Consider the following 54,952-nt stretch of genomic DNA (forward strand, 5'->3'; position numbering starts at 1 on the left):
GTGACTCCTTCCAGATGGACTGGCAGATCAACCGGGCCGACGAGAAGATGCGCATCGTCCTGATGGTCTCCAAGTTCGGGCACTGCCTGAACGACCTGCTTTTCCGCGCGCGGATCGGGGCGCTGCCGGTGGAGATCGCCGCGGTGGTCTCCAACCACACGGACTTCGCCGAGCTGGTGGGCTCGTACGCCATTCCTTTCCACCACATTCCGGTGACGAAGGACACGAAGTCGCAGGCCGAGGCGCGGCTGCTGGAGATCGTGCGCGAGGAGAACGTCGAGCTGGTGGTGCTCGCCCGCTACATGCAGGTTCTCTCGGACGACCTGTGCAAGCAGCTGAGCGGGCGGATCATCAACATCCACCACTCCTTCCTGCCGAGCTTCAAGGGTGCGAAGCCGTATCACCAGGCTCATGCGCGGGGTGTGAAGCTGATCGGGGCGACGGCGCACTATGTGACGGCCGATCTCGACGAGGGGCCGATCATCGAGCAGGAGGTCGAGCGGGTCGGGCACGGTGTCACGCCGGATCAGCTGGTGGCGGTGGGGCGTGATGTGGAGTGCCAGGCGCTGGCGCGGGCCGTGAAGTGGCATGCGGAGCGGCGGATTCTTCTGAACGGGCGTAGGACGGTCGTTTTCGCCTGAGGGGCGGGGGCGGCTGCGTCGTCGGCGGCTGCGGGCTCGTCGTGGCTGGTCGCGCAGTTCCCCGCGCCCCTGAAGGCGGGTCCACTGGTCCGACTCAAGGGGCGCGGGGAACTGCGCGAACGGCCCCCAGCCACCCCCTACATCCGGCTCAACGCCGCCACCGAGAACAGCACATCCCTGATGGCCTCGCGGTCGCCCACCTGCCCCGCCGCTGCCTCCGCCGGAGACACGTGGCCGGCGGCCAGGTGGCAGAACTCCACCCCGTCCAGCGCCACATGGGCCACCTCCCACTCCCTGGAGCCCACGGCCGCCGGGGAGTCCAGGGGGATCAGCCACTCGCCGCCCCCCGAGCCCTCGATCTCCAGCCGGAGGCTCCGGCCGGGACCGCCGGCCACGCCCAGGTGGCGGCCGTGCGACGGGGCCGCCAGCCCATCGCGCCGGCGTTCGGCCAGCACGGCGGGCAGCATGCGGGCGGCGAGGTCGATCATGTCGTGCAGATGGCGTGCCGAGGGCGCCGCGTACGGGTAGTCCACCGCCTCCGCGATGTCCTCCGCGTGCACCCAGCACTCGAAGGCCCGGTCCAGCATCGCGTCGTGCAGGGTCAGCTCGAAGTCGCCGTAGGAGACCGGCATTCCGCCCGCCTGGCCGCCGGTGAAGGAGACCGTGCGGACCAGGTCGTGGCTCTGCTCCCGCCACGGCGCCCGCACCGAGCGGGTGGGCGGGAAGTGGGAGGCGCGCCAGTACGCCTCGGTGCGGGAGGACGGGGTGGGGCGGTCGGCCGGGATGCCGCCCAGGGGGTCGTCGAGGCCGAGGGCGACGGCGACCAGGCCGTCGACGGTCAGCAGATGGGCGATCACCCCGGCCACCGTCGTACGGCGGGTCGTCGCCTCGTCGGACCGGAACCACCGCAGCCGCACGGGCGCGTGCCACTCCGCGTCGCCGAAGTCCTGCAGCAGCGCGTCCAGACGCGCGGTCTCCGCGTCGTACGCCGCCGCCCAGCCCGGCACCGGGATGCGCGGCGGGCGGCGCTCCAGGCAGGTCGACAGGACGCGGGTGCGCAGGGCGGGGTCCAGGTCGAGGCTCTCGGAGGGGTGCAGCAGGCCCACGGCCTCGCGCAGCCGCAGCGCCTCGTCGGCGCAGGAGCCGCAGTCACCGAGGTGCGCCTCGACGGCGGTCGTCTCCTCCGCCGAGCACGCGGCCAGCGCCCACGCGCCGAGCAGCGACTTCAGCACCCGGTGCTCCAGGACGAGCGGCACCGGGTGCACGGCGAGGTCGGGCAGGGGCCGGCCGGTGTCCTCGACGGAGGCGCGCGGCAACGGTATGCGGGGCGGCTGCTCAGGGCCGTTGCCGTTGCCGCTGTCATCCGCCTCCGGCTCGTCCTTGGGCTCGCCCTCGTCGAACGGCTCGAACCGGTCCGGGTCGTTCATACCGAGCCCCCGTATCCCGGCGGGGCGCCGGCGTCGTGGGCGGTGGAGAGCAGTTGCAGTCCCAGGCGGAGCCGGCGGCGGGCCTCGTCCTCGGTGACGCCGAGGTCGGCGGCGGTCTGGCGGTAGTCGCGGCGCTGGAAGTAGGCCAGCTCCAGGGCGGCGCGCAGCGGCACCGGCATGGCCTGGACGATGTAGTCGGCGCGGGCGGCCACGGAGGCGTGCCGCACCTTGCGCTCCAGCTCATCGGTGGTGCCGTGGCCGCCCTGGGCCAGCGCCGCGGTCTCGGTGGCGCGCAGGCGCTGCACGGCGAGACGGTGGGTGAGGGTGGCGACCCAGGAGCGCAACGGGCCCTGCCTGGGGTCGTAGGCGTCGGGGTGCTCCCAGAGGTGGGTGAAGACCTCGCGGGTGACGGCGTCGGCGCCGCGCTCGTCGGCGAGGACGGTGTGGGCCAGGCCGTGCACCAGGGAGGCGAAACGGTCGTAGAGCTCGCCGAGGGCGGCCGCCTCACCGCGTGCGAGCCGCTGCTGCATCTTGCGGTCCCAGCGGGGCGGTGCGTCCTTCTTCGCCATGCGGCCCCCTCACCGTGCCTGTGCCCTGGTCAAGCCTGCTCCCACTGTCTCCTCGAATGTAGTCGGCACCTCTGACAGCGCACGCCCCTTTGTCGCAATGTGCGCCCCCGACGGGCCCCGGGTGATAGTGAACCGTCGCCTACCCGGTCCCCTGCTGATCGAACAAGACCGCGGATGGTGGAAACAAGCCTTTTCCGCTCTCTTTCTGTTTCTGGCCCGGTGTTTCAGGGCACAGCCGCTGGGCAGCCGCGCTGCATGGAAGCGTAGGGATGACTTCCGTTTGCGGGGGATCCGGCGAGCGAAGGGCATGGCGGTGGCGTTCAAGGTGACCTGCGGAGAGCAGGACGGCTGGGCTGTCCTGCGGGTGTCCGGCGAACTGGATCTGGTGACGTCGCCCGCGCTGCGCCAACGCGTGCACGACGAAGTGGCCGAGGGCCGGCACAGCCTGGTGCTCGACCTGTCCGAGGTCTTCTTCTGCGACTCCAGCGGTGTCGGCGTGCTCATCGCCTCCCGTCGGCTCGTCCGCTCCTGCCGGGGCCGGCTGCGCCTGATACTGCCCGCGCACGGCGCCGTCGAGGGCTCCCACGTCAACCGCGTCCTCGGCGCCCTCGGCGTCCGCCGCCTCTTCGAGGTCCATCCCGACGTGGACTCGGCCACCGCCGACGAGTCGGGGCCCCTGTCGGCGTAGTTCCCCCCGCTCAGCCACACCGTTGTCCCGAAATTCCCCCGGTCTTGGCACAACCGTAGTTTTCCGCTCCCGGACGGCCCCTGACGTCGTACGCTCCCTGGGAAGGCCGGGGCCCCACGCCCCCCGTGACGTAAAGGCGGCACGAAAAGACATGGTCAGCAGCGAGTACGAGGGCAAGATCGCCGCCCGCTTCGCCACCTTCGACCAGGACGGCAACGGCTACATCGACCGTGCGGACTTCATGGGGGCGGCCAAGGCGCTGCTCGCCGAGTTCGGTACGGCGGCCCGGTCCGACAAGGGCCAGGCGCTGTACAGCGGCGCCGAGGCGTTCTGGCAGGGCATGGCCGGAATGGCGGACCGGGACGGCGACCAGCGCATCACACGGGGCGAGTTCGTGGACGGCGCGGTCAAGCGGCTGCGCGACAACCCCGACGGATTCGCCGAGATCGCCCGCCCCTTCCTGCACGCGGCGCTCGCCGTGGCCGACGCGGACGGCGACGGAGCGGCCACCGTCGCGGACACCGCGCGCGTGCTGACCGCCCTCGGCGCGGACGCGGACACCGCGAAGGCCGCGGCGGCCACCCTCGACGCGGACAGCGACGGCCGGGTGGAGGAGTCCGAGATCCTGACCGCCTTCGCCCGCTACTTCACCGTCCCCGAGTAGCGCTCCCTGAGCTTGTACTTGAGCACCTTGCGCAGGGTGTCGTTGCGCGGAAGGGCGTCCACCACCTCCAGCTGCTCCGGCAGCTTGTGCACGGCCAGCCCTTCCGCGCGCAGATACGCCGTCACCTGCGCGAGGCTCAACTCCCCGGCCCCCTGCGGCTGTTCCACCACGGCACACACGCGTTCCCCGCGCTCGGGATCCGGCAGTCCGATGACGGCCGCGTCCGCGACGGCCGGATGCCGGTGCAGCAGCTCCTCGATCTCCCGCGCGGAGATGTTCTCGCCCTTGCGGATGATCACGTCCTTCAGCCGCCCGTTGAGCACCAGATGCCCGGTGCCGGTGAGCCGCCCCAGGTCACCGGTGCGCAGGAAGCCGTCCCCGTCGAAGGCGCGCGCGGTCTGGTCCGGGTCGAGATAGCCCCGGCACACCGCCTCCCCGCGCAGCCGTACCTCCCCGTCCACGATCCGGATCTCCATCCCCTCGGGCGGCCGCCCCTCCGTGCCGGCGAGCAGTTCCGGATCGTCGTCCGGGTCACCCATCGTGATCATCGGCACCTCGGTCATGCCGTACCCGTGGGTCAGCTGCACGCCCATCTCCCGGACCACGGCGTGATACAGCTCCGGCGGCTTCGGCGCCCCGCCGCCCGCCAGCAGCCGGAGCGTCGGAACCACCTTGGCGCCGGGCCGTTTGCGCTGCTCGGTCAGGAACATCGAGTAGAACGCCGTCGACCCGCCCGCCATCGTCACCCCGTGCCGGCGGTACTCCGCCAGCGCGTCCGGCAGCGCGAACTGCTCGAACAGCACCGCCGGAAAGCCGTACAGCAGCAGCATCACCAGGTAGTCCGGGCCGCCTATATGGGCGTAAGGGAAGGCGATCGAGCCGACGTCGGTGCCGCTCGGGCGCAGGGCGTGGGCGAGGCAGGAGCCGCCGGCGATCAGCGAACGGTCGGTGTGCAGCACGCCCTTGGGGTCGGAGGTGGTGCCGGAGGTCCAGTAGATCCAGCGCACGGAGGTGCCCTCGGCGGGCGGGGCGGGCAGTACCCGGGGATCGCCGTCCGGGAGCCGGTCGTACGCCTCGAAGACGCCCTTCGCGCCGAGCCGCCGCACCATCGCCGTGTGGTCGAAGCCGCGCCAGGTGCCCGGTACGGCGACGTACTCGGCCCTGGACTCGCGCAGGGCGAAGCCGACCTCGCGGTCCCGGTAGAAGGGGATGACCGGAGACTGCACGGCGCCTAGGCGGGCCAGGGCGAGGGAGAGCAGGACCGTCTCGATCCGGGTGGGCAGTTGCCAGGCGACGACCGTGCCGGGGCGCACGCCCAGGTCGTGCAGGCCCGCCGCCACCCGCTCGGCCCGCGCGCGCAGCTCGCCGAAGCTCACGGAGCGGTCCTCCTGGAGGAGGACGGGCCGGTCCGGGGTGCGGGCGGCGCGGCGGGCGAGCAGGTCCCACAGGGTCCGGGCGGAACTCAGGCCGGGTGCGGTGTCGGTCACGGTGACGACCCCCTTGGCTGACGGTGCGTCAGATGGTGGACAGAGCGTAGGGCGGCCCGCCTTGTCGGTCCAGGGGGGCGGGGCTAGCCTGAACTGACGGACTGTCAGACGGGGGCTCGCCGGTATGGATCTCACCTACACGCCCGAGGAGGAGGAGTTCCGGGCGCGCCTGAGGCAGTGGCTCGGCGAGGTGCTGCCGAAGCTGCCCCCCGCGCCCGCCCCCTCCGACTGGCCCGGACGGCGCGCCTACGACCTCGGCTGGCAGCGCATGCTCCACGACGCCGGGTACGCCGACGTCCACTGGGGCGCCTCCCCGACCACCCGGCTCATCTACCTGGAGGAGACCGAGCGCGCGGGCGCCCCCTATGTCGGCGCCAACTTCGTCGGGCTGCTCCACGCGGGCCCCACCATCGCCGCCGAGGGCACCCCCGGGCAGCGGGCGCGCTGGCTGCCGCCGATCCTGCGCGGGGAGGAGGTCTGGTGTCAGGGCTTCAGCGAACCCGGCGCCGGATCCGACCTCGCGGCGCTGCGCACGCGCGCGTGCCGCGACGGCGACGCCTATGTGGTCACCGGGTCCAAGATCTGGACCTCGCACGCCGAAGTCGCCGACTGGTGCGAGCTGTTGGTGCGGACCGACCCGAAGGCGCCCAAGCACCGGGGCATCACCTGGCTCGCCCTGCGGATGGACACGCCCGGCGTGACCGTACGGCCGCTGCGGACCCTCGCCGGGTCCACCGAGTTCGCCGAGGTCTTCCTCGACGAGGTGCGGGTGCCGGTCGCGCACCGGGTCGGCGCGGAGAACGACGGCTGGCGCGTCACGATGGTCACCCTGTCCTTCGAGCGCGGCACGGCCTTCGTGGGCGAGGTGGTGGCCTGCCGCCGCGTCCTGCGCGACCTGGCCGCCCGGGCCCGCGGGAACGGCCGCTGGGACGACCCGGTGCTGCGGCGCAGACTCGGCCGCCTGAACGCCGAGTTCCGCGCGCTGTGGCGGCTGACGCAGTGGAACGTGAGCGAGGCGTCGGCGAGCGGGGTCCCGGGGGTCGGGGGTTCGGTTTTCAAACTGAGGTACTCGCACGCCCGCCAGGAGCTCTACGACGCCGCCGCCGACGTCCTCGGTCCCGACGCCCTCGACCTCGACCGGCCCTGGGTCCTCGACCGGCTCTCGTCGCTGTCGTACACCATCGCGGCCGGTACCTCGCAGATCCAGCGGAACATCGTGGCCGAGCGGATCCTGGGGCTGCCGAAGGGGCGGTGAGCATGCGCTTCCAACTGACCGAGGACCAGCGGGCGTTGCGGGCGGCGGCACGGGAGCTGCTGGACCGGCGGTTCGGTGCCGGCGCGCTGCGGGCGGCGGTGGCCGAGCCTGTACTGGACCGGGCGCTGTGGCGGGAGCTGGGGGAGGCGGGGTTCTTCGCGCTACGGGTGCCGGAGGCGGACGGCGGGGTCGGACTCGGGCTGCCGGAGGCGGTGTTGGCGTTCGAACAGGCGGGGCGGGCGCTGCTGCCGGGGCCGTTGATCGCCACGCATCTCGCGGCGGGCTCGGTGCCGGGGGCGGCCGGCGGGGAAACGGTCGTGACGGCCGTGGACGGCGGAACCGTGGAGTGGCTGACGCAGGCGGACGTGGTCCTCGGCGACGCGGCAAAGGCCGTACCGCTGCGCTCGGTGGACCCGCTGACGCCGCTCCACCGGGTGCCCGGCCCGCGGGGGGCGGATCCCCTCGCCGTCCTCCTCACGGCCGCCGAGCAACTGGGCACCGCCACGCGCGCGTGCGAGCTCGCCGCGCAACACGCCCGGACCCGGGAACAGTTCGGACGGCCGGTCGGCGCCTTCCAGGCGGTGCAGCATCTGTGCGCCGACATGCTGGTGCGGGCGGAGACGGCCCGTGCCGCCGTCTACGCGGCCGCCGTGACCGAGGACCCCGCCGACATCGCCGCGGCCCGGCTGCTGGCCGACGAGGCCGCCGTACGCGGCGCCCGCGACTGCCTCCAGGTGCACGGCGGTATGGGCTTCACCTGGGAGTGCGAGGTGCATCTGCATCTCAAGCGGGCGTGGGTGCGGGCCCAGCGTGCCGGTGGCGGCACGGAGAGTGAGGAACTGCTCGCCGTCGATCTGCTCGCATGAAAAGCGAAGAGGGCGCCCGCCTGCGGAACCGTTGACGGGGGCGGCCGGAGGTGTCGCGGATCGTGGCGTACCGGAACTACGGAGCGTTGAGATCGGGTTGTGTCCTAGGTGTGACTCGTCACGGCCCGGAGTCGGCGCCGTGCTCCGGTACCTTGTGTGAGATGCGAGTGGTTCCGAGCACGAGCCATGCCGGAGTTGCCCTTGAGGCGGCTCCGGATCCGGCGGTGCGCGCCGGTTCTCGCAGGGCGGGAGCGGTTTCTGCCCCCACCTGTTCGACTCCCCGTCAAGAGCGTCGCACAGTATCCCGCACGGGTACTCCTTCGCGCTGGAATATGCCCGAAGCGCTTGTTGGGGTGACTGTACGTCAACCATGCTTTCCCGTAAGGGATTCACGTTCCGTGACCCTGGCTCCGGCCATTGTTCTGGTCATGCAAAAAATGGCTACGATCGTGGCCCTCGTGAAGCGCGGGGCTATGTGTCCGCCGGTTCGGATGGTGTGAGCGGTGCAGGTGCTTCAAGTGCAGCTGGAGATCCGACCCGACCCCGCTGAAGTGGGGCGAGCCCGGAGGTGGGCCCGCTCGCGGCTCGCCGGATCCGGGATAGGGGTCGACGAGACGCTGTCGGAGACCCTGATCCTGCTCGTGTCCGAGCTGGTCACCAACGCCGTGGTGCACACCGGCTGTCCGGCCGTGCTGCGGCTGTTCCTGCCGGGGATGGCGGCCGGCGCCGAGCCGGTCACCGTACGGCTGGAAGTGGTGGACGCCAGCGGCCGGGCCCCGGTGCCGCGTTGTGCGGGCGGCGGCGAGACGGGCGGGCGTGGACTCGCCCTGGTCGACGGTCTCGCGGACCGCTGGGGCTGGATGCCCGAGGGGCCCGGCAAGCGGATCTGGTGCGAGCTGGACCAGTGCGCCCAGGGGCGCGAGCCCGTGGTGGCGTACGGCGGCGGAGCGTTTGAAGGGCTGGCTTTCGAGGCGGTGTGAGGCGCGCCCGCGGTCGGTGTGAGGGTGTTCGCGGAGTGCGGGCACTGGTCATGCGGGCCGAGTCGGCCCCCCTTGCGCCGGACGCGGTGCGGTGCGCCGGGACATGCTTCCACGTGCGCCCGTGGCATATAGGGCGTACGCCATAAATCCCCGAGCAGGTGTTGACGAGGCGTGTCCGTTTGATCACGCTTGTGGTCAGCGATTCGCCGCGAGGGGACGACGAGGGTTCCGGTGACGGGAGCCCTCGACGAGTGTGGGTCGTGATTCGGCGTCGGCTCCCTCAGGGCCCGAGGGACAGCCGGGGCGGGAGCGCCGGAGTCGGATGGCGGTGCGCGCTGCCGTGCTCGGGGCGGGCAGGTCGCGCGCCGCCAGCCGCACTTCAGGCTCAGAGGACGGCGACCGGTGCCACCGGGGCCCCCGTCGCGCCGACGAACGGCTCGGGCGTCGCCGACAACAGGAAGGCGTACCGGTCTTCTTGTCCACAGGCTGTGGACAACTCTTCGAGATTCCAGTTCTGTCCCTGCGGCATCCCCATCTCCACCAGGTCGAGCGCGTGTACGGGCAGCCACAGGTCCTCGATCTCCGGCGGGAAGATCTCGAACGTGAGGGTGTCGTTGGCTACGGCGGCCACATCGCGCACGTGGAACCACTCCGGAGTGCGGATCGAGAGCCCCGGCGACGGATGCCCGTAACCCTGCCTGTCCCCGGCGAGGCACAGCCGCATCTGGCCCGTGCGGACGAGCACGATGTCCCCCGCCCGTACGCGCGTGCCCGCGAGTTCCTCGGCCGCCTCCAGGTCCTCGGGTGTCACGGCGTGCGCGCCGTCCAGCCGTTGCACACCACGCGCGCGTGCCACGTCGAGCAGCACCCCGCGCGAGACGAGGTGCCGCGCGGTGGCCATCCCCGCGAAGGCGGCGCCGCCGTGCGCGGTGACCGTGCCCGCCGGACGGCCGTTGTAGAGCCGCCCCGTGTGCGAGACATGCGACAGCGCGTCCCAGTGGGTGCCCGCCTGGAGGCCCATGGTCACCGCGTCGTCGCTGCACGCGACCGTGCCCGGACCGAAGATCTCCTGGTTGATCTGCACCATGACGTGCAGCGGATTCACCCGGCCGGGGATCATCCCGGTCTGTACGCCGTCCTGGCGCAAGGGCAGCGCGAGCGGGATCCGCCGGCCGCTGCGGACGCAGGCGGCGGCCTCGCGCACCACCTCGTCGGTGATCAGGTTCAGGGTGCCGATCTCGTCGTCGGCTCCCCAACGGCCCCAGTTGTTCACACGCTTGGCGATCTCGTGGAACGCGTCCGGCAGTGACATCGGTCCCTCCCCGGGGCTTGTCTCCGGCTGTCCGGCGGGTCATAAAATCTAACGGGCCGTCAGAAACCGCGGGAAGGGGCCGGGCATGGGGAACTTCTTGGCAGCCAAGGTCGTCGCCGTGACCGGCGCGGGGCGGGGGATCGGGCGGGCGGTGGCGCTGGCGGCGGCGGCCGAAGGGGCGCGGGTCGTCGTCAACGACTACGGGGTGGCGGTGGACGGCGCCTCGCCGGCGAGCGAGGTCGCCGAGGGTGTCGTCAAGGAGATCGAGGCCGCCGGGGGCGAGGCGGTCGCGGTGGCCGACGACATCTCCACCATGGCGGGCGGGCAGCGGGTCGTGGACGTGGCCGTGTCGTCGTACGGGCGGATCGACGGGGTGGTGTGCGGCGCCGGGATCCTACGGGAGCGGATGCTGTTCAACATGACCGAGGAGGAGTGGGATCCGGTGATCGCCACTCATCTCAAGGGGACGTTCACGGTGTTCCGCGCGGCCTGCGCGGTGATGCGCGGACAGCGCTCCGGGACCCTGATCGGATTCACCAGCGGAAACCATCAGGGGTCCTTCTCGCAGGCCAACTACAGCGCGGCCAAGGGCGGGATCATCTCGCTGGTGCGGAGCGCCGCGCTGGGGCTGAACAAGTACGGCGTGACCGCCAACGCGGTGGCCCCCGTCGCCCGTACGCGGATGTCGGCGAAGGTGCCCACAGAGCTGACGGAGATCGGGGAGCCGGAGGACGTGGCGGCCCTCGTGGTCTATCTGCTGTCGGACCGCGCCAAGGAGCAGGCCATCACCGGGCAGGTGTACACGATCGCCGGGCCCAAGGTGGCGGTGTGGGCGCAGCCCAGGGAACTGCGGGCCGCGTACGCCGAGGGCCCGTGGACGCCGGAACGGCTCGCGGACTTCCTGCCCGGGACGGTGGGAGTGGACCCGATGCCGCTGCTCCGGCCGCCGAACACCCCGTAGCTGCCCGGCATCAGGAGGCGACCTGTGGATTTTGGATTCAGTGCCGAGGACGAGGCGTTCCGTGCGGAAGCCAAGGTCTGGCTCCGCGCCCATGCCGACCCCGCCGTGGACCGCCGTACCTGGGAACGCACCCTCGGGGCGGCCGGCTGGATCGGCCTGTCCTGGCCCGCGACGGGGTACGGCAACCGGTCCGCCACGCTCACCCAGCAGGTCGCCTGGGCCGAGGAGTACGCCCGCTGCGGGGCGCCCGCGCGGTCGGGGCACATCGGGGAGAACCTGCTGGCGCCCACCCTGCTCGCGTGGGGCACCGAGGAGCAGAAGGACCGCTTCCTGCCGCCCATAGCCGCCGGTGCCGAACTGTGGTGCCAGGGGTACAGCGAGCCCGGCGCCGGATCGGACCTGGCCGCCGTGCGGACCTCGGCCGTGCGGGACGTGCGCGGCGGGTACCGCGTCACCGGCCAGAAGATCTGGACGTCACTCGCGCACGAGGCGGACTGGTGCTTCGTGCTGGCCCGCACCGAGCCCGGCTCCCGGCGCCACCAGGGGCTGAGCTTCCTGCTCGTGCCGATGGACCAGCCCGGCCGCGTCGACGTCCGGCCCATCCGTCAGCTGACCGGCACCAGCGACTTCAACGAGGTCTTCTTCGACGGCGCCCACGCGCGCGTGGAGCACGTCGTCGGCGGCGAGGGCCAGGGCTGGCGGGTGGCGATGAGCCTGCTCGGGTTCGAGCGCGGGGTGTCCACGCTGGCCCAGCAGATCGGCTTCGCACGGGAGCTGGAGCGGGTCGTCGGGGTCGCGGTGGAGACGGGCGCGGCGGCGGACCCGGTGCTGCGGGACCGGCTGGTCCGGCTGTGGGCCGAGCTGCGCACGATGCGCTGGAACGCCCTGCGCACCCTGGGCGGCTCCGGGGACGCGGGCGCCTCCAGCGTGGCCAAGCTGTTGTGGGCCGGGTGGCACCAGCGGCTCGGGGAACTGGCCGTGGCGGTGCGGGGGGCGGGGGCCGCGGCCGGGCCCGCCGACTGGACGCCTGCCGCGCCGTACACCCTCGACGCGTTGCAGCAGCTGTTCCTCTTCTCCCGGGCCGACACCATCTACGGCGGCTCGGACCAGGTGCAGCGCACGATCATCGCCGAGCGGGTGCTCGGTCTGCCCAGGGAGCCCAAGGGGGGCGTCTGATGCGCGCAGTGGTGTTCGACGGGACGCGGACCGAGGTCGTGGACGACCTGGAGGTGCGGGAGCCGGGGCCGGGCGAGGTGCTGGTCGCCGTCGCGGCGGCGGGGCTGTGTCACAGCGATCTGTCCGTGGTGGACGGGGCCATTCCGTTCCCCGTTCCCGTGGTGCTCGGCCATGAGGGCGCGGGGGTGGTCGAGGCCGTCGGGGCGGGGGTCTCGCATGTCGCGCCCGGGGATCACGTGGCGCTGTCCACCCTCGCCAACTGCGGTGCCTGCGCGGAGTGCGACCGGGGGCGGCCGACCATGTGCCGGCAGGCCATCGGGCGGCCCGGGCAGCCCTTCCTGCGGGACGGGCGCCCGGTGTACCAGTTCGCGTCCAACTCCGCCTTCGCCGAGCGGACGGTGGTGAAGGCCGTGCAGGCGGTACGGATCCCGCGGGAACTCCCGCTGGTGTCGGCAGCGTTGATCGGGTGCGGGGTGCTGACGGGGGTCGGGGCCGTGCTCAACCGGGCGCGGGTGGACCGCGGTGACAGGGTGGTGGTGATCGGCACAGGGGGAATCGGGCTCAATGTCATCCAGGGCGCGCGGATCGCGGGTGCCCTGCGGATCGTCGCCGTCGACTCCAATCCGGCCAAGGAGGAGATGGCCCGCCGGTTCGGTGCGACGGACTTCCTGACGTCCGTCGAAGGGGTGCGTGACCTCCTGCCCACCGGGGCCGACCACGCCTTCGAGTGCGTCGGACGCGTCGAGCTGATCCGCGCGGCCGTCGATCTGCTCGACCGGCACGGCCAGGCCGTCCTCCTCGGCGTGCCCCCGGCCACCGCCGAGGCGTCCTTCCGCGTCTCCACCCTCTACCTGGACAAGTCGATCCTGGGATGCCGCTACGGCTCCGCACGCCCGCAGCGCGACATCGCGCTCTACGCCGAGCTGTACCGGGCGGGCCGGCTGCTCCTCGACGAACTGGTGACGCGGACCTACCCGGTCGAGGACTTCGAGAAGGCGGCGGCCGACGCGGAGGCGGGGCGGGTGGCCCGGGCGGTGCTGACGTTCTCGGCCTGACGGAACGTCCGCCGGTACGCCGTCGGGGTCACACCGAGCGCCGCCTGCACATGCTGCCGCATCGACTGCGCCGTACCGAAACCCGCGTCCCGGGCCACCTGGTCCATGGACAGACCGGTGGACTCCAGCAGCTGCCGGGCCCGCTCCACGCGCTGCTGGGTGAGCCACTGGCCGGGGCTGACCCCGACCTCCTCGCGGAAGCGGCGGGTGAAGGTCCGCACCGACATGGCCTCCTGCGCCGCCATGTCCCGCAGCTGGATCGGCTCGTGCAGCCGGCCCAGGGCCCAGGCGCGGGCCCCGGTCGTCGTCGCCTGCTGGGGGTCGGGGACCGGGCGGTGGATGTACTGTGCCTGGCCGCCGTCGCGGTGCGGGGGGACGACCGTACGGCGGGCGATGTCGTTGGCGACGGCCGTGCCGTGGTCGCGGCGGACCATGTGCAGGCACAGGTCGATCCCGGCGGCGACGCCCGCCGAGGTCAGGACGTCGCCGTCGTCGATGAAGAGGACGTCCGGGTCGACGTCGACGGCCGGGAAGAGGCGCTGCAGCTGGTCGGTCTCCGCCCAGTGCGTGGTCGCCCGGCGCCCGTCGAGGTACCCGGCGGCGGCGAGGACGAAGACGCCGGTGCAGATCGAGGCGAGCCGGGTGCCGGGGCGGATGTGGGCGAGCGCCGCGGCCAGCTCCTCGGTGAGCACGCCCTCCTCGAAGACCGGGCCGAGTTCGTAGGAGGCCGGGACGATCACCGTGTCGGCGGTGGCCAGGAGCTCGGGGCCGTGCTCGACCATGACGGCGAAGTCGGCGTCCGTGACGACCGGGCCGGGTGGCCGGATCGAGCAGGTCAGGACCTCGTACAGATGCCGTCCCCGGGTGTCCTTGGGGCGGCCGAAGATGCGGTGCGGGATGCCCAGCTCGAAGGGGAGCAGACCGTCGAGGGCGAGCACCACGACACGGTGGGGCCGGAACTCGGGTGCCTGCGGACCGCTGCTCATGGCCCGATCCTAACGAACGCTGGCCTTCGGGCCACTCGATGGGGCGGATCCCGGACGCGATCATCGAGGGCGTGAACCGGACAACCGAGGCCGCGACCACCGCAGAGGACAGGCCCACCCGCCGCAGGCGCCGTATCCACCGCGCCTGGTTCGTCGCCGCCGTCACCTTCGTGACGATCATCGGCGCCGCCGCCTTCCGCTCCCTGCCCGGGCTGCTCATCGACCCGCTGCACGAGGAGTTCGGCTGGTCACGCGGCACGATCAGTGCGGCGGTCTCCGTCAACCTCGCGCTCTACGGGCTGACCGCGCCCTTCGCGGCGGCGCTGATGGACCGCTTCGGCATACGCAAGGTCGTGGCGGTCGCGCTGACCGTGATCGCCCTCGGCTCCGGGCTGACGTACTGGATGACGGCGGCCTGGCAGCTCCTGCTGTGCTGGGGCCTGCTGGTGGGCCTCGGCAGCGGTTCCATGGCGCTGGCGTTCGCGGCGACCGTCACCAACCGCTGGTTCACCGAGCGGCGCGGGCTGGTCACCGGCATCCTCACCGCCGCCTCGGCCTCCGGCCAGCTGATCTTCCTGCCGGTGCTGGCCTGGATGGTCGACGAACACGACTGGCGCCCGGCGGCCGTGACGGTGGCGCTGGCGGCCCTCGCCGTCGTCCCCTTCGTCTGGCTGCTGCTGCGCGACCACCCCGCGGACGTCGGCCTGAAGCCGTACGGCGCGAAGGAGTTCGTGCCGAAGCCGCCGCCCGCCACGGGTGCCGCCCGCCGTGCCGTGCGGGTCCTCCTCGACGCGGCCCGCACCGGCCCCTTCTGGCTGCTCGCCGGTACCTTCGCGATCTGCGGCGCCTCCACCAACGGTCTGATCCAGACCCACTTCGTGCCCGCCGCCCACGACCACCACATGCCGGTGCAGGCCGCGGCCTCGCTGCTCGCGGTGATCGGGGTGTTCGACGTCATCGGCACGATCGCCTCCGGCTGGTTCACCGATCGGTACGAGGCGCGGCGGCTGCTGGCCGTGTACTACGCGCTGCGGGGCATCTCGCTGCTGTTCCTGCCGATGCTGCTGGCGCCGAGCGTGCGGCCGCCGATGGTCTTCTTCATCGTGTTCTACGGGCTCGACTGGGTGGCCACGGTGCCGCCGACCGTGGCGCTGTGCCGGGAGCACTACGGGGAGGACAGCGCGATCGTCTTCGGGTGGGTGCTCGCTTCCCACCAGGTGGGGGCGGCGCTGGTGGCCTTCCTCGGCGGGGTCGCGCGGGACGTCTTCGGGTCGTACGACGTGGTCTGGTACGCGTCCGGGGCGCTGTGCGCGGCGGCCGCGCTGATGGCGTTGGTGATCCGGCGTCGGCCGGGGGGAGGGGTGGCGGCGGTCGCGTGATGGTTTGCGGCCCGGAGCCGCATACCGGGCCCCTGGTCAGAGGAAGCGGCCCCGGTGGAACAGCAGCGGCGCCACCTCGTCCTCGGTCGCCCCCAGCGCGTCCACCCTGCCCACCACGATGAGGTGGTCGCCGCCCGGGTGGACGGCGTGGATCGTGCAGTCGATCCAGGCGAGCGCTCCCGCCAGGCGCGGTGAGCCGGACACCGGCGCCGCGTCGTGGGCGACCCCGGCGAACTTGTCACCGCCGCTGACCGCGAAGCCACGGCACAGCTCGCCCTGGTGCGCGCCCAGGACGTTGACGCAGAAGACGCCGGCGCGGGCGATGCGCGGCCAGCTCGTCGACGTACGGCCGACCATGAAGGCGACCAGGGGCGGGTCGAGGGAGAGGGCGCAGAAGGACTGGCAGGCGAAACCGGCGGGGGAGGCTTCGACGTCGGCGGCTGGTGAGGTGACAACGGTCACCCCGGTCGCGAAGTTCCCGAGCACCCGCCGGAACTCGGCCTGCCCGACCGGCGCCCGCTCGTCCTCGCCGACACACCGCAACTCCGGCCGCGGCAGCGGCTCCACGCGCGGGGCGTCGGCCGACCTGAGGTAACGGACGGCGGCTGCGGCCATCCCTGCATGTCCCATCACACCGGCCATTGAACCTGACGGTGCGTCAGATTGGAAGGTGTGGGGGATCTGTGGATCCGCCTCCGGGGTGCACGGGGTTAGCGGCCCCGGAACACTGGGCTTCTCCGCTCGGCGAAGCTTGTCACTCCCTCTTGGGCGTCCTGGGTCGTCATGTTGATCTCTTGCGCTGCCGCCTCCGCCGCGAACGCGGCTGCGCGGTCGGTGTCGAGGGAGGCGTTGACGAGTTGTTTCGTCAGGGCGAGGGTGCGGGTGGGGCCGGTCGCGAGGCGTTCCGCCCAGGTGTGGGCCGTGTTCTCCAATTCCGCGTCCGGGACGACCCGGTTGACCAGCCCGAGCCGTTCCGCGTCCGCCGCGGTCAGCGCGTCGCCGAAGAACATCAGCTCCTTCGCCCGCTGGGGTCCGACCAGCCGGGGCAGGAGATAGGCGCCGCCGCCGTCGGGGACGAGGCCCCGGCGGACGAACACCTCGATGAATCGGGCCGATTCCGCGGCGAGCACGAGGTCGCAGGCGAACGCCAGATGCGCGCCGAGCCCCGCCGCCGTGCCGTTCACCGCGGCGATGACCGGCTTCTCGCAGTCCAGGACGGCGGTGGTGAGGCGCTGGGCGCCGAGGCGGAGCATGCGGGCCACGTCGCCGGGGATCCGGTCGCCGGTCGCGGTCGCGCCGCGCAGGTCCGCGCCCGCGCAGAATCCGCGACCGGTTCCGGTGAGCACGACCGCTCCGACCGCAGCGTCCGCCGACGCCTCGGCGAGCAGGTCGATGAGGCGTTCTCGCTGGTCAGGAGTAAGGGCGTTGAGGACCTCGGGGCGGTTGAGGGTGATGCGGCAGACGCCGTTGTCAGTGGCGTGCGGTACCAATGACTCAACGGCATTTCCGGGCACACGGGGGGAATCAGACATGTTCGCGACACACCGCCAGCGCGTCCAGCGCCACCGCGCCCTGCCCCCGCTCCAGCACCATCAGCGGGTTGATGTCCAGCTCCGCCAGCTCGTCCCCCAGCTCCAGCGCCATGCGCTGCACCCGCAGGACGACTTCGACGAGCCCGTCCGTGTCCGCGGGGGGCCGCCCCCGGACCCCGTCGAGCAGGGCCCGCCCGCGCAGTTCATGGAGCATGTCCCGCGCCTGCTCCTCCCCGAAGGGCGGCACGCGTACGGCGGTGTCGCGCAGCACCTCGACCAGCACCCCGCCGAGCCCGACGGTCACGGTGGGCCCGAAGAGCTCGTCATGCGTCAGACCGACGACCATCTCGACGCCCCGCTCGACCATCTGGCAGACCAGGATGCCGTCCAGGGAGACGTCCTCGTAGCGGGCGATGTCCGTCAACTCCCGGTAGGCGTCACGGACTTGACTGGCCGAGGTAAGGCCGACCTTGACCAGGCCGAGCTCGGTCTTGTGGGCGATCCGCGCGCCGGACGCCTTCATCACCACCGGGTAGCCGACGAGGCCGGCCGCCCGTACGGCCGCCGCCGCGCTGGTCACCAGCTGCTCGCGCGGCACGCGAATGCCGTACGCCCGCAGCAGCTGCTTCGCCGCGTGCTCGCTCAGCTGCTGTCCTGGGCGCATCAGCGCCTGGGCCTTGCGGAAGGAGGGGGAGGGGGTGCGCGGGGCGCGGTCGAAGGGGGAGCGGTAGGCCGCGGTGAAGCGGTGGTGGTCGAGGTAGGCGCGGACGGCCGTGATGCAGTTGGCGACCGTGCGGAAGGTGGCCACCCGGGAGGAGCCGAGCAGGACCTCGCGGTAGGCGGGCTCGGTACCGACGGGCGATCCCCACACCACGCACACGAGCTTGTCGGTGTGCTCGGCCGCGTCGACCAGGTCCTTCACCAGCCGGTCGCTCAGCGGCGGGAAGGGCCCGGTGACCGGGCAGATCAGGACCCCCACCTCCGGGTCGTCGAGCAGGGCGTCGATGATCTTCCGGCCGCGCTGGTCGCCGACCGGATGCCCGCCGTTGTCGACGGGGTTGGCCACGCTCAGGTACTCGGGTATCCACTGGTGCAGCTCGGCCTGCTTGGCCTCGGACAGCACCGGCAGCCGCAGCCCGGCCTCGGTCGCCAGGTCCGCGAAGTGCGCGCCCGTGCCGCCCGAGATCGAATAGACGACGACGCCGTCGGCGCGCGGAGGCCGCGCCCGGGCCAGCAGGGTGGCGGTGTCCTGGAGCTCGTCCAGACCGTCGACGCGGATCACCCCGTACTGCCGCATCGCCGCGTCCACCACCGCGTCCGCGCCGGTCAGCTTGCCGGTGTGCGAGGCGGCCGTGCGGGCGCCGGTCTCGGTGCGGCCCACCTTGACCGCGACCACCGGCACCCCCCGCCGGGCCGCCCGGTCGGCGGCCAGGAGGAAGGAGCGGCCGTCCTTCAGGCCCTCCACATAGCAGGCGATGGCTCCCACCTCGGGGCGCTCGGCGAAGTAGGAGAGGAAGTCGGAGGTCTCCAGGTCGGCCTCGTTGCCGGTGGGCGCCCAGTGGGAGAGGCGCACGCCGAGCTGCTGCAGGGCGAAGACGGGCCGCCCCTGGTGCCCGGACTGGGTGATCAGGGCGATGGCGGGACCTTCGAGGTCGGTGCGGAACTCCTCGAAGGCGTTGAGGTTGGTGTTGGGGCCGAGCAGCCGCATTCCGGACCGCGCGACGGCGGCGGCGAGCCGGGCCTGCGCGGCGGCGCCCTCCGCACCGGTCTCGGCGAACCCGGAGGCGAAGACGACCGCGAACTTCACCTTGGCCTCGGCCAGTTCCTCGATCACCGGAAGGGGGTCGGCGACCAGCAGTACGGCGAGATCGACCTGCTCGGGCAGGTCGGCGACGGAAGGAGAGCAGGGGATGCCGAAGACGGAGGGGCGGTTCGGGTGCACCGGGTGGAGCCGGGCGCCGACCCGCTGGGACCAGGCGAGCAGTTGCCGGGTGACACCGGTGTGGGGCCGGCCCTCGGCGTCCGAGGCGCCGATCACGGCGACCGACTCGGGGTGGAAGAAGCGGTCCAGATCGGGGACGTCCGCGTACAGGGGACGGCCGCTGACGTCGAGATCGTCGACCTCGGCCGGCCGGCCGTGGACGGCGGGCCCGGGCTGCTCGCCGCAGGCGATGACCCGGGTCCGTCGGGAGTCGGTGGTGAGGCTGCCGTGGGTTGATCCAAGCATCGGTCCGCCCGCTCCTGTGTGACAGCGATTAACTGACGCAGTGTCAGATTACTGAACTGACACTCCGTCAGGAATGGCTGTGCAGGCAAAGTTGAGCGGAGAAGCTACCTGCGGAACGAGCCTCTCAGGTGACGGGCAGCCGGGACAGGCGGTCTCCGGCCCTCTTCGCCACGGCCTTCGCGATCTTCTCGGCGTCCATGGCCAGTTCCCGCAGCATCCCGCTGATGGGGTTGGTGAAGCCGGTGAAGTACAGGCCGGGGGCGTGGGACGGGGTGCGGGCGCCGTGGACGAGCGGTCTGCCGCGGTCGTCGAGGACGTCGAGATGGCCGACCAGACCCTCCAGGGCGCGGACGTAGCCGGTCGCGGCGATGACGGCGTCCGGTACGAGGAGGGTGCCGTCGGCGAGGGTCACCTTGCCGTCGTCGAAGCGGTCGACGGCGGCCACCACCTCCACCCGGCCCTTGCGGACGGCGTCGATGAGGCCCACGTCCTGCACCGGGACGGCCCCTTCGAGCACCCGGCTGTACAGGCCGGTGTCCGGGCGGGGCAGCCCCTGCGCCGACAGGTCCGGCACGCTCAGCTTCGCCAGCGGGCGGGAGAGCCGGTCCACCAGGCCGACCGGCAGGCGCCGGCACAGGACGCCGGAGTACTGGGCGGCCCAGCCGGCCATGGAGCGGCGCACGATGTGCGGGGCGGTGCGCACCGACAGCCGTACCCGGGAGGCGCCGCCCTCGACCAGGTCGACGGCGATCTCGGCGCCGGTGTTGCCGACCCCGACGACGAGGACGTCACGGCCGGCGTAGGGCCGGGGGTTGCGGTAGGCGGAGGCGTGCAGGATCTCGCCGGTCCAGGTGTCGCGGCCGGGCCAGTCGGGGAGCCGCGGGGTGTGGTTGTAGCCGGTGGCGACGACCACCGCGGCGCCGGTCAGCTCGCGGCCGCCGGTGGCGTGCAGGAGCCAGCCGTCGCCGTCGGGCGCGCGGTCGACGCGGAAGACCTCGACGCCGGTGACGATCTCCAGCTCGTGGTGCTCGGCGTACTTCTCCAGGTACCGCACCACGTCGTCCCGGGAGACCCAGCGCCCGAACCGCCGGGGTATCGGCAGTCCGGGCAGGCCGGAGAGGCGGCGGGTGGTGTGCAGGCTCAGCCGGTCGTAGTGGCCGCGCCAGGAGGCGCCGACGCGGTCGGACTTCTCCAGGACGACGGCGCGGATGCCCCGGGCGCGCAGGGAGTACGCGACGGCGAGCCCGCCGGGACCGCCGCCGATGACGTACACCGGGCGGTCCGCGTCGGTTGGTGAATGCGCTGTGGAGTCGGCCATGAGCGCGAGCGTAATCACGCACCCCGTTGATGGGTCTCGGTCAAGACCGGAATTGGTTGCGGATTGATCACGCCTGTGGGAGAAGTGGGCGGGACCGGTGACGTACGGCGGCCGGCTACCTGCTCTTGTGGCCCGTCACCTTGGCGATCCAGGTGATGAAGTCGCCGGCGTCGGTGTTGGCGCCGTGGCCCTCGTCCCAGTAGTAGAAGTGGTTCACCTCGTCGCCGAGGGCGTTCGCGGCGGCGGCCAGGTTCGCGGAGACCGTCAGGGAGGTGTCCGAGTCCTTGGTGCCGAGCCGTATCCACCAGTGCTTGGAGCGCCGGGAGTTGACCTTCTCCACCAGGTGGTACATCGGGTTCATCAGGTCCAGCTTGGCGGGGATGTCGCTCGCGACCCGCCGGGAGTCCAGGCCCGTGGAGTCGTTCTTCGCGCCGTACGCCGTGAAGTGACGGGCCTGGGTGGTGCCCGCGCCGAACAGGTTGTTCTCGCCCGTGGACAGGTCGAAGCCGTCGAAGGCCGGCACGGTCTTCTTGCGGGCGCCGACATGCGTCAGGAAGTCCGCCCAGGTGAAGGACGCCTTGCCGTTCTTCCAGGTGATGAAGGTGTGCGCGGCGAGGTAGGTCTCGCGCGCGGAGTCGGACAGGGCGGCGAGGTACTTCGTGGCCGACGGCTCCAGGTACTGCTTGACCAGGTACTCGTCGTAGTTGCGGGCGTTCAGGGTGCCGAAGCGGTTCAGCCCGCGCAGCTTCAGGCCCGCCTGGTACTCGGCGAACTGTGCCCGGAGTGCCTTGGACACCGTCTGGTCGACCTGCTTGCCGGTACTGAGGGTGTTGCCGCCCCAGTTCCACTCGTAGGCGCCGTCGGCGTGCTCCAGGTCGGTGATCGGGCACCAGGCGCCGACCGCGAAGACGGCGTCGGAGGCGTCGGCGGCGCCGATCTCCTCGAGGTACTTCGCGTAGAGCGGGCTGTCGCCGGAGGCGCCGAGCAGCGAGGACAGCGCGCCGCCCGCGCTGGTGCCGGCCGAGACGATCCGGTCGACATCGCCCGGTACGCGGCCCTTGTTGGCCTTCAGGTAGCGGACCGCCGCCTTGAGGTCGACGATCGCGGCGGGGGCGGTGCCGTAGTACTCGCCCGCGGAGTTCTTCAGGGTGCGGCCCCGGGCGCCGGGCTCGACGACGACGTAACCGGCGGCGAGGGCGAGCAGCTGGTTGGAGGCGAGGGCGCCGCCGTTGGCGTTGGTGTTCCCGTTGGCGTTGGGCAGGGCGCTGCCGGCCGCCGAGGGGGTGCCGCTGGGGGTGCCTCCGCCGCCACCGCCACCGGACATCCCTCCGCCGCCGATACCGGTCGCGTTCGCGACGGAGGACGGCATGTATCCGCCGATCGAGTTCGCGAGCAGGATGGGGGCGCCGGAGGCGTCGACCGTCTTGCCGTCGATCTTGACGGGGACGCTGACGTTCAGCGACTGGTACGTCTCGTCCACCGGCTTGGCGACATAGGTGATCGCCTTCCAGAAGCGGTACGTCACCTCGTGCTCGGTGCCCTCGGCGTCCGTGACCGTGGTGGTCAGCGTGGTGTAGGCGGCCGGGTCGAAGGCGAGCGCGCCGGAGGAGGACGAGGAGCCGGAGCCCGAGTCCGAGTCCGAGTCCGACGAGGCTTGTGCGCTCAAGGTGATTCCGCCCGCTGCCGCCGCCCCGGCTGCCGCGCCTATGCCCAACACGACGGTCCTGCGCTTGACTGCCCTGTGCTTCACGTTCGGCTCCCTCGGGTCATTGGGCTTGCGTATGCGAAGGTAGCCATAGTGGCGACAAAATTGCCAACAATTCAGCGCTACTCATAGGAGACCCACAGGGGGTCTCCCACCCAAGAGCTATCTGACGTACCGTCAGATCCATGGACACGATCTGGCTCAGCGGCGCGGAATGGCTGGCCGTGCTCCGCATAGGCCTCGGCCTGTGGTGGCTGGAGAGCTGGCGGCACAAGGACAAGAAGACCTGGTTCGAGGGCGGCGGTATCGCCTGGGCGGCGGACGTGGCCGCCAAGCACCGCTGGAACGCCGTACGTTCCGGCTTCGACGTGGTCGTGGCGCCCCGGCCGCGGACGATGGCGTACGTCGTCGCCTACGCCGAACTGGCTCTCGGCCTCGGCCTGATCGTGGGCTTCCTGACCCCCGTCGCCCTGGTCGCGGGGCTGCTGCTGAACGTCGTCTACTTCGCGCTGATGATCCACGACTGGGCCGAGCAGGGCCAGAACTCGATGATGGCGTTGATCTCCCTGGTGGCCCTGTTCGGCATGTCCTGGCAGACCTGGTCCCTGGACAGCGCGCTGGGGCTCTTCTGATGGCGGCCCGGGTGCGCCACGACCTCCCCGAACCCGACGCCTTCACCCGCCCCTACTGGGACGCGGCGGCGCGGGGACGCCTGCTCCTGCGCCGCTGCCGGGCCTGCCGGAGGGCCCACCACTACCCGCGCGAGTTCTGCCCGTACTGCTGGAGCGAGGACGTGGTCTGGGAGACCGCGAGCGGCCGGGCCGCGCTCTACACCTGGTCGGTCGTCCACCGCAACGACCTCCCGCCCTTCGGGGAGCGCACCCCCTACGTCGCCGCCGTCGTCGACCTGGCCGAGGGTCCCCGGATGATGACGGAGATCGTGGAGTGGACGGGGGCGGCGGGGCAGGCGCCGCTGCGGGCCGGGATGGAGCTGGAGGCGGGATTCCGGGACGGGATGCCGGTGTTCCGCCCATGCCCGCCGGCACCGTCCTGACCCGTGTGTCGCCCGCGCTCACCGGCACCGCCCGACTCGTGTCCCGCGCGCTCGCCCGCACCGCCCGATCCGTGTCCCGCACCGCCGGCACCGCCCTGGCCGTGTGTTGCCAGCGCTCGCCCGCACCGCCCGATCCGTGTCCCGCGCTCACCGGCACCGCCCTGGCCCGTGTGTCGCCCGCGCTCGCCCGCACCGCCCGATCCGTGTCCCACCCGCGCCCGCCCGCCCGCCCCGTCCGGACCCGTGTTCCGCCCCGCGCCCGCCCACCCGCACAGCCCGACCCGTGTCCCGCCCACACCCACCCGCACCGCCCACCTATCCCGTCCACGCCCACACACAACCCCCCCCACCCGCACCACCCGCCCCCCCCCACCCCATGCGCGCGAATGAGCAACCCGTTTCAATGGCCTCATGGCCCTCGACGAGCAGCGCTACAAGGGACCGCGTCTCCCCGATCTGCGCACCCCGGACCTGTGGCTGCGTCCCTGGAACCCGGCGTCGCGGGCCGATGTCGAGGCGTGGCTGCGGGGCCGTACCGACCCCGAGTTCCGGCGCTGGAACACCCCCCTGCGGTTCACCACGGACGTGGACACCGCGCGCGAGCAGCTCCGGGCGTCGGCGCGGACCGCGGCGGAGGGCGGGGCGGCGCCGTACTGCATCGCCGACCCGGTGACCGGACGGCCGCTCGGGCACATCGGCGTCAACGTCATCAACCGCGTGATGAACACGGCGCGCGTCGGCTACTGGGTCCTGCCCGAGGAGCGCGGCCGGGGAATCGCGACCCGCGCCCTCGCCCTGGCGGCCCGCTGGGCGCTCACCGATCTGGGCCTGCACCGGATCGAACTCGATCACGCGGTGGGCCACGATTCCTCCTGCCACATCGCCGAGCGCTGCGGGTTCCGGTACGAGGGAACCCTGCGCGGCGCCATGTGGGAGGCGGGACGGCACGACGCCTACCGGGACGCGCACCTGCACGCGCGGCTCGCGGAGGATCCGGAGCCGGACGCGTCATGAAGACGCGTCATGAAGACGGGACTCTAGCGTCGATGTGACGGCCGTGTGTTCACCCTGACAAAGCATGGCCAAGTCCCGGACAGAGGCGGGATCATGAGACATGCGCTCGGACGACTGGTACGTCACCGAAGACCTCGACCGCTTTCTGGGCCACGCGGGTGGCTTCCTGCGGTCGCGCCCCGATCTGCACACCGTCGCCCTGACGGTGACGGAGTCACTGCGCACGCGCGGCCTGCGCGCGTACGGCGGTGACGAGCCGCCCGTGTTCGGGGTGATGGAACGGGACGGTCAGGTGCGCGGAGCCTACTTCCGCACCCCGCCCTACCGGCTCAACGTCACCCCGCTCACCGCCGACGAGACCGACGCCCTCGCCGCCCATCTGGTCGCCGTCGGCCACTCGGTGCCGGGCATCATCGGCACCCGCGAGACGGCCGCCGGTTTCATCCGCTCCTGGCAGCGGCACACCGGCGCGACCTCGGCCCTGCGCCAGCGCCAGCGGCTGTACCGGCTGGGCATGCTGATGATGCCGCAGCCGGTCCCGCCGGGCGCGGCGCGGGTGGCGGGCGAGAAGGACCGGGACCTGCTCATCCGCTGGTACGGCGAGTTCACCGAGAGCGTCGGTGAGCACGCGGCCGGGGAGGTCGAGGCGTGGGCCGACCACCGCATCGCCTACGGCGGCGTCACCCTCTGGGAGGACGCCGACGGCACCCCCGTCTCCATGTGCGGGGTGACCCCGATGGTCGCGGGCCAGGTCCGGATCGCTCCCGTCTACACCCCGCCCCACCTGCGCGGACGCGGATACGCCGGTGCGGTGACGGTCGAGGTCAGCCGCGCCGCCGTGCGCGCCGGAGCGGAAGAGGTCCTCCTGTTCACCGACCTCACCAGCACCACCACCAACGTCCTCTACCAGCGGCTCGGCTACCGCGCGGTGGCCGACTTCGAGGTGCACGACTTCTCGGGCGGCGCGGGCACCCAGGCCCCCTCGGCCTAGCCCCCTGGCCCTAGCCCTCTCGGTCTAGGGCCAGAGCAGTTCGCGGGCCCAACCGGATTCCGTACGGCGGTAGTTCAGCCGTACGTGCCGGCGTTGCCGCTCGCCCTGGAAGAACTCCACTTCCTCCGGGTGCAGGCGGTAGAGGGTCCAGGTCGGGACGGGGGCGTCCGGTTCCTGCTGGGCCCGCGCCCAGGACTCGGCCGAGACGCGCGCCAACTCGTCCAGCGAGCCCAGCACTTCGCTCTGCCGACCGGTGAGGGCCGCCGCCAGCGCCCCCGTCGACCGGGCGTGCAGATCGGCCTGGCTGTCGGACGAGGCGGCCGCCGTCACCGGCCCCCGTACGCGCACCTGCCGCCCCAGCACCGGCCAGTAGAAGCCCAGCGCGGCGAAGGGCCGTGCCGCGAGCTGCCGTCCCTTCCGGCTGCCGGCGTGCGTCGCGAAGGACCAGCCGTCCGCGTCCGCCCCGTGCAGCATCACGGTCCGTACGTCCGGCCTGCCCTCCTCGTCCGACGTCGCCAGCGACATGGTGTGCGGCTCGGTCTGCCCCGCCGCCACCGCGTCCGCGAACCAGCTCGCGAACAGCGGCAGCGGCCCGTCCGGCGCCGACTCCGGGTCGAAGGGCGGCAACTCGGTCACCTCCGGGTCCCACACCCGCAGTGACCTCAGCAGCTCATGAAGATCCATGCACCGATTGTCAGATGTTTCCCAGGTCCGAGGAGACCCAACGCTCGGGCCGCATCCGGACGATCACCTGCTCGCCGTGGTTCTTCCAGGCGAAGTCGACATACCCGTCGACCTTGTCCGGCGGCAGATACCGCGCCGAGATCTCGCGCAGGTCGTCGATCGTCGCGGGCACCGTCTCCACGACCGGGCCCTCCACCGACACGTACCGGATCGTCGGCTCCAGCCGGTCCACCATCAGCGAGTACCGGCCCGCCGCGCTGATCAGCTGGTTCTTCCGCGAGTCCAGCCCGGTCATGATCCAGACGTGCCCGTCGTCCTCGACCTGGTACCAGATCGGCACGGTCAGCGGGCCGCGCCCCTCTCCCGCGTGCACCGCGAGGGCGGCGACATGGGGCTCGGCGAGGAATTGCTCGCGCTCTTCGCGGGTCAGGGCCATCTTCGGTCTCCTCCTGCGCATCGACGAGTCGTCCTGTGCTGTGGTGCACAACGAAGCCCGGCGGGTACCTGTTCCCCACCGGCCGGCGTCGCCTGCCGTTGACCCGTACGTCACCGAGCGTCCCTACCGTGCCCGCCATGAGAAGAACCACGACCCGTTCCAGACGATCGAGGACGTCGTCCTGCTCGACGACCGCACCCTCGCCGTGCTGAACGACAACAACTTCCCCTTCTCCTCCGGCCGTACGGCCGGCCAGGCGGACGACAACGAGTTCATCACCGTCCGCCTGGCCGAGCGCCTGCACGCCGACCCGCGCGCCCTGTTCTAGTCCCGCCCCAGCACCACCGTTCCCGACGAGCAGAACCACCCGCCCGTCCCGGACGCCACAGCGAGGCGCGGCAACCCCCCGTCGGCGGCGTGCACTTGCCGTGCCTCGCACTCCCCGCGGAGTTGCCGCACCGCCTCCACCAGCAGGAACAGCCCTCGCATCCCGGGATGCTGGGCGGACAGCCCGCCCCCGTCCGTGTTCACCGGCAGCTCCCGCGCCTGCACGAACGCTCCGCCCTCCCCCTTCGCGCAGAACCCCAGATCCTCCAGCGTCACCAGCGTCATGTAGGTGAACGCGTCGTAGATCTGCGCCACATCGATCTCGGCGGGCCGTACCCCCGCCCGCCGGAACGCCAGCCGCCCGCTCACCGCCGCCGGTGACACCGTGAAGTCCTCCCACTCGGACATCGCCGCGTGCGAGACGCATTCGCCGCTCCCCAGCACCCACACCGGCGCCGTGCGGCAGTCCCGTACGTACTCCTCGGCCGCCAGCAGCACCGCCGCCCCGCCGTCGGACCGCAGGCAGCAGTGCAGCTTGGTGAAGGGGTCCGCGATCATCGGTCCCGACAGGACGTCGTCGACCGTGATCGGGTCCCGGAACATCGCCTGCGGATTCAGCGCCGCGTGCTGCCGGGCCTGCACCGCCACCTCGGCCAACTGCTCGATCGTCGTACCGAATTCGATCATGTGGCGGCGTGCGGCCATCGCGTACTTGGCGACGAGGGTGTGGCCGTACGGCGCCTCGAACTGGAGCGGGCCCCGGGCGCCGAAGGACAGGTCGCCGGTCCTGCGGCCCGCCCGGATGTCCGCGCGGGCGGTGGAGCCGTAGACCAGCAGGGCCGCGTTCGCGTGCCCCGCGGCTATCGCGTCCGCCGCGTGCGCCGCCATGACCTCCCAGGTCGAGCCGCCCACCGAGGTGGAGTCGACCCAGGTGGGGCGCAGGCCCAGGTACTCGGCCACCTCGACCGGCGCGAGGACGCCGGTTCCGGCGGACGCGAGGCCGTCGACCAGGGCGCGGTCGAGGCCGGCGTCCGCGAGCGCCCGGCGGGCCGCCTGGGCGTGCAGGGTGTAGGGCGTCGCGTCGTCCAGCCGGCCGCAGTCGGAGAGGGCGACCCCGACCACGGCGACTTTCCGCTTCCCGGCAGTCATGACAGGGCTCTCCCTCTGGGCATCTCGATCCGGCCCTCCTAATATGACGGACCGTCAGATCTGGAGGGAAGGGGCAGCGATGGACGCCGGTTTCACCGCCGAACAGGACGAGATCCGCCGCACGCTCCGCGAGTTGCTCCGCAAGCGGTGCGGTCGGGAGGAACTGCGGGCCGCCGTCGACACCCCGGCGGGCCACGACCCCGCCCTGTGGACCGCCCTCGCCGGCCGGCTCGGCCTGCCGGGACTCGCCCTCCCCGAGCGCTACGGCGGAGTCGGTTGCACGCCGGCCGAGCTGGCCCTGGCCATGGAGGAGACGGGCCGCCTGCTCGCCCCCTCGCCCCTGCTCGCCACCGCGGTGCTCGCCGCCCCGCTGATCCTCGCCCTCGGCACCGACGACCAGCGCGCCGACCTGCTGCCCCGGATCGCCGCCGGATCCCTCACCGCCGCCCTGGCGGCCCCCGTCGCCGGACTCGCGCTCACCTGCGACAACGACGGCGACTGGGCCGGAGGCGGGCGAGCGGGGGGTGTACAGGCCCGGCCTGCACCCGCCGCCCTGGCCGCCCCGGGCGCCGCCTTCGCGCGCGACGGTGACGACAGCGGGGACTCGGCCGGCGGCGGGCAGGCCTGCGGTGTGCGGGCCCGAGCGACGGCCGGTGACGGCTGGCGACTGTACGGGGAGATCTCACACGTCCTCGACGGCCACAGCGCCGGGCTCCTCGTCGTCGCCGCCCGCACCGGCGGCTTCGCCCGCTCCCGCACCGACCTCTTCCTGGTCCGCGGGGACGCCGACGGGCTCGTCCGGACCCGGCAGACCGCCCTGGACGCCACCCGGCCGCACGCCCGGCTCCAACTCCGGGACGTGGAGGCGCGGTTGCTGGGCGAGGGGGGCGCCGACACGCTCGCCGCCCTGGCCCGCCTCGGCGACACCGCCGCCGCCGCTCTCGCCTGCGAGGCGGTCGGTGCCGCGGACCGGGTCCTGGAACTGACCGTCGAGCATGTGAAGCACCGGGAGCAGTTCGGCCGCCCGATCGGCTCCTTCCAGGCCGTCAAACACCGCCTGGCCGATGTGTACGTCCAGGTCCAGGCGGCCAGATCAGCTGCCTACTACGCCGCCTGGACCTCCGGCCTGAGGCCACCTCCCGAAGCCCTGGCCGCCGCCCGGGTGGCCGGTGGCGGGCCCGCGTCCGCCGATGGGGGAGCCGTCGCCGGGCCCACCACCGGCCTCCGCGCCTCCGCCGACGGGTCCGGGCTCCGTGCCCCCGTCAACGGACCCGGGCTCCGGGCCTCCGCCGACGGGCCCAGCCTCCACGCCCCCACCCCCTCCTTCGCCCCCCATGACCCCGTAGGCGCGCTCGCCCTGGCCCAGGCGCTGGAGGCCTTGCGGGGTGCCGCGGGGGAGGCTGTCCAGTTGCACGGAGGCGTTGGTTTCACCTGGGAGCATGACGTTCACCTGTACTTCAAGCGCGCCGCGGGCGACGAGCTGCTGTTCGGGCCGGTGCACCGGCTGCGGGCGCACGCGGCCCGGGCGGCGCGGCTCTTCGGGAAGCGGGAGGTGCGGGTGTGATCGGCGTCCGGTTGGTGCAGAAGGTGTCCTCCACGCGCGGCTTCGCCCGGGTCGCCCCGCATGTGGTCCCGGCGCTGGACCGTGCCGTGCACCGGCTCACCCGGGGCCGGGTGCTGCTCAGCGCCCGGCTGCTGCCCGGGGTGATCCTGACCTCCACCGGCGCCCGCAGCGGACTGCCCCGCCGGACCCCGCTCGCCTGCATGCCGGAGCCGGAGAAGGGGACCTGGATCCTCGTCGGCTCCAACTTCGGCCGGACCGGCCATCCCGCCTGGACCGCCAACCTGCTCGCCCGTCCCGACGCCGAGATCAACTGGAAGGGCGCCGACATCCCCGTGACCGCGCGGCTGCTCCAGGGCGAGGAGCGGGCGGCCGCCTGGCAGGCGGTGCTGGCCTTCTGGCCGCCCTACGCCACGTATCAGGCACGGGTGGAGCGGGAGATCCGGCTCTTCAGACTCGTACCGAAAGACTCATAGCCCCAGGGAGACTCATAGCCCCAGGGAGACTCATAGCTCCAGGGACTCACAGGGTGTGCTGGACCAGCAGGAACGCGCCGATCCCCAGCATCGCCGCCCCGGACGTCCGGGTGACCGCCCGGGCCGCCGCCGGGCGGGCGCCGAGCAGCGCGCGGGCGCCGAGGCCGACCGCGAGGTAGACGGCGGCGCAGCACACCATGTGGAGCAGCCCGAGCGCGGCGGTCTGCGCGGGCACCGGCACCCGGCTGCCGTTTGTGACGAGGAACTGCGGCAGCACCGACAGGTACAGCAGCAGCCCCTTCGGGTTCAGCCCGCTGATCATCGCCCCGCGCAGGAACACCCGGTCCCCGGTCCCGGCCGCCGCCCCGGGCACCCCCGGCCGGCGCAACACGCTCCACCCCAGCCACACCAGATACGCCGACCCGGCCACCGTCAGCCCGGTCAGCAGCGCGGGCGAACCCGCGACCAGGACGGCGAGCCCGGCGGCCGCCAGCACGGTGTGCAGGGCGTACCCGCTCACCAGACCTCCCACGGCCCGCGTCACCGAGCCGCCGCGCAGCCCCGCCGAGATCGCGTACGCCCAGTCGGCGCCCGGCACACAGACCAGCAGCAGGTCGAGCGCGAGGAAGGAGAGGAGGGTTCCGGAGTCCATGCTGGGGAGATTAGGCGGAAATGGCCCGAAAGTGTTGTCGAAGTTTGCTCGATACCTCGGGGTATGAGGGAAGATTTGCCCCATGGACGACGTGGACCGGAAAATTCTTGCCGAGCTTCAGCAGGACGGACGGCTGACCGTGACCGAGCTGGCCGGGCGGGTGCGGCTGAGCGTCTCGCCCTGCCACCGGCGGCTGCGCGAGCTGGAGCGGTCGGGGGCGATCAGCGGCTACCGGGCCGTCGTGGAGCCGACGGCCGTGGGGCTCACCTTCGAGGCGCTGGTCTTCGTCTCGATGCGGCAGGAGGACCGGGACACCGTCGCCGGGTTCGAGCGGGCCATCGGGGAGATCGAGCACGTCCTGGACGCCCAGCGGCTGTTCGGGGAGCCGGACTACCTGCTCCGAGTGGCCACCGCCGACCTCGCCGCCTTCCAGCGGCTGTACGACGAGCGCCTCGCCACCCTGCCCGGGGTGCAGCGGCTGACCTCGACGCTGGTGATGAAGCACGTCGTCCGCGACCGGCCGCTGCCCGCATAGCACGGCAGGCGGCGGTTCACCCGGTGCCCACCGGGATGAACTGCCGCCTGCCAGACAGGACGTGGGGCCTACAGAGACCTGAAAGGGTTCCGGGGCCGCTACTTGGACGGCTTCTTGCCGGTCACGCCCAGGTGCACCAACAGGGCCAGATTGGGCCTGAGTTCGGCCTGCTTGACGCCCCAGGTCTGGAAGCCCTTCTGGTGCGAGGCCACCGCCGCGAGCATCGCGACGAGCGAACCCGCCACCGCGGCCGGGTTGACGTCCTTGTCGACCTTGCCCTTGGCCTGCAGCTCCGCGACCGCGTCCGCGAGGGAGTTGTTCACCGAGTTGAGGATCTTCATCCGGATCTTGTAGAAGCGCTTGTCTCCCTCGGCGGCGCCGAGGTCCACCACGCGCAGGATCGCGTCGTTCTTCCGCCAGAATTCCAGGAATCCGTCGACGAGTTCCTGCGCGGTCTGCCAGCCGGACTTGCCGACCCACGACCGCCCCGCGAGCAGCTCGGTCAACCCGGCGCCCTCCGCGGCCATTTGCTCGGCGACCTCCAGGACGGCGCCCTCGACGTCCGGGAAGTACTGGTAGAAGGTGGCGGGCGAAGTGCCCGCCTTCCGGGCGACATCGATGACTTTGACGTCCCGGTAGGGAGAGGAGCTGAGCATCTCGCTGAGGCAGTCGAGCAGCTTCTGCCGGGTCGCCTGCCCACGCCGGCCGGCCACGCGGCCGTCGACGGTACGCACTTGTCCTGTCATGTCGTCAGCTTACCGAGGGGTGATCGGAGCGCGATTCGGCCGACTGCAAATGGGGTGCCCGGCCGCGGGGAGGCTGGTGTGCCTGGTCTGCGGCGTGCACAAGGGGCCGTTACTTTGGCGACATGGCCGAAAACAGGGCATCCGGGTATGTCGAGGGCGTCCCCTGCTGGGTGGACGCCCAGCTCCCCGACGTCGAGGCGGGCAAGCGGTTCTACGGTGAGCTCTTCGGATGGAGCTTCGACGAGCGGGGATATGCGCTCAAGGACGGGGAGCCGGTCGCGGCCCTCGTCCCCAAGACGGACGGACGGATGCCGACCGTCTGGACGGTCCACTTCGCCACCCCCGACGCCCGGGCGCTGGTCCGGCGGATCCGGGAGGCGGGCGGCCAGATCGTCACCGCGCCCGTCGAGGCCGGTGCCGGGGACGGGGTGACCGCCCTGGTCACCGACCCGGAGGGCGCCGTCTTCGGCCTCTGGCAGGCGGGCAGCCACCCCGGCTTCGGGCGCCGCCGTGAACCCGGCACTTTCGCCTGGGCCGAGCTGTACGCCCGGGACACCGAGGCCGCCAACGACTTCTACGGCGACCTCTTCCACGAGGCACTGTTCGGCCCCGGTGCCGAGCCGGACTTCGGCCGCGCCCCGGTCTCCGACGTCTTCCCCGCCGAGATGCCGCCCCACTTCCTCGTCCACTTCGCCGTACGGGACTGCGCGGAGGCCGTGGAAGCCGTGCGGCGACTGGGCGGACGGGTCCAGGCTCCACCCTTTGAGACGTCGTACGGCACGGTGGCCGTCGTCACCGACAATCAGGGGGCGTCGTTCGCGCTGCTCGAGCGCTCGAACTGAGGTTTTTGTCCGAAGACACCCCGATCTGCCCCCGGGTTCGCAACCGTGCCCGCGTACAGGAAGAATCGGGGTGCGTGCCGCCATGGCGGTGCGGTGGTGAGACGCTGCACGGGGCCGCGTACATACGTGGGTGACGCGGCCCGTACGGGGAGGTGGCAGGCAAGTGGTGGATCAGCTGACACAGCACGATCCGCGGCGTATCGGGCCGTTCGAGGTGCTGGGACGGCTGGGGGCCGGCGGCATGGGGCTGGTCTATCTCGCGCGCTCGGCGTCCGGTCGGCGGGTGGCGATCAAGACGGTCCGCACGGAGCTCGCCGAGGACCAGCTCTTCCGCGTCCGCTTCACGCGCGAGGTCGAGGCGGCCCGGGCCGTCTCCGGCTTCTACACCGCGGCCGTGGTCGACGCCGACCCGCGCGCCGCCGTGCCGTGGCTGGCCACCGCGTACGTCCCCGCGCCCTCCCTCGAGGAGATAGTGAACGAGTGCGGGCCCCTGCCGGCCCAGGCGGTGCGCTGGCTGGCGGCGGGCGTGGCGGAGGCGCTGCAGTCGATCCACGGCGCCGGCCTGGTCCACCGCGACCTCAAGCCCTCCAACGTCCTCGTCGTCGAGGACGGCCCCCGGGTGATCGACTTCGGGATCGCCTCCGGTGTCTCGAACACCCGTTTGACGATGACGAACGTCGCCGTGGGCACCCCCGCCTACATGTCCCCCGAGCAGGCGAAGGACTCCCGCAGCGTCACGGGCGCGAGCGATGTCTTCTCGCTGGGCTCGATGCTGGTCTTCGCGGCCACGGGCCATCCGCCCTTCCACGGCGCCAACCCGGTGGAGACGGTCTTCATGCTGCTCCGGGAGGGCCCGGACCTCGAAGGCCTCCCGGACGAACTGCGCCCGCTCATCGAGTCCTGCATGCAGATGGAGGCGACCGCCCGCCCCAACCCGGCCGACCTCCAGGCCCAGCTCGCACCCCACCTCTTCGGCTCCGGCTCGGACGACAGCGGTACGGCGTCGGCGTGGCTGCCCGAGCGGGCGGTGAGCCTGATCGAGGCCCGCCGCAACGGCCGCCCGCCGGCCAAGCCCGGCCCCGCCGCCTCGGGCCGCAGCGCCGGCCGCGCGGTGCCGCCCCCGCCCCCGCACGCGCCCCCCGTCCCGGCCGGTGCCCCCGACACCGGCCCGGTGCGCCTGGCGGGCGCCCAGGTCCCGATCGGACCGGGACCGCGCGTCGCCGACGCCCGCGCCGCCGCCGTGAAGGCACCGCCGCCGGAGGCCGGCCTGGTCGCCTCCTGGTCCAAGCCGCGCCCCGGGGTCAACGGCACCGACGCGGCCGTGGGCCCGGCCGTGCCTCCCGCGCCGGCCGCGCCCCCGGAGACGGCGAGCGGCTGGCGCCCCTGGCGGTTCCGCATGTCCAACGACGTGTGGGGCACGCCCGCGGTCTCCGGCGACCTGGTCTACGTCACCTCCTTCGAGGTGCACGCGCTGGACGTCGGCACCGGCCGCCGCCGCTTCAAGACGAGGGACGTCGCCTGGTCGATGGCGGTCGCGGACGGCCGTATCCACGCCTCCGACGGGCCCACCCTCTTCGCCCTGGACTGCCGGGAGGGCGGTGACCTGTGGCGGCTGCCGACGGACGCCTGGGTCTACTCCCTGAAGGCCGAACGCGGCACCGTCGTCACCGGCACCCGCGGGGGCGGGGTGCAGGGCTGGGAGGCGTCCACCGGACAGAAGCTGTGGGAGCTGACCGGCGCCCAGACCGACTTCGAGTCCCCCGAGGCGGGCCCCGCCCTGCACGAGGGCACGGTCTACGTCTGGCAGGACGCCCGGCTGCGCGCCCTGGACGCCCGTACGGGTGACGAGCGCTGGTCGTACCCCATCGGCGACGCGGCGTCCTGCGGCGGTGTCCCGGTCCGGGTCTCGCAGGCGGTGGACGGCTATGTCTACGTCTCCGCGGGCACCCGGGTCCTGGCGCTCGACGTCACCTCGGGGCAGGTCCGCTGGCACTTCGAGGCACCGGCGGTCTTCCTCTGCCCGCCGGCCTTCGTGCCCGGCCCGGCGGTGACCGGCGGCGGCGTGTACCTCGCCGACTACCTCGGCACGGTGTACGCCCTGGACGCGACCGACGGCCGCGACCGCTGGCGGATCGCGACCGAGTCCAGATCCTCCATCGAGCCGGTACTGGTGGCCGCGGGCCATGTGCACGTGGGCAGCGGCAAGGGGCTGTACACGCTGGACGCGGTCACCGGAACGCCGAAGTGGCGCTTCCAGGCGGGCGGGGAGATCGTGGGGGCGCCGTCGGTGGCCGAGGGCCGTATCCACTTCGGCTCCACCGACCATCTGCTCTACACCCTCAAGGCCGACGACGGCCGGCTGCGCTGGAAGCTGGCGACCGGTGGCGAGATCACCGGCTCGCCCCTGGTGCGGGACGGGGTGGTGTACGCGTGCAGCAAGGACCGGTGCGTGTACGCGCTGGACGCGGAGAAGGGCACGGGCACCGCACGTACGGCGTGAGGCGGGGGACGGCCGTCGTACCGGCGCACGGAAGGGAGTCCGGACGGCGGCCGCCGCTGCCGGGAGCGGCCGGGACGCCGCCCTCCACCCCGACGCTACGCCGGGGACGACCTGGTCGCCACGCGGTGACATGGTCGTGACAGGCGGTCAGTAGGGTCGACGTATGGATCTTCGGGGGCGCAGGCTCAAGTACGCAGCGGTGACGGCGATGGTGGTTCTGGCGCTGACGGGTTTCTCGTCGGGCCGGGGCACCGGCGGCAGCGGCGGGGACGGTGACTCGGGCGGCGGGTGCAGCAGCTCCGGCCAGGACCACGACAGTTCGTCCTCGCGTCAGGACGACGACTACGACGACTACGACGGCTCCGGCTCGGGTGGCTCCGGTTCCGCCGAGGCGGCGCAGGACACCACGGTGGAGCTGGTGAGCTGCGCGACCGAGGTCGACCCGTACGCGGTCGTCGAGGTCACCAACCCGGGCGGTGTCAGCGACCAGGTCACCGTCGTCGTCCACTTCCTGGACGCCCAGGCCGCCGTGGTGGATCTGGCCACCGTGGACGAGGTCGTCCCGGCGAACGAGACGGTGACCGTCCAGGTCGGCCTTCCCGACGCGGCCGTGGCGGCCCGGATCGACCACTGCGAGGCCGAGCTGATGCCCGGCACGACCGGCTGACGGCCCTCACCTCACCCGGGGGCTCCCGGTCCGCCGCCCCGCGAACAGCTCCGCCTGCCGCTCGGCGGGCGCGTTGCCGAGCGCGATGAGGTGCGGGGCCTGGGCGAAGGCCGGGGCGCGGGCCGCCTCCTGGGCCGCCCACAGGGCACGGACGGTGCCCTGGACGGCCTCGGCGGGGTAACCGGCGATCACGCGGGCGCACTCCAGTGCGGCTGGCAAGTGGCCGCCGTCCTCCGTGAGTTCGGAGACCAGACCCACCTCGTGGGCCCGCCGGGCGGAGATCCGCTCGGCGGTGCCCATGAGCATCATCCGCGCCACCTCGCCCGCGGGCATCCGCTGCGCCATCAGCGCCGACTCGTAGGCGCTGACCATGCCGTAGGTGGTGTGCGGATCGAAGAAGGCGGCCGTGGGGTCGGCGATCACGAAGTCGCACTCGCCCAGCAGATAGAAGGCCCCGCCGCAGGCCATCCCCCGCACCGCCGCGACGACCGGCTTCCACAGGTCGTTGGACTTGGGCCCGATCCTCAGCAGCGGATCGTCCTGCATGTACGGCGAGTTCGGCTGCTCCACCACGGCATCCCGGTCGATCCCGGTGCAGAAGGCCCGCTCCCCGGCGCCGGTGAGGACGAGCGCGCGCACCGAGTCGTCGAAGCGGAACGCCCGCCAGGTGTCGGCGAGTTCCCGTGCCGTGGCGAGGTCGATGGCGTTGAGCCGGTCGGGCCGGTTCAGGGTGACGACCGCGACGCCGGTGTCCCGGTCGGCGGAGACGCGCAGGTTCACGGCCGCTCCGGAACCCACTGCGGCAGCCCGCCGGGAGCGAAGACGGCCTGCACCCGGGCCCCGATGCGCAGCCGGTCCGGCGGCAGGGAGCCGAGCGGCTCACCGGCCCGGCCGACGAGGTTGCCGACCAGGCGGATCCGGGGCGCGTCGACGAGCTCGACGAGCACCACGTTGTACGGGGCCAGCGCCGCGTACTCGGGCAGCAGGGGCGGGTGCGGGACGACGTAGGACCAGATGCGGCCGTGTCCCTTCACGGGCCGCCACCGGCTCGCGAAGGACTGGCAGTGCGGGCAGCACGGCCGGGGCGGGAAGCGGGGCTCGGCGCAGTCGGCGCAGGTCTGGACGCGGAGTTCGCCCCGGGCGGCGTATCGCCAGAAGGGGGCGCCGTCGGCGTCGGTGACGGGGGTGAGCATCCTGGATCAACTCCTCAGGAGCAGCGCGGAGGTGGGCACGCCCTCACCGGCGGTGACCAGGCAGGTGGCGGCGCCGGGGACCTGGGCGGTGCTGGTGCCGCGGAGCTGCTTGACGCCTTCGGTGATGAGGTTGAAGCCGTGGACGTACGCCTCGGAGAGGCCGCCGCCCCCGGTGTTGAGGGGGAGCCGTCCGCCGATCTCCAGGGCGCCGCCCTCGGTGTACGCCCCGCCCTCCCCGCGTGCGCAGAAGCCGTAGCCCTCCAGGGAGAGCGGGACGAGCGGGGTGAAGGCGTCGTAGATCTGGGCGACGTCGATGTCCTGCGGGGTGAGGTCGGCGTGCTTCCACAGGTGCCGGGCGGCGGTCCAGGCGGGGCCGGTGAGGGGGTCGTCGTTCCAGTAGTTGACCATGCCGTGGTGCTGGGCGGGCAGGCCCTGGGCGGCGGAGTGGACGTAGACGGGCTTGCGGGCGCAGTCTCGGGCCCGTTCCCCGGTGGTGACGACACAGGCCAGCGCGCCGTCCGTCTCCAGGCAGTTGTCGTACAGGCAGAGCGGTTCGCTGATCCAGCGGGAGGTCATGTACATCTCGCGGGTGAGCGGGCGGTCGTACATGATCGCGGCGGGGTTCTGGTTGGCGCGGTTGCGGCAGGCGAGGGCGACGTTGAAGAGGTGGTCGCGGGTGGTGCCGTACTCGTGCATGTGGCGGCGCGCCAGCATGGCTATCTCGTCGACCGGGCGCAGCAGCCCGAAGGGTCGCGTCCACTGTGCGGGCGTGGGGAGTTGGACGTCGGTGTTGGTCCAGGGTCTGGGTCCGCTGCCGCGTTTGCGGGAGCGCCAGGCGACGCCGACCGTGGCCTGGCCGGCCGCGATGGCGGCGGCGAGGTGGGCGACGGTGGCGCACGAACCGCCGCCGCCGTAGCCGACTTTGCTGAAGAAGGTGAGGTCACCGAGGCCGACCGCCTTGGCCAGCTCCACCTCGTCCGTCTCCTCCATGGTGTAGGAGGCGAGCGCGTCCACCTCGCCCGGTGCGATCCCGGCGTCGTCGAGCGCGGCGAGGACGGCCCGGCAGGCGAGGGTGCGCTCGTCCGCGGGGAGTTGCCTGGCGAAGGCGGTCTGCCCGATGCCCACGATGGCGGTGGCGTCCTTGATCCCGGCCATGCTGCCCCTCCCGTTCGGCGCCCCTGACAGGTCGTCAGGTTATAGCTAATCTGACGGGCAGTCAGCTAGTGGCGGGGAGGCTGTAGTGCGCGGTGACGTGGAGTGGGGCAGCATCGCTGGGCTCGTCCGGTATGCGGCCGAGCGGTACGCGGGCGCCGAGGCGGTGGTGGAGGGCCGTACCCGGATCTCCTACGCCGAACTGGGCGAGCGGGTCTCGCGGTCGACGGCGGCGTGCCTCGCGCACGGGGTCCGGCCGGGCGACCGGGTGGCGATCTGGGCGCCGAACTCCTTGGACTGGATCGTGGCGGCGCTGGGCGCGGTGTCGGCGGGAGCGGTGCTGGTGCCGCTGAACACCCGGTTCAAGGGGGCGGAGGCGGCGGACGTGCTGCGGCGCAGCGGGGCGCGGCTGCTGTTCGTGACGGGGAGCTTCCTGGGGACGTCGTACGTGGCCTCGCTGCGGCGGGCGGGCCTGGCGTCGCTGCCCGCGCTGGAGCGGGTGGTGGTGTTGGCGGACGACGCGCCGGAGTCCTTCCTGACCTGGAAGGACTTCCTGGCCGGCGGGGAAGGGCGGGCGGGTGACCCGGTGGGCCTGGGCCCGTCGTCGCCGTCGGACATCGTCTACACCTCCGGTACGACGGGCCGCCCGAAGGGGGCGGTGATCACGCACGGCCAGACCCTGCGGGCGTACGAGGTCTGGAGCGACCTGGCGGGCCTTCGGCCGGGCGACCGCTATCTGATCGTGAACCCCTTCTTCCACACCTTCGGCTGGAAGGCCGGGGTCATCGCCTGTCTGATGCGCGGGGCGACGATGATCCCGCAGCCGGTGTTCGACGTGGACACCGTGCTGGCGAACGTGGCGGCGGAGGGAGTCTCGGTGCTACCGGGCCCGCCCACGCTGCTGCAGTCCCTGCTGGACCACCCCGCCCGTGGGGCCTTCGACCTCTCGGCGCTGCGGCTGGTGGTGACGGGGGCGGCGGTGGTCCCGCTGCGGCTGGTGGAACGGCTCCGCTCGGAGCTGGGCGTGGCCACCGTGCTGACCGCCTACGGCCTGTCGGAGGCGAGCGGGATCGTGACGATGTGCCGCCGGGGGGACGACCCGGCGGTGATCGCCTCGACGTCGGGCCGGGCGATCCCGGGCACCGAGGTGCGGGTGGCGGCGCCGTTCGGGGAGCCGGGGGAGATCCTGGTCCGTGGGTTCAACGTGATGCGCGGGTACTGGCAGGACGCGGCGGCCACGGCGCAGGCGCTGACGCCGGACGGCTGGCTGCGGACGGGGGACGTGGGCGTCCTGGACGCGGGGGGCAACCTCCGGGTGACCGACCGCATCAAGGACATGTACATCGTCGGCGGCTTCAACGCGTATCCGGCGGAGATCGAGCAACTCCTGGGCCTGCACCCGGATGTGGCGGACGTGGCGGTGGTCGGGGTGCCCGACGCGCGGCTGGGCGAGGTGGGGCGGGCGTACGTGGTCCGGCGGGCCGGTTCCGTCCTGACGGCGGACGACCTGATGGCCTGGGCGCGCCGGGAGATGGCGAACTACAAGGTGCCGCGGTCGGTGGAGTTCGTGGCGCGGCTGCCGCGGAACGCGAGCGGGAAGACCCTCAAGAGAGCGCTGCGGGGGACGCCGGAGACGTGATCCGGCGTCCCTGGTGCGTGCGTGCGTGCGGGCGGGCGGGCCGGGCTCAGCCGAAGGCGCGGACCGCCTGGTAGTAGGTCCAGGCGGTGCTGTTGCAGGCGGTCTTGGTGGCGCCGCCGTAGTTGTTGCAGACGCGCTTGAGGTCCTCGTAGAAGGCGCTGTCCAGGCGGGACTTGTTGGCGCTGAAGGTGCCGGCGGCCTTGTAGTTGCGGTAGCCGAAGTCGTGGCGGGCGCAGGACATCTGGAACGGGAAGCCGAAGGGGTTGTCCGGCGAGGTGGAGCAGTAGTCGGTGGACCAGTCGAAGCCGTAGGCCGACCAGGCGCCCTGGTTGGCCCGGGCGGAGGCCCACGCGTTGTAGCTGCTCGCGCTGGTCTGCGTCCAGCTGGACAGGACCTGCGGCTTGTCGGCGGGAGCGGCGTCGGCCGCGGTCGCGGTGGCGACGGCGGTGACGAACGCGAGGGACGAGGTTGCCAGTGCGGTACCGAGTCTGCGGTGCATCCCACACCTCCATGAGGCTGCCGCCCGACTGTCGGGAGGCAGGTTCATGTCATGAGGATGCTCACGTTCTATGCGCGTTCACACCGGGCGGGACCAAATAGCTTGCGAACGCGGAGAGGTGAAGGGTGATCAGGTGGTGAACGGAAGGACCGAGTGCGCGGGAACAAAGGTCCGCCGTCCGTCGTTTGACCCGAGCCGACCTGATCCTTCCGACTCGAGGAGTACCTTGCCCTCTTCCACCGACAGCTCTGTGGTCCTGCCGGGGCTCGTGACGCAGGCGGAGCGTCTGATCGAACTCGGCGTGCACGCGTCCGCGGGGATCACCGCGGACGAGATGCGGGCCTTCGCCAAGAAGGCCGAGGGCGCCGAGAGCGCCCTGCTGGCCGTCCACCCCGACCGCGCCCCCGCCTCGGTCCTCGCCCCGCTCCTGGTCCGCGACGGCAAGCCCGGGTTCGTCGTCACCGACATGCCGGACGTCGACGAGTTCACTCCGTGCGCCGTCGAACTGCCGGATGCCCCGCTCTATCTGGTCCACGGCGTGGACCGCGGCGACGACATGGCGAACTGGAGCCCGGAGGAGGCGCTTCCCGCGCTCACCGGGCGGGGCCGCAGTCCGCTGGTGCTCACCGAGGGCATCCACTGGATCCTCCAGCAGCCGGCCGTCCTGGAGCGCAACCACTGCTTCATGACCATCGGCTCGCGCCTGCGCAAGCCCAACGGCACGCTGGACGCCCGTACCCCGGCGATCTGGATCAGCAACGGCACGGGCCGGGACGGCAAGGAGCGCCGCAACGCCCCCAAGGTCGGCTGGTGCTGGTGGGGCAACCGCCACACCTGGCTGGGCTTCGGCTCGGCAGCCGCCCGTACGTCCTAGCCCCGCACGCACCTCGGCCGCGACGGCTCCCCCTCCGCGCCGCCGCGGCCGATCCCCCTGCGGGAAACGTGCTGTGGTTCGGCCGTCAGGCCGGGTTGTCCGTGGCGTGGACGTTCTCCGTGGACGCGTCGCCCGTGGCCTCGGCCTTGAGCTTGAGCGGCTCGCTGGTGGCGTGCACGTTCTTGGTGGTGATCGGCTCGCCGGTGGCGTGGACGTTGTCCGTCGTGGCGTCGCCGGTCGGCTCGCCGGTGGCGTGGACGTTCTCGGTGCTCGTCTCTTCGGTCATTCGCTTGCTCCCCTGCAAGAAAGAACGTGGTCCGGAAGTACAAGATCCGCCCGGCAGCTCCCCCGTGGACTGCCGGGCGGATCTTGCAGGGCCGGTTCACCCTAAGGGTCTCGGCCCCGGTCGTTCCGTCTGCCCCCCGACGCGACGGCCCGACATCACTGAGACTGCCGGGCGGCGATAAACGAACGATGAACGTCCCTTCCCGGGCCTGCAACGGGGCTCAGGGACCCGCACCCAGCCGCAGGAACCCGCACCCAGCCTCAGGGACCCGCACCCGGGCGGCAGACCACCGCCGGCGGAGTCAGCAGAGCCCGGACCCCGTCCGCCTCCGGGGCGCCCAGCGCCTCGAAGATGTCCAGGGCCTCGCGCCAGCACACCCGGGCCCGGTCGAGCTGGCCGATGCCGTTCAGGGCGCGTCCGAGCACGGTGAGCACGTTCCCCCGCCGCCACTCCCCGCCGATGCCGCGCAGCACGGTCAGCGCGATCTCGGCGTTGGCGGCACCCTGAGCGGGCCGCCGGGCGGCGATGTCCACTTCGGCGAGACGGAACAGGGTCATGCCCTCCCACAGCCGCTGCCGGCTGTCCCGGAACACCTGAAGGGCCTGGTGCAGGCAGCCCGCCGCGTCGTTCAGCTGCCCGCTCTGGGTCAGCGCCAGACCGAGCGCGTACCGGCCGTTGGCGCCCTTCAGCGCGTGCCCCATGCTGTCGTACATGGCCGCGCCCTGCCGGGCCAGCGCCACCGCGCTCGCCGTGCGGCCGGTGGCCAGGTGGATCCGCGACAGGTTGCACAGCGCGCTCGCCTCGCCGGGCCGGTCGCCCAGAGCCCGGAAGTCGTCGATGGCGCGGGTGAAGTACGCCTCGCCCTCCTCGTGCCGGTTCTGGTACAGCGCGACCACCCCGCTGATGTTGGCGGCCCAGCAGCCGGTGAGCGGATCACCGGCGGCGGCGGCCAACTGGACCGCCTCCTGCGCCTCCTGGAGAGCCACGTCGAACCGGCTGCCGGAGATGTGGTGCACGAAGGCCAGCTCGGTCAGGGCGCGCCCCTCCGCGTGCGGATCCCCGGCTTCCCGTGCCGCGTTCCGCAGCAGCGCGGCGACCGCCTCGTACTCCTTGGAGTTGGCCCCCGACTCCGCCAGGTCCACCGCGGCCCAGAGCACGTCGACGGCGCGACGCAGCGCCCCCGTCCGCGCGGCCTGACGGACACAGGCCAGCAGGCACACGGCCTCCGAGTACAACCAGTCCTGCGCGGCCCGCCGCGTCTCGAACGTCAGCCCCGGGTACCGGCTCTGCTCCAGGTGGTCCACCAGCCGGTCCCCGGGCCGCTCGATCAGGTACACCTCGCCGACCGTCGCCAGATAGAAGTCCAGCAGCCGCGACAGCGCCGCGCCCCCCTCGCTCGGTGGCTGTTCGTCCCGTTCCGCGCAGGCACGCGCGTAGAGGCGGACCAGGTCGTGGTAGCGGTAGCGGCCCGGGGCCGCCGATTCCAGGAGGGACGTGTCGACCAGGGACTCCAGCAGGTCCTCCGTCTTCTCCACCGGAAGGTCCAGCACCGCCGCGGCCGCCGCCAGCGAGATGTCCGGGCCGTCCGCCAGGCCCAGCAGCCGGAAGGCGCGGGCCTGGGCCGGTTCCAGCTGGCCGTAGCCCAGCTCGAAGGTCGCCTTCACCGCCAGGTCGCCCGCCTGGAGCTCGTCCAGCCGGCGCCGCTCGTCCGCCAGCTTCGCCGCCAGTACCGACACCGTCCAGGTGCGCCGGGCCGCCAGCCGGGAGGCCGCGATACGGATCGCCAGCGGCAGGAAGCCGCACGCCGCCACCACGTCCAGCGCCGCCTCGCGCTCCGACGCCACCCGCTCCTCGCCCACGATCCGCGTGAACAGCGACAGCGCCTCGTCGGGGGACATCACGTCCAGGTCGATCAGGTGCGCGCCGGCCAGGTCCACCATCCGGGCCCGGGACGTCACCAGCGCCGCGCACCCCGAGGTGCCGGGCAGCAGCGGCCGCACCTGCGCCGCGTCCCGCGCGTTGTCCAGCAGCACCAGCACCCGCCGGCCGTCCAGGACCGAGCGGTACAGGGCCGCCCGCTCCTCCAGGGAGTCCGGGATCGCCGAGTCCGCCGTGCCCAGGGCCCGCAGGAACGACCCCAGGACCGTCTCCGGGTCCGCCGCCCGCGCCCCCGCCCCCTGGAGGTCCACGTACAGCTGACCGTCCGGGAACGCGCCCTTCGCCTGATGGGCCACGTGCACCGCCAGCGTCGTCTTGCCCACCCCGCCGATCCCGGCCAGCGCCGACACCGCCATCACCCGGCCCTCCGCCGACGCCAGCACCGCGCTCAGCTCGGACACGAAGGCCGAGCGGCCGGTGAAGTCGGGGACGGTGGCCGGGAGCTGGGCCGGGCGGACCGGGACCACGGACGGTTCCGCGAGCGGCGCGGAGGGTTCCGCGAGACCCGGGTCCGCCTGGAGGATGCGCTGCTGGAGCTCCCGCAGCCCCGGCCTCGGGTCCACGCCCAGCTCGTCGGCCAGCAGACGCCGGGTGTCCGCGTACACCGCCAGCGCCTCCGCCTGGCGCCCGGAGCGGTACAGCGCCAGCATCAGCAGCTCGCGCAGGCGCTCACGCAGCGGGTGGGCGGCGGTGAGCGCCGTCAGCTCCGAGACCGCCTCCGCGTGGCAGCCCTGTTCCAGGTCCATGTCCAGGCGGGACTCCAAGAGTTGGAGCCGCCATTCCTCCAGGCGGACGCGCTGCGCCTCGGCGTAGGGCCCGGGGACGCCCGCCAGCGGTTCGCCGTCCCACAGCGCCAGCACCCGGTTCAGCACGTCACGGGCGTGGCACAGGTCCCCGGCCCCGCGCGCCTTCTCCGCCTCCGTCGCCCACTCCTGGGCCAGCGACAGGTCGAGCGCGCCGTCCCCGAGGCCCCGGACCGCGTAGCCGCCGGACTCGCTGGCCAGCACGCCGGGGTCCAGCACCTTGCGCAGCCTGGAGGCGTACGTCCGCAGCGCCGCCAGTGCCTGGGACGGCGGTTCCTCGCCCCACAGGGCGTCGATCAGCTCCGCCGCCGTGGCCGTACGGCCCTCCCGCAGCAGCAGGGCCGCGAGCAGGGCGCGTTGCTGGGGGGAGCCGGTGTTCAGCAGCTCCTCCCCGCGCCAGGCGCGCACCGGTCCGAGCACGCCGAACCGCAGCGCCACCGGCCCCTGCGAGCCGCCACGCCGCTGCTCCGGCACCCGCGGTACACCGTCCATCGCCGTCCCCCCGGAGAACGTCCTGACAACGCAGGCCAGTTTGCCTTGTTCATGGCGGATGCGTCAGCCGTGCGAGACGCCACTCACAACCAGACGTGCGGTACACCACAAGGCCCTCACAACCTCGTCGCACAGTTCCGCTCGGCGCCGGCCCCCCGCACGAGAGCTGACGCACCGTCAGATCGGCGCTACCGTGAGGCCCATGGAGACCAAACCGACCCTTCCCCGGATCATCTCCGTCGACGACCACACGGTGGAGCCCCCGCAGGTGTGGCAGGACCGGCTCCCGAAGAAGTACCTGGACATCGGGCCCCGCGTCGTCCGTGCCCCGCTGAAGGAGATGACCTTCCTCGGGGGCCGCTTCAAGCCCGTCATGGGCGAGCCGGGCGACGACGGCCCGATCGGCGACTGGTGGGTCTACGAGGACCTGCGGCGGCCCCTCACCCGGCTCGACACCGCCGTGGGCTACGACCGCGACGAGATCAAGCTGGAGATCATCACCTACGAGCAGATGCGGCCGGGGTCGTACGACGTGCCCGCCCGCCTCGCCGACATGGACGTCAACCACGTCCAGTCGGCCCTCTGCTTCCCCACCTTCCCGCGCTTCTGCGGCCAGACCTTCACGGAGGCGGACGATCACGAGCTGGGGCTGCTGTGCGTGCGGGCGTACAACGACTGGATGGTGGAGGAGTGGTGCGGCCCCCAGGCGGAGGGGCGGCTCGTGCCGCTCACCCTCATCCCGCTGTGGGACGCCGAGCTGGCGGCGGCGGAGGTACGGCGCAACGCCGCCCGCGGGGTACGGGCCGTGGCCTTCTCCGAGATACCCCCGCACCTCGGACTCCCCTCCGTCCACACCGACGACTGGGACCCCTTCCTCGCCGCCTGCGACGAGACCGGCACGGTCGTCGCCATGCACATCGGCTCCAGCAGCCGGATGCCCTCCACCTCCGCGGACGCCCCGCCCGCGGTCGGCTCCACCATCACCTTCGCCAACTGCTGCTTCTCCATGGTCGACTGGCTGATGAGCGGCAAGTTCGAGCGCTTCCCGAACCTCAAGGTGATGTACGCCGAGGGGCAGATCGGGTGGATCCCCTACATCCTGGAACGCGCGGACGTGGTGTGGGAGGAGAACCGGGGCTGGGGCGGGGTCGCCGACAAGGTGCACCGGCCGCCGTCCGAGCTGTTCGCCGGCCATGTCTACGGCTGCTTCTTCGACGACGCCTTCGGGCTGCGCAACCTCGACTCCATCGGCGTCGGCAACGTGCTCTACGAGACCGACTACCCGCACTCCGACTCCACCTGGCCCAAGTCCCGTGAGGTCGGCGAGGCGCAGATGGGGCACCTGGACGCGGACGTCGTCGAGCGGATCGTACGGCGCAACGCGATCGAGCTGCTCCAGCTCACCCCGGACGGGCTCTGGTCGCCGTGAGGTACGGAATCCAGCTCCCGGTCCAGTCCCAGAGCACCCTGTACGCCGAGCCCTGGGAAGCCGATGCCGGGCCCGCGGACCTGCTCGCCGTCGCCCGCGCGGCGGAGTGCGCCGGCTTCGGCTACCTCGCCTGCTGCGACCACGTCGCCGTCCCGCGCCGCCTCGCGCCCGCGATGAGCACGGTCTGGTACGACCCCGTCGCCACCCTCGCTCATCTCGCCGCCGTCACCGAGCGGGTACGGCTGCTCAGCCACATCGCCGTGGTCGGCCTGCGCCACCCCCTGCTCACCGCCAAGCAGTACGCCACCCTCGACCACCTCTCCGGCGGACGCCTGCTCCTCGGGGTCGGCGCCGGACACGTGGAGGAGGAGTTCACCGCGCTGGGGGTGGACTTCCGCCGCCGGGGTGCCGTGCTCGACGAGACCATCGACGCGCTGCGGGCCGCGCTCGGCCCGGAGGAGTTCCCCGAGCACCACGGCAAGCTGTACGACTTCGAAGGACTCGGCCAGCTCCCCAGGCCCGCCCAGGAGCGCGTCCCGCTCTGGGTCGGCGGCTCCTCGCCCCCCGCCGTGCGCCGGGCCGCGCTCAAGGGGGACGGCTGGCTGCCCCAGGGGGACCCCCGGGACCGGCTGCCCCAGCAGATCGCCCGGATCCGGCAGCTGCGCGAACAGGCCGGGATCGAGGCCCCCTTCACCATCGGTGCCATCGTCGAACCCCTCTACGTCGGCACCCCCGCCTGGCACGTCGGCCGCCGCACGCTCACCGGCGGCCCGGACGAGCTGGCCGAGTCCCTGAGGGCGTACCGGGCGATGGGCGTGGACCAGATACAGGTGCGGTTCCGCAGCCGGAGCCGCGGTGAACTCATCGACCAGATCGCGGCGTTCGGCGCCGGCGTAGGACCCCACCTGTGAGGAGTCGGCACATGGGCAAACTGGACGGACGGGTCGTCATCGTCACCGGCGCGGCGCGCGGCCAGGGGGAGCAGGAGGCGCGGCTGTTCCGGCAGGAGGGGGCCTCCGTCGTCGTGGCGGACGTGCTCGACGATCAGGGGGAGGCCCTCGCCAAGGAGATCGGGGCGCTGTACGTCCGGCTCGACGTGGGCGAGGAGGAGCAGTGGCGGGCGGCCGTGCGGCGGACCAAGGAGGCGTACGGGCGGATCGACGGGCTCGTCGCCAACGCGGGCATCCTGCGCTTCAACGCCCTGGTGGACACCCCCCTCGACGAGTTCATGCGGGTCGTCCGGGTCAACCAGGTCGGGTGCTTCCTCGGCATCAGGACGGTCGCGCCCGAGATGGCGGACGGCGGCACCATTGTCACCACCGCCTCCTGCACCGGGCTGACGGGGATGGCGGCCGTCGGGGCGTACGCGGCCACCAAGCACGCCGTCCTAGGGCTCACCCGGGTCGCCGCGCTGGAACTGGCCGCCCGGGGCATTCGCGTCAACGCCATCTGCCCCGGCGCGATCGACACCGCGATGTCCCACCCGGCCCAGCTTGACCCGGCGGCGGACGCGCAGGAGACGGCGCGGGCCCTGGACGGGCTGTACCGCAAGCTCGTACCGCTCGGCCGGATCGGGCGGCCCGAGGAGGTGGCCCGGCTCGCCCTCTTCCTGACCTCGGAGGACTCCTCGTACATCACCGGGCAGCCGTTCGTGATCGACGGCGGATGGCTGGCCGGGGTGTCGGTGGGCTGACGGGCCGTCAGCTATTGACGCCTCATGCGTACGGTGCCACAGTCAGCGATCTGACGATCCGTCAGAAAGTCATCGGAAGATCAGGGACTCCAGACCGGGGACGGTGAACCGCCGTGGAATTCGGGCTCTTTGTACAGGGATACGTCGGCAGGCGCGCGGAGACCGATCCGCTCGCCGAGCACAAGGCGCTGATGGAGGAGACCGAGTACGTGATCGCGGCGGACCGGGCGGGCTTCAAGTACGCCTGGGCGTCCGAACACCACTTCCTGGAGGAGTACTCGCATCTGTCGGCGAACGACGTGTTCCTCGGCTACCTGGCCCACGCCACCGAGCGGATCCATCTCGGCTCCGGGATCTTCAACCCGCTCGCCCAGGTCAACCACCCGGTCAAGGTCGCCGAGAAGGTGGCCATGCTCGACCATCTCTCCGGCAACCGCTTCGAGTTCGGCAGCGGCCGGGGTGCCGGGTCGCACGAGATCCTCGGGTTCCTGCCCGGCATCACGGACATGAACCACACCAAGGAGATCTGGGAAGAGACCATCGCCGAGTTCCCCAAGATGTGGCTCCAGGACGAGTACGCCGGGTTCCAGGGCAAGCACTGGTCGCTGCCGCCGCGGAAGATCCTGCCGAAGCCGTACGGGAAGTCCCACCCCGCGATGTGGTACGCCGCCGGGTCGCCTCCGTCGTACTCCATGGCCGCGCGGAAGGGGCTCGGGGTGCTGGGGTTCAGCGTGCAGAAGGTCTCCGACATGGAGTGGGTGCTGGAGCAGTACAAGACGGCGATCGTGGACGCGGAGCCGATCGGGGACTTCGTCAACGACAACGTGATGGTGACGACCACGGCGATCTGTGCGCCTACGCATGAGGAGGCGGTGCGGGTGGCCGTGAGCGGGGGGTTGCACTATCTGCCGTCGCTCGTCTTCCGGTACCACGACACGTTTCCCCGGCCCGAGGGGTTTCCGGTGTGGCCGGAGACGTTGCCGGAGTACACCGAGGAGTTCATCGAGGTGCTCATCGAGGAGGAGCTGCTGATCTGCGGGGATCCCGATGAGGTGCTGCGGCAGTGCAAGCGGTGGGAGCAGGCGGGGGCGGATCAGTTGAGCTTCGGGCTGCCGGTGGGGGTGCCGAAGGAGGAGACGCTGCGGACGATTCGGCTGATCGGGGAGCACGTGATCCCGAAGATCGATACGGATCCTGTTCATCGGACGACGCGGTTTCGGAGGGGTGTCTGATCGCCGTCGGCGGGTGCGGGTTCGTTGTGGCTGGTCGCGCAGTTCCCCGCGCCCCTGAGCGAGTCAACTCCCCGTAGGTCTGGAGGTGAACCCCCCATGCTCGACCACGTCATTCACGGGGCGTCCGTCGTCGACGGCACCGGCGCCCCCGCCTACACCGCCGACGTCGGCATTCGGGACGGCCGTATCGCCGTCATCGCGCCCCGCGTCACCGAACCGTCCCGCACCGCCGAGGACGCCGCCGGGCTCGTGCTCGCTCCCGGGTTCGTCGATCCCCATACCCACTACGACGCCCAGCTCTTCTGGGATCCGTACGCCACGCCCTCCCTCAATCACGGCGTGACCACCGTCGTCGGCGGGAACTGCGGGTTCACGCTCGCGCCGCTCCATCCCGGGCGGCCCGCCGACGCCGACTACACGCGGCGCATGATGTCCAAGGTCGAGGGGATGTCGCTGGTCGCGCTGGAGGAGGGGGCGCCCTGGAGCTGGCACGGATTCGGGGAGTATCTCGATGCCCTGGAGGGGCGGATCGCCGTGAACGCCGGGTTCATGGTGGGGCATTGCGCGCTGCGGCGGTACGTCATGGGGGAGGCGGCCGTCGGGGGGCAGCCGAGCCGGGAGCAGCTCGACGCCATGCTGGGGCTGCTGCACGACGCCATGGACGCCGGGGCCTGGGGGTTCTCCACCACCCAGTCGTCCACGCACTCCGACGGGGACGGGCAGCCGGTCGCCTCCCGGCACGCGCGGCCCGCGGAACTGCTCGCCCTGTCCAGGGCCGTGGGGGAGCACGAGGGGACGCAGATCGAGGCGATCGTCGCCGGGTGCCTCGATCAGTTCAGCGACGCCGAGATCGAGCTGTTCGCGGAGATGAGCGCGGCGGCCGGGCGGCCCCTGAACTGGAACGTGCTGACCATCGACGCCGCCGTGCCCGAGCGGGTGCCCCGGCAGCTCCTCGCGAGCGAGCGGGCCCGGAAGGCCGGCGGCCGGGTCGTCGCGCTGACCATGCCGATCCTGACCCCGATGAACATGTCCCTGGGCACCTTCTGCGCGCTGAACCTGATCCCCGGGTGGGGGCCGGTTCTGGGGCTGCCCGTGCCGGAGCGGATCGCCCGGCTGCGGGACCCCGCGGTCCGCGCCGGGATGCTGGAGCGCGCCGCGTCCAAGGAGGCCGGCGTCTTCCGGCGGCTCGCGGACTTCGGGCGGTACGTCATCGGCGACACCTACAGCGAGGCGAACCGCGGGCTCACGGGCCGGGTGGTGCGGGACATCGCGGCCGAGCGGGGGCAGGACCCGTTCGCCTGCCTGGTGGAGATCTGCGCCAACGACGAGCTGCGGACCGTGCTGTGGCCCATGCCGCCCGACAACGACCCCGAATCCTGGGCGCTGCGGGCCCGGACCTGGCAGCACGAGGACGTCCTGCTCGGCGGCTCGGACGCGGGGGCGCACCTGGACCGGATGTGCGGGGCGCCGTACACGACGCGCTTCCTCGGTGACTGTCTGCGCGGACGGAAGCTGGTCGGTCTGGAGCAGGCCGTGCGGATGCTGACCGACGACCCGGCCCGGCTCTTCGGTCTGCGCGAGCGGGGGCGGGTGCGGGAGGGATTCCACGCGGACCTGGTGCTCTTCGACCCGGAACGGATCGGCGCCGGTACGGCCACCCTGGTGCACGACCTGCCGGGTGACAGCCCGCGCCTCGACTCCAAGGCCCTCGGGGTGCACGCCGTGTGGGTCAACGGGGTCGCGGCGATCCGGGACGACGTGGTGACCGGCGCGGTGCCGGGGAAGGTGCTGCGGTCCGGGCGGGACACCCGGACGGTGAGCACCCGGTGACGCAGCGGCTGTTCCTCGGCGGGTCGTGGGCGGAACCCGAGGGCGGTTTCTACGACGTCCTCGACCCGGCGACCGAGGGCACCGTCGCTCCGGCTCCCGAGGCATCCCCGGAGCAGGCGCGCGCGGCCTGTGCCGCGGCCCGCGAGGCGTTCGGGCCCTGGTCGCGGACGGCGCCCGAGGAGCGGGCCGCGATCCTCGGCCGGGCCGCGCGGCTGATCCGGGACCGGCTGGCGCCGTACGCCGAACTGGCGCAGGCCGAGACCGGCGCCACGACCGGCACCGCACGCGGGATGCAGGTCGGGGTGGCCGCCGCCCGCTTCCAGCGGTACGCGCGCGTGGAGCCCGCCGAGTGGGCCGTCCCGCCGCAGATCAACGAGGCCGGGCCGATGGGGCGGGCCGGGGTGATGGGCGCGCTGGCCGTACGGCAGCCCGTCGGGGTCGTCGCCTGCGTGTCCTCGTACAACAACCCGTGGGCCAACGCGGCGGGCAAGATCGCTCCCGCGCTGGCGATGGGCAACACCGTGGTGGTGAAGCCCGCCCCGCAGGACCCCCTGTCCGTGTACCGGATGGCGGAGGTGCTGGAGGCGGCCGGGGTGCCGCCGGGGGTGGTCAACGTGGTCTCCGGGGCCTCGGTGGCGGTGGGGGAGGCGGTGGTCGCCTCCGCGGACGTCGACATGGTGAGCTTCACCGGCTCCACGGCCGTCGGCCGCCGGATCGCCGAGGTGTGCGGACGGGGCATGAAGCGCCAGCTGATGGAGCTCGGCGGAAAGGGCGCGGCGCTCGTCTTCGACGACGCGGACCTCGGCTCGGCGGTGGCCGGGATCGGGACGACGTTCTCCTTCTACAGCGGGCAGATCTGCACGGCGCCGACCCGGGTGCTGGCGCAGCGGGGGGTGTACGACCGGCTGGTCGTGCAACTGGCTTCCTATGCGCGGCGGTTGAAGGTGGGTGATCCCAGGGAGCCGGACACCGTGGTCGGGCCGGTGATCTCGGCGGCGCACCGGGAGCGGGTGGAGTCCTACGTGGAGACCGGGCGCAAGGAGGGCGCGGTCGTGGTGACCGGTGGCGAACGGCCGCCGCTGGAGCGGGGGTTCTATGTCAGCCCGGCCCTTCTCGCGGACTGCTCCAACGACATGACCGTCGCCCGCGAGGAGATCTTCGGTCCGGTCGTCGCGGTGATCCCCTTCGACGAGGAGGACGAGGGGGTCGCCCTCGCCAACGACTCCGACTACGGGCTGATCGACTACGTCTGGTCGGGCGACGTGGCGAGGGCCTTCCGGGTCGCCCGGCGGCTCAGGGCCGGAGGCGTGGGCGTCAACACGGTCGGCCGGAACATGGAGGCACCGTTCGGCGGCTTCAAGAAGAGCGGCGTCGGCCGCGACATCGGCTCCTACGCCCTGCACGCCTACAGCGAGGTGCAGTCGATCGTCTGGCCCGGGTAGCTCAGACCACCAGGTCCACCCGCACGGTCAGCAGCTGCGCGCCGATCAAACGGACCGCGGCGCTGTTGAGGCGGGGCAGGGTCCGCAGCCGCGCCACCGGATCGTCCTCCGGCATCAGGTGGGCCGTGCCCTCGTGCCAGCGGCCGTGGATGCGGACCCGTACCTTCGGGTCGGCCAGGATGTTGCGCACGTACTGCGACCGCTCGCCGAACTCCGAGACCAGCCAGAAGGAGTCACCGATCCGGCGTCCGCCGACCGGAGTGCGGCGGGGCAGGCCCGACGTGCGGCCCGTGGTCTCCAGCAGGGTGTGCTGCGGCAGACGGCGCATGACGGCGTTGAGCCGGCGCTGAAAGGCCCTGACGGTCCGGTACTTGCGCTCGATGCTGCGGGACATGGTCGGCAGGACTCCTGTCATCGGCGGTACGGCGGTGTGCGGGCGCGTTCACCTGTGTTTCGCGAGTCCGTCGACTCACGGTTCAACAGCGCCCCCTTTAATGGTGCCCTTGACGGTGCCATGACCGAGGGGTGGGTGGCCGTGCGCGTGGTGACCTGGAACCTGTGGTGGCGGTTCGGGCCGTGGCGTGAACGGCAGAAGGCGATCCGCTCCGTGCTGCGCGACCTGCGGCCCGACCTCGTGGGCCTGCAGGAGGTGTGGGCCGCCGACGGGGAGAACCTCGCGGAGTGGCTGGCGGACGAGCTGGGCCTGCACTGGACCTGGGCGGCCTCCCCGGCCCCGGAGCGCTGGCGGCGGCGGATCGGCGACCCGTCGGTGGACATCGGCACCGCCGTGCTGAGCCGGTGGCCGGCCGAGGAGACGGAGGTCCTGCGGCTGCCCGTGCCACCCGAGCTCGACGACGGGCGGCTCGCCCTGTACGCGCGCACAGGTCCGGTGTCCTTCGTCACCGCACACCTGACGTCCGTGCCGACCGCCGGAGCCGTACGCCGCCAACAGGCCGCCGCACTGGCCGAGTTCGCCCGCCGCGACGGCACCGTGATCGTCACCGGCGACTTCAACGCCGAGCCGGACGCCCCCGAACTGCGCCTCCTGCGCCGCGACTTCCGCGACGCCTGGACGCGAGCCGACCCCACCGCCCCGGCCGCGACCTGGGCCTGGGACCCGGAGCTGCCGTACAACCCGGGCGGGCCCCGGCAGGGGGCGCGGATCGACCACGTCCTGCTGGGCGGGCCGGGTTCCGTACGGCAGGTGCACCGGGCCGGCGACCGCCCGGTGGACGGGGTCTGGCCGTCGGATCACGCGGCCGTCGTGGCGGACCTCGATCTCCAGGCGCCCTGGGCGGTTTCCCCGCGGGCGTGAACGCGCATCGACTTCTCGGGGCACCCCCGGTACAGATGGGACATGCGCCTCTCCGTCACGATCTTCCTCACCGACGAGACGATCGCCCCGACTCGGCTCGCCCGCGAGCTGGAGCAGCGTGGCTTCGCCGGGCTGTACCTGCCCGAGCACACCCACATCCCCGTCGAGCGGACCACCCCGTACCCGGCCGGCGGCGAGCTGCCGCGCGAGTACGGCCGTACCCTCGACCCCTTCGTCGCGCTCGGCCAGGCCGCCGCGGTGACCGAGCGGCTCGGCCTGGGCACCGGCATCACGCTGGTCGCCCAGCACGACCCGGTCGCCCTCGCCAAACAGATCGCCACCGTCGACCATCTCAGCGCGGGACGTCTCACCCTCGGCGTCGGCTTCGGCTGGAACGTGGAGGAGGCCGCCGACCACGGCGTCCAGTGGCGCACCCGGCGCGAACTCGTCCGGGACCGGATGGCGTTGATGCGCGCCCTGTGGGCGGAGGAACCCACCGCATACGAGGGTGAGTTCGGGAGCGTCCGGGCCTCCTTCGCCCACCCCAAGCCGGTGCACAAGCCGCGCGGCCCGGTCGTCGGCCCGCGCACGCTCGTCGGCGGCGCCGCCGGACCCAAGCTCTTCGCGCACATCTGCGAGTACGCCGACGGCTGGATGCCCATCGGCGGCCGGGGACTGTCCCAGTCGCTGCCGGAGCTGCGCGGCGCGTGGGCCGACGCGGGCCGCGACCCCGCCGCCCTCCAGATCGTGCCCTACGCCGTCCACCCCGCCCCCGGGAAGCTCGCGCACTTCGCGGACCTCGGCATCGAGGAGGTCGTCGCGCAGTTGCCGCCCGCGGGGGAGGCGGAGGTGCTGCGGGCCCTGGACGGTCTCGCCGCCTGTCTCGGCTGACCTGATCACCTCGACCGTATGCTCGAAGGATGACGACTGCGGTGACCTCCGGAACCGGCCCGACCGAGAACTCCCTGCGTCGCGCCCTGAAACGGGCCCGGGACGGCGTCGCCCTCGACGTCAGTGAGGCGGCCGTCCTCCTCCAGGCCCGCGGCGAGGCCCTCGACGACCTCACCGCGTCCGCCGCCCGGGTCCGGGACGCGGGCCTGGCGGCGGCGGGCCGCCCCGGGGTGATCACGTACTCGAAGAGCGTCTTCATCCCGCTCACCCGGCTGTGCCGGGACAAGTGCCACTACTGCACCTTCGTCACCGTGCCCGGCAAGCTGCGCCGGTCCGGGCACGGGATGTTCATGTCCCCGGACGAGGTCCTCGACATAGCCCG

Annotated in this window: 54 protein-coding genes (2 of these 54 running past the window's edge); 32 read left to right on the plus strand and 22 right to left on the minus strand. The window is 72.5% G+C overall.

Annotation, left to right across the window (positions count from 1 at the left end):
* A protein-coding gene (purU, locus tag ACWD11_RS15200; protein WP_451283356.1) for a formyltetrahydrofolate deformylase crosses the window boundary here: on the plus strand, window positions 1-641 show its 3' portion. 241 nt of this gene lie to the left of the window's left edge; only the last 641 of its 882 coding nucleotides appear in the window; its start codon lies beyond the left edge, outside the window; its stop codon occupies window positions 639-641.
* A gap of 137 nt (window positions 642-778) precedes the next feature.
* Here purU and ACWD11_RS15205 read toward each other — a convergent pair whose 3' ends face one another.
* On the minus strand, window positions 779-2,068 hold the full coding sequence (locus tag ACWD11_RS15205) for a zf-HC2 domain-containing protein (protein WP_389418172.1): 1,290 nt from the start codon (window positions 2,066-2,068) through the stop codon (window positions 779-781).
* Window positions 2,065-2,637, minus strand: a complete 573-nt coding sequence (locus ACWD11_RS15210; RefSeq protein WP_389418173.1) for a sigma-70 family RNA polymerase sigma factor — start codon at window positions 2,635-2,637, stop codon at window positions 2,065-2,067. Before ACWD11_RS15210 ends, ACWD11_RS15205 begins: the two co-directional genes overlap by 4 nt.
* A gap of 307 nt (window positions 2,638-2,944) precedes the next feature.
* Here ACWD11_RS15210 and ACWD11_RS15215 point away from each other — a divergent pair, with 307 nt between their 5' ends.
* The gene (locus tag ACWD11_RS15215) at window positions 2,945-3,325 is read left to right on the plus strand and encodes an STAS domain-containing protein (RefSeq protein WP_351982600.1); all 381 of its coding nucleotides are present in this window, start codon (window positions 2,945-2,947) and stop codon (window positions 3,323-3,325) included.
* A gap of 151 nt (window positions 3,326-3,476) precedes the next feature.
* On the plus strand, window positions 3,477-3,989 hold the full coding sequence (locus ACWD11_RS15220; RefSeq protein WP_389418174.1) for an EF-hand domain-containing protein: 513 nt from the start codon (window positions 3,477-3,479) through the stop codon (window positions 3,987-3,989).
* On the opposite strand, the gene ACWD11_RS15225 is transcribed toward ACWD11_RS15220, so the two are convergent.
* Window positions 3,968-5,476 carry a class I adenylate-forming enzyme family protein gene (locus ACWD11_RS15225; protein WP_451283359.1) on the minus strand — a complete coding sequence of 503 codons (1,509 nt, stop codon included), beginning with the start codon at window positions 5,474-5,476 and terminating at the stop codon, window positions 3,968-3,970. The genes ACWD11_RS15220 and ACWD11_RS15225 overlap by 22 nt on opposite strands.
* A gap of 124 nt (window positions 5,477-5,600) precedes the next feature.
* Here ACWD11_RS15225 and ACWD11_RS15230 point away from each other — a divergent pair, with 124 nt between their 5' ends.
* From ACWD11_RS15230 to ACWD11_RS15240, 3 genes are all read left to right on the plus strand, one after another.
* Window positions 5,601-6,731: an acyl-CoA dehydrogenase family protein gene (locus ACWD11_RS15230; protein ID WP_389418176.1), complete on the plus strand. Its 1,131-nt coding sequence runs from the start codon at window positions 5,601-5,603 to the stop codon at window positions 6,729-6,731.
* A 2-nt stretch (window positions 6,732-6,733) separates the two neighbouring features.
* Window positions 6,734-7,597, plus strand: a complete 864-nt coding sequence (locus tag ACWD11_RS15235) for an acyl-CoA dehydrogenase family protein (RefSeq protein WP_451283361.1) — start codon at window positions 6,734-6,736, stop codon at window positions 7,595-7,597.
* A gap of 503 nt (window positions 7,598-8,100) precedes the next feature.
* Entirely contained in the window at window positions 8,101-8,577 is a 477-nt protein-coding gene (locus tag ACWD11_RS15240) for an ATP-binding protein (protein WP_389418178.1), read from the plus strand.
* 385 nt (window positions 8,578-8,962) lie between these two features.
* On the opposite strand, the gene ACWD11_RS15245 is transcribed toward ACWD11_RS15240, so the two are convergent.
* Window positions 8,963-9,889, minus strand: a complete 927-nt coding sequence (locus ACWD11_RS15245) for a cyclase family protein (protein ID WP_451283363.1) — start codon at window positions 9,887-9,889, stop codon at window positions 8,963-8,965.
* Between the two features lie 85 nt (window positions 9,890-9,974).
* Here ACWD11_RS15245 and ACWD11_RS15250 point away from each other — a divergent pair, with 85 nt between their 5' ends.
* Genes ACWD11_RS15250 through ACWD11_RS15260 form a run of 3 tightly spaced genes read left to right on the plus strand, consistent with a single transcriptional unit; the run spans window position 9,975 to window position 13,081 of the window.
* On the plus strand, window positions 9,975-10,850 hold the full coding sequence (locus ACWD11_RS15250; protein WP_451283365.1) for an SDR family NAD(P)-dependent oxidoreductase: 876 nt from the start codon (window positions 9,975-9,977) through the stop codon (window positions 10,848-10,850).
* A gap of 24 nt (window positions 10,851-10,874) precedes the next feature.
* Complete coding sequence (locus ACWD11_RS15255) at window positions 10,875-12,026, plus strand: acyl-CoA dehydrogenase family protein (protein ID WP_389418181.1); 1,152 nt, start codon at window positions 10,875-10,877, stop codon at window positions 12,024-12,026.
* Entirely contained in the window at window positions 12,026-13,081 is a 1,056-nt protein-coding gene (locus ACWD11_RS15260) for a Zn-dependent alcohol dehydrogenase (protein WP_451283367.1), read from the plus strand. The genes ACWD11_RS15255 and ACWD11_RS15260 overlap by 1 nt, the downstream gene beginning before the upstream one ends.
* Here the strand turns inward: ACWD11_RS15260 and ACWD11_RS15265 are convergent.
* Entirely contained in the window at window positions 12,997-14,067 is a 1,071-nt protein-coding gene (locus ACWD11_RS15265) for a GlxA family transcriptional regulator (RefSeq protein WP_451283369.1), read from the minus strand. The genes ACWD11_RS15260 and ACWD11_RS15265 overlap by 85 nt on opposite strands.
* Before the next feature lie 71 nt (window positions 14,068-14,138).
* Between ACWD11_RS15265 and ACWD11_RS15270 the strand changes: the two genes are divergently transcribed.
* On the plus strand, window positions 14,139-15,446 hold the full coding sequence (locus ACWD11_RS15270; RefSeq protein ID WP_451283371.1) for an MFS transporter: 1,308 nt from the start codon (window positions 14,139-14,141) through the stop codon (window positions 15,444-15,446).
* Between the two features lie 36 nt (window positions 15,447-15,482).
* On the opposite strand, the gene ACWD11_RS15275 is transcribed toward ACWD11_RS15270, so the two are convergent.
* From ACWD11_RS15275 to ACWD11_RS15295, 5 genes are all read right to left on the minus strand, one after another.
* Entirely contained in the window at window positions 15,483-16,061 is a 579-nt protein-coding gene (locus tag ACWD11_RS15275) for a flavin reductase family protein (RefSeq protein WP_389418185.1), read from the minus strand.
* Window positions 16,062-16,156: 95 nt separating this feature from the next.
* A complete protein-coding gene (locus ACWD11_RS15280; RefSeq protein WP_451283373.1) occupies window positions 16,157-16,978 on the minus strand; it encodes an enoyl-CoA hydratase/isomerase family protein in 822 nt (273 codons plus the stop codon).
* Complete coding sequence (locus ACWD11_RS15285) at window positions 16,971-19,205, minus strand: acetate--CoA ligase family protein (protein WP_451283375.1); 2,235 nt, start codon at window positions 19,203-19,205, stop codon at window positions 16,971-16,973. Before ACWD11_RS15285 ends, ACWD11_RS15280 begins: the two co-directional genes overlap by 8 nt.
* 124 nt (window positions 19,206-19,329) lie before the next feature.
* The gene (locus ACWD11_RS15290; RefSeq protein WP_451283377.1) at window positions 19,330-20,523 is read right to left on the minus strand and encodes a flavin-containing monooxygenase; all 1,194 of its coding nucleotides are present in this window, start codon (window positions 20,521-20,523) and stop codon (window positions 19,330-19,332) included.
* Between the two features lie 115 nt (window positions 20,524-20,638).
* A complete protein-coding gene (locus ACWD11_RS15295; protein WP_451283379.1) occupies window positions 20,639-22,273 on the minus strand; it encodes a subtype B tannase in 1,635 nt (544 codons plus the stop codon).
* A gap of 140 nt (window positions 22,274-22,413) precedes the next feature.
* Here ACWD11_RS15295 and ACWD11_RS15300 point away from each other — a divergent pair, with 140 nt between their 5' ends.
* From ACWD11_RS15300 to ACWD11_RS15315, 4 genes are all read left to right on the plus strand, one after another.
* The gene (locus tag ACWD11_RS15300) at window positions 22,414-22,860 is read left to right on the plus strand and encodes a DoxX family membrane protein (RefSeq protein ID WP_389418190.1); all 447 of its coding nucleotides are present in this window, start codon (window positions 22,414-22,416) and stop codon (window positions 22,858-22,860) included.
* Window positions 22,860-23,282, plus strand: a complete 423-nt coding sequence (locus ACWD11_RS15305) for a Zn-ribbon domain-containing OB-fold protein (protein ID WP_451283381.1) — start codon at window positions 22,860-22,862, stop codon at window positions 23,280-23,282. The genes ACWD11_RS15300 and ACWD11_RS15305 overlap by 1 nt, the downstream gene beginning before the upstream one ends.
* A gap of 411 nt (window positions 23,283-23,693) precedes the next feature.
* Window positions 23,694-24,296 carry a GNAT family N-acetyltransferase gene (locus ACWD11_RS15310; RefSeq protein ID WP_451283383.1) on the plus strand — a complete coding sequence of 201 codons (603 nt, stop codon included), beginning with the start codon at window positions 23,694-23,696 and terminating at the stop codon, window positions 24,294-24,296.
* A 100-nt stretch (window positions 24,297-24,396) separates the two neighbouring features.
* Window positions 24,397-25,287 (plus strand): GNAT family N-acetyltransferase, encoded by an 891-nt coding sequence (locus tag ACWD11_RS15315; protein ID WP_451283385.1) that lies wholly within the window; start codon window positions 24,397-24,399, stop codon window positions 25,285-25,287.
* A gap of 24 nt (window positions 25,288-25,311) precedes the next feature.
* Here ACWD11_RS15315 and ACWD11_RS15320 read toward each other — a convergent pair whose 3' ends face one another.
* Together ACWD11_RS15320 and ACWD11_RS15325 are read right to left on the minus strand one after the other, a co-directional pair.
* Window positions 25,312-25,971, minus strand: coding sequence for a pyridoxine/pyridoxamine 5'-phosphate oxidase (locus ACWD11_RS15320; protein WP_389418194.1), 660 nt, complete (start codon window positions 25,969-25,971; stop codon window positions 25,312-25,314).
* A gap of 10 nt (window positions 25,972-25,981) precedes the next feature.
* Window positions 25,982-26,407: a pyridoxamine 5'-phosphate oxidase family protein gene (locus tag ACWD11_RS15325; RefSeq protein ID WP_389418195.1), complete on the minus strand. Its 426-nt coding sequence runs from the start codon at window positions 26,405-26,407 to the stop codon at window positions 25,982-25,984.
* A 43-nt stretch (window positions 26,408-26,450) separates the two neighbouring features.
* Between ACWD11_RS15325 and ACWD11_RS15330 the strand changes: the two genes are divergently transcribed.
* A complete protein-coding gene (locus tag ACWD11_RS15330) occupies window positions 26,451-26,735 on the plus strand; it encodes a hypothetical protein (RefSeq protein ID WP_451283388.1) in 285 nt (94 codons plus the stop codon).
* Here the strand turns inward: ACWD11_RS15330 and ACWD11_RS15335 are convergent.
* A complete protein-coding gene (locus tag ACWD11_RS15335) occupies window positions 26,732-27,883 on the minus strand; it encodes a thiolase C-terminal domain-containing protein (protein ID WP_389418197.1) in 1,152 nt (383 codons plus the stop codon). The two genes, ACWD11_RS15330 and ACWD11_RS15335, sit on opposite strands and share 4 nt — an antisense overlap.
* 79 nt (window positions 27,884-27,962) lie before the next feature.
* Between ACWD11_RS15335 and ACWD11_RS15340 the strand changes: the two genes are divergently transcribed.
* Window positions 27,963-29,447, plus strand: coding sequence for an acyl-CoA dehydrogenase family protein (locus ACWD11_RS15340; protein ID WP_451283390.1), 1,485 nt, complete (start codon window positions 27,963-27,965; stop codon window positions 29,445-29,447).
* Complete coding sequence (locus tag ACWD11_RS15345; RefSeq protein WP_451283392.1) at window positions 29,444-29,920, plus strand: nitroreductase family deazaflavin-dependent oxidoreductase; 477 nt, start codon at window positions 29,444-29,446, stop codon at window positions 29,918-29,920. The genes ACWD11_RS15340 and ACWD11_RS15345 overlap by 4 nt, the downstream gene beginning before the upstream one ends.
* A gap of 46 nt (window positions 29,921-29,966) precedes the next feature.
* Here ACWD11_RS15345 and ACWD11_RS15350 read toward each other — a convergent pair whose 3' ends face one another.
* The gene (locus tag ACWD11_RS15350) at window positions 29,967-30,572 is read right to left on the minus strand and encodes a LysE family translocator (RefSeq protein ID WP_451283394.1); all 606 of its coding nucleotides are present in this window, start codon (window positions 30,570-30,572) and stop codon (window positions 29,967-29,969) included.
* Window positions 30,573-30,654: 82 nt separating this feature from the next.
* On the opposite strand from ACWD11_RS15350, the gene ACWD11_RS15355 reads away from it, so the two are divergent.
* Window positions 30,655-31,107 (plus strand): Lrp/AsnC family transcriptional regulator, encoded by a 453-nt coding sequence (locus ACWD11_RS15355; protein WP_250071985.1) that lies wholly within the window; start codon window positions 30,655-30,657, stop codon window positions 31,105-31,107.
* Window positions 31,108-31,205: 98 nt separating this feature from the next.
* On the opposite strand, the gene ACWD11_RS15360 is transcribed toward ACWD11_RS15355, so the two are convergent.
* Window positions 31,206-31,841, minus strand: coding sequence for a TetR family transcriptional regulator (locus ACWD11_RS15360; protein ID WP_451283535.1), 636 nt, complete (start codon window positions 31,839-31,841; stop codon window positions 31,206-31,208).
* Window positions 31,842-31,975: 134 nt separating this feature from the next.
* Here ACWD11_RS15360 and ACWD11_RS15365 point away from each other — a divergent pair, with 134 nt between their 5' ends.
* The 3 genes from ACWD11_RS15365 to ACWD11_RS15375 all read left to right on the plus strand — a co-directional run bounded on the left by ACWD11_RS15365 (window position 31,976) and on the right by ACWD11_RS15375 (window position 35,862).
* Entirely contained in the window at window positions 31,976-32,695 is a 720-nt protein-coding gene (locus ACWD11_RS15365; protein WP_389418201.1) for a VOC family protein, read from the plus strand.
* Between the two features lie 163 nt (window positions 32,696-32,858).
* Entirely contained in the window at window positions 32,859-35,195 is a 2,337-nt protein-coding gene (locus ACWD11_RS15370; RefSeq protein ID WP_389418202.1) for an outer membrane protein assembly factor BamB family protein, read from the plus strand.
* 163 nt (window positions 35,196-35,358) lie between these two features.
* Window positions 35,359-35,862, plus strand: coding sequence for a hypothetical protein (locus tag ACWD11_RS15375; protein WP_451283397.1), 504 nt, complete (start codon window positions 35,359-35,361; stop codon window positions 35,860-35,862).
* 6 nt (window positions 35,863-35,868) lie between these two features.
* On the opposite strand, the gene ACWD11_RS15380 is transcribed toward ACWD11_RS15375, so the two are convergent.
* From ACWD11_RS15380 to ACWD11_RS15390, 3 genes are read right to left on the minus strand one after another with little or no spacing between them, the layout of a single operon-like run.
* Window positions 35,869-36,642, minus strand: coding sequence for an enoyl-CoA hydratase/isomerase family protein (locus ACWD11_RS15380; RefSeq protein WP_389418204.1), 774 nt, complete (start codon window positions 36,640-36,642; stop codon window positions 35,869-35,871).
* Window positions 36,639-37,055 carry a Zn-ribbon domain-containing OB-fold protein gene (locus ACWD11_RS15385; RefSeq protein ID WP_451283399.1) on the minus strand — a complete coding sequence of 139 codons (417 nt, stop codon included), beginning with the start codon at window positions 37,053-37,055 and terminating at the stop codon, window positions 36,639-36,641. Before ACWD11_RS15385 ends, ACWD11_RS15380 begins: the two co-directional genes overlap by 4 nt.
* Before the next feature lie 6 nt (window positions 37,056-37,061).
* Window positions 37,062-38,210, minus strand: a complete 1,149-nt coding sequence (locus ACWD11_RS15390; protein ID WP_451283401.1) for a lipid-transfer protein — start codon at window positions 38,208-38,210, stop codon at window positions 37,062-37,064.
* An 85-nt stretch (window positions 38,211-38,295) separates the two neighbouring features.
* Between ACWD11_RS15390 and ACWD11_RS15395 the strand changes: the two genes are divergently transcribed.
* The gene (locus ACWD11_RS15395; protein ID WP_451283403.1) at window positions 38,296-39,846 is read left to right on the plus strand and encodes a FadD3 family acyl-CoA ligase; all 1,551 of its coding nucleotides are present in this window, start codon (window positions 38,296-38,298) and stop codon (window positions 39,844-39,846) included.
* Between the two features lie 46 nt (window positions 39,847-39,892).
* Here the strand turns inward: ACWD11_RS15395 and ACWD11_RS15400 are convergent, their stop codons facing one another.
* Complete coding sequence (locus tag ACWD11_RS15400) at window positions 39,893-40,345, minus strand: phospholipase (RefSeq protein ID WP_389418208.1); 453 nt, start codon at window positions 40,343-40,345, stop codon at window positions 39,893-39,895.
* 226 nt (window positions 40,346-40,571) lie between these two features.
* Between ACWD11_RS15400 and ACWD11_RS15405 the strand changes: the two genes are divergently transcribed.
* Complete coding sequence (locus ACWD11_RS15405; protein ID WP_451283405.1) at window positions 40,572-41,219, plus strand: DUF5701 family protein; 648 nt, start codon at window positions 40,572-40,574, stop codon at window positions 41,217-41,219.
* Window positions 41,220-41,304: 85 nt separating this feature from the next.
* Here the strand turns inward: ACWD11_RS15405 and ACWD11_RS15410 are convergent, their stop codons facing one another.
* Both ACWD11_RS15410 and ACWD11_RS15415 read right to left on the minus strand, forming a co-directional pair.
* A complete protein-coding gene (locus ACWD11_RS15410) occupies window positions 41,305-41,505 on the minus strand; it encodes a hypothetical protein (RefSeq protein ID WP_389418210.1) in 201 nt (66 codons plus the stop codon).
* A 260-nt stretch (window positions 41,506-41,765) separates the two neighbouring features.
* On the minus strand, window positions 41,766-44,738 hold the full coding sequence (locus ACWD11_RS15415) for an AfsR/SARP family transcriptional regulator (RefSeq protein ID WP_389418211.1): 2,973 nt from the start codon (window positions 44,736-44,738) through the stop codon (window positions 41,766-41,768).
* 202 nt (window positions 44,739-44,940) lie between these two features.
* On the opposite strand from ACWD11_RS15415, the gene ACWD11_RS15420 reads away from it, so the two are divergent.
* The 6 genes from ACWD11_RS15420 to ACWD11_RS15445 all read left to right on the plus strand — a co-directional run bounded on the left by ACWD11_RS15420 (window position 44,941) and on the right by ACWD11_RS15445 (window position 52,364).
* A complete protein-coding gene (locus ACWD11_RS15420) occupies window positions 44,941-46,167 on the plus strand; it encodes an amidohydrolase family protein (protein ID WP_389418212.1) in 1,227 nt (408 codons plus the stop codon).
* Window positions 46,164-47,078: an LLM class F420-dependent oxidoreductase gene (locus tag ACWD11_RS15425; protein WP_451283408.1), complete on the plus strand. Its 915-nt coding sequence runs from the start codon at window positions 46,164-46,166 to the stop codon at window positions 47,076-47,078. The genes ACWD11_RS15420 and ACWD11_RS15425 overlap by 4 nt, the downstream gene beginning before the upstream one ends.
* An 11-nt stretch (window positions 47,079-47,089) precedes the next feature.
* Window positions 47,090-47,860 carry an SDR family NAD(P)-dependent oxidoreductase gene (locus ACWD11_RS15430; RefSeq protein WP_451283410.1) on the plus strand — a complete coding sequence of 257 codons (771 nt, stop codon included), beginning with the start codon at window positions 47,090-47,092 and terminating at the stop codon, window positions 47,858-47,860.
* A 113-nt stretch (window positions 47,861-47,973) separates the two neighbouring features.
* A complete protein-coding gene (locus tag ACWD11_RS15435; protein WP_389418215.1) occupies window positions 47,974-49,092 on the plus strand; it encodes an LLM class flavin-dependent oxidoreductase in 1,119 nt (372 codons plus the stop codon).
* Between the two features lie 96 nt (window positions 49,093-49,188).
* The gene (locus ACWD11_RS15440) at window positions 49,189-50,922 is read left to right on the plus strand and encodes an N-acyl-D-amino-acid deacylase family protein (protein ID WP_451283412.1); all 1,734 of its coding nucleotides are present in this window, start codon (window positions 49,189-49,191) and stop codon (window positions 50,920-50,922) included.
* Window positions 50,919-52,364 (plus strand): aldehyde dehydrogenase family protein, encoded by a 1,446-nt coding sequence (locus ACWD11_RS15445; protein ID WP_451283414.1) that lies wholly within the window; start codon window positions 50,919-50,921, stop codon window positions 52,362-52,364. Before ACWD11_RS15440 ends, ACWD11_RS15445 begins: the two co-directional genes overlap by 4 nt.
* Before the next feature lies 1 nt (window position 52,365).
* Here ACWD11_RS15445 and ACWD11_RS15450 read toward each other — a convergent pair whose 3' ends face one another.
* Complete coding sequence (locus ACWD11_RS15450) at window positions 52,366-52,758, minus strand: nitroreductase/quinone reductase family protein (RefSeq protein ID WP_451283416.1); 393 nt, start codon at window positions 52,756-52,758, stop codon at window positions 52,366-52,368.
* A gap of 120 nt (window positions 52,759-52,878) precedes the next feature.
* On the opposite strand from ACWD11_RS15450, the gene ACWD11_RS15455 reads away from it, so the two are divergent.
* The 3 genes in view from ACWD11_RS15455 to ACWD11_RS15465 are tightly spaced (at most 42 nt apart) and all read left to right on the plus strand, a layout consistent with a single transcriptional unit that may run on beyond the window.
* Window positions 52,879-53,679, plus strand: a complete 801-nt coding sequence (locus tag ACWD11_RS15455) for an endonuclease/exonuclease/phosphatase family protein (protein ID WP_451283418.1) — start codon at window positions 52,879-52,881, stop codon at window positions 53,677-53,679.
* A 42-nt stretch (window positions 53,680-53,721) separates the two neighbouring features.
* The gene (locus tag ACWD11_RS15460; protein ID WP_389418220.1) at window positions 53,722-54,570 is read left to right on the plus strand and encodes an LLM class F420-dependent oxidoreductase; all 849 of its coding nucleotides are present in this window, start codon (window positions 53,722-53,724) and stop codon (window positions 54,568-54,570) included.
* Window positions 54,571-54,599: 29 nt separating this feature from the next.
* Window positions 54,600-54,952 carry the 5' end (the start) of a bifunctional FO biosynthesis protein CofGH gene (locus tag ACWD11_RS15465; RefSeq protein WP_451283420.1) on the plus strand. The gene runs 2,233 nt beyond the window's last position, so 353 of the gene's 2,586 nt are visible here — the first part of the coding sequence; the start codon lies at window positions 54,600-54,602; its stop codon lies beyond the right edge, outside the window.

It is taken from the genome of Streptomyces sp. NPDC002776 (genome assembly GCF_053592195.1).

What these genes read in the sequence shown, in the direction of transcription:
- ACWD11_RS15310 (WP_451283383.1), top strand. Translation starts at nt 23,694, where the DNA reads ATGGCCCTCGACGAGCAGCGCTACAAGGGACCGCGTCTCCCCGATCTG.
- ACWD11_RS15420 (WP_389418212.1), top strand. Translation starts at nt 44,941, where the DNA reads ATGGAGACCAAACCGACCCTTCCCCGGATCATCTCCGTCGACGACCAC.
- ACWD11_RS15340 (WP_451283390.1), top strand. Translation starts at nt 27,963, where the DNA reads ATGGACGCCGGTTTCACCGCCGAACAGGACGAGATCCGCCGCACGCTC.
- ACWD11_RS15415 (WP_389418211.1), bottom strand. Translation starts at nt 44,738, where the DNA reads ATGGACGGTGTACCGCGGGTGCCGGAGCAGCGGCGTGGCGGCTCGCAG.
- ACWD11_RS15385 (WP_451283399.1), bottom strand. Translation starts at nt 37,055, where the DNA reads ATGCTCACCCCCGTCACCGACGCCGACGGCGCCCCCTTCTGGCGATAC.
- ACWD11_RS15450 (WP_451283416.1), bottom strand. Translation starts at nt 52,758, where the DNA reads ATGTCCCGCAGCATCGAGCGCAAGTACCGGACCGTCAGGGCCTTTCAG.
- ACWD11_RS15410 (WP_389418210.1), bottom strand. Translation starts at nt 41,505, where the DNA reads ATGACCGAAGAGACGAGCACCGAGAACGTCCACGCCACCGGCGAGCCG.
- ACWD11_RS15375 (WP_451283397.1), top strand. Translation starts at nt 35,359, where the DNA reads ATGGATCTTCGGGGGCGCAGGCTCAAGTACGCAGCGGTGACGGCGATG.
- ACWD11_RS15325 (WP_389418195.1), bottom strand. Translation starts at nt 26,407, where the DNA reads ATGGCCCTGACCCGCGAAGAGCGCGAGCAATTCCTCGCCGAGCCCCAT.
- ACWD11_RS15265 (WP_451283369.1), bottom strand. Translation starts at nt 14,067, where the DNA reads ATGAGCAGCGGTCCGCAGGCACCCGAGTTCCGGCCCCACCGTGTCGTG.
- ACWD11_RS15300 (WP_389418190.1), top strand. Translation starts at nt 22,414, where the DNA reads ATGGACACGATCTGGCTCAGCGGCGCGGAATGGCTGGCCGTGCTCCGC.
- ACWD11_RS15235 (WP_451283361.1), top strand. Translation starts at nt 6,734, where the DNA reads ATGCGCTTCCAACTGACCGAGGACCAGCGGGCGTTGCGGGCGGCGGCA.
- ACWD11_RS15315 (WP_451283385.1), top strand. Translation starts at nt 24,397, where the DNA reads ATGCGCTCGGACGACTGGTACGTCACCGAAGACCTCGACCGCTTTCTG.
- ACWD11_RS15460 (WP_389418220.1), top strand. Translation starts at nt 53,722, where the DNA reads ATGCGCCTCTCCGTCACGATCTTCCTCACCGACGAGACGATCGCCCCG.
- ACWD11_RS15305 (WP_451283381.1), top strand. Translation starts at nt 22,860, where the DNA reads ATGGCGGCCCGGGTGCGCCACGACCTCCCCGAACCCGACGCCTTCACC.
- ACWD11_RS15220 (WP_389418174.1), top strand. Translation starts at nt 3,477, where the DNA reads ATGGTCAGCAGCGAGTACGAGGGCAAGATCGCCGCCCGCTTCGCCACC.
- ACWD11_RS15280 (WP_451283373.1), bottom strand. Translation starts at nt 16,978, where the DNA reads ATGTCTGATTCCCCCCGTGTGCCCGGAAATGCCGTTGAGTCATTGGTA.
- ACWD11_RS15355 (WP_250071985.1), top strand. Translation starts at nt 30,655, where the DNA reads ATGGACGACGTGGACCGGAAAATTCTTGCCGAGCTTCAGCAGGACGGA.
- ACWD11_RS15400 (WP_389418208.1), bottom strand. Translation starts at nt 40,345, where the DNA reads ATGCACCGCAGACTCGGTACCGCACTGGCAACCTCGTCCCTCGCGTTC.
- ACWD11_RS15320 (WP_389418194.1), bottom strand. Translation starts at nt 25,971, where the DNA reads ATGGATCTTCATGAGCTGCTGAGGTCACTGCGGGTGTGGGACCCGGAG.
- ACWD11_RS15350 (WP_451283394.1), bottom strand. Translation starts at nt 30,572, where the DNA reads ATGGACTCCGGAACCCTCCTCTCCTTCCTCGCGCTCGACCTGCTGCTG.
- ACWD11_RS15285 (WP_451283375.1), bottom strand. Translation starts at nt 19,205, where the DNA reads ATGCTTGGATCAACCCACGGCAGCCTCACCACCGACTCCCGACGGACC.
- ACWD11_RS15365 (WP_389418201.1), top strand. Translation starts at nt 31,976, where the DNA reads ATGGCCGAAAACAGGGCATCCGGGTATGTCGAGGGCGTCCCCTGCTGG.
- ACWD11_RS15210 (WP_389418173.1), bottom strand. Translation starts at nt 2,637, where the DNA reads ATGGCGAAGAAGGACGCACCGCCCCGCTGGGACCGCAAGATGCAGCAG.
- ACWD11_RS15230 (WP_389418176.1), top strand. Translation starts at nt 5,601, where the DNA reads ATGGATCTCACCTACACGCCCGAGGAGGAGGAGTTCCGGGCGCGCCTG.
- ACWD11_RS15250 (WP_451283365.1), top strand. Translation starts at nt 9,975, where the DNA reads ATGGGGAACTTCTTGGCAGCCAAGGTCGTCGCCGTGACCGGCGCGGGG.
- ACWD11_RS15455 (WP_451283418.1), top strand. Translation starts at nt 52,879, where the DNA reads ATGACCGAGGGGTGGGTGGCCGTGCGCGTGGTGACCTGGAACCTGTGG.
- ACWD11_RS15390 (WP_451283401.1), bottom strand. Translation starts at nt 38,210, where the DNA reads ATGGCCGGGATCAAGGACGCCACCGCCATCGTGGGCATCGGGCAGACC.
- ACWD11_RS15275 (WP_389418185.1), bottom strand. Translation starts at nt 16,061, where the DNA reads ATGGCCGCAGCCGCCGTCCGTTACCTCAGGTCGGCCGACGCCCCGCGC.
- ACWD11_RS15440 (WP_451283412.1), top strand. Translation starts at nt 49,189, where the DNA reads ATGCTCGACCACGTCATTCACGGGGCGTCCGTCGTCGACGGCACCGGC.
- ACWD11_RS15215 (WP_351982600.1), top strand. Translation starts at nt 2,945, where the DNA reads ATGGCGGTGGCGTTCAAGGTGACCTGCGGAGAGCAGGACGGCTGGGCT.
- ACWD11_RS15290 (WP_451283377.1), bottom strand. Translation starts at nt 20,523, where the DNA reads ATGGCCGACTCCACAGCGCATTCACCAACCGACGCGGACCGCCCGGTG.
- ACWD11_RS15430 (WP_451283410.1), top strand. Translation starts at nt 47,090, where the DNA reads ATGGGCAAACTGGACGGACGGGTCGTCATCGTCACCGGCGCGGCGCGC.
- ACWD11_RS15335 (WP_389418197.1), bottom strand. Translation starts at nt 27,883, where the DNA reads ATGACTGCCGGGAAGCGGAAAGTCGCCGTGGTCGGGGTCGCCCTCTCC.
- ACWD11_RS15205 (WP_389418172.1), bottom strand. Translation starts at nt 2,068, where the DNA reads ATGAACGACCCGGACCGGTTCGAGCCGTTCGACGAGGGCGAGCCCAAG.
- ACWD11_RS15245 (WP_451283363.1), bottom strand. Translation starts at nt 9,889, where the DNA reads ATGTCACTGCCGGACGCGTTCCACGAGATCGCCAAGCGTGTGAACAAC.
- ACWD11_RS15260 (WP_451283367.1), top strand. Translation starts at nt 12,026, where the DNA reads ATGCGCGCAGTGGTGTTCGACGGGACGCGGACCGAGGTCGTGGACGAC.